Source organism: Rhizobium sp. P2_G2 (assembly GCF_056403555.1).
This window is the reverse complement of the sequence record NZ_JBFUFF010000052.1, coordinates 1-47,305: the sequence shown is the minus strand read 5'-3', so window position 1 is coordinate 47,305 and position 47,305 is coordinate 1. Positions and strand designations below refer to the sequence as shown.

The window sequence follows — 47,305 nt, the reverse complement described above, 5'->3', positions numbered from 1 at the left end:
CGCAACGTCAATCGATACCTCAAACACACAAAACCGCAAATCAGCGGATACGATGAAAGGTCGCAGCAAGCGGCCTATTCGTGTTACGGCAATTCTGCCATATAAAGCCTGACCCCGACACCTGCGTTGCGGCGGGAACAGCCATCAGACACAGCGTGGCCGGCGCGGGCAGACAATTATTTCAACTTTCGCGCGAATCCGAACCCTGTTCAGGCAACACTTCCCTTATACCACGGCTCGCCGATACGTCCAAAGCTGAGCCGGCGGGATGTTGCGGACGACGAAATCGTAATGCGAGACCACATAGCGGTCGGGCATCTTGACGACCGGCGAAAGCGGCCCATAGGTGATCTGAATGACGGGTCGTCCGGGTGGCACCCGGGCAAGCAGGTCCTCCAGCAGGGCAACGCGCCGTTCCATTGGAAAACTTAACATCGGAACCGCACTGACGACGCAGYCGAATTGCTCAGCGMTACGGTCGTCAAGAACTTCATCCAGTTGGAATGCATTGCCCAACCGGAAGTCCACGCCGGCAAAGCGTCGCGTGAGGGCGTCGTAGAAATCGCTGGAATACTCGACCGAAACCAACTGGCTCGGTTCAATGCCTCTCTCGAGGATTGCTTTGGTGATGACGCCCATGCCCGCACCGAGTTCCAGAACCGGCATTCCTGATCGTGGATTGATCACGCTTGCCATACGACGCGCGGCATGGATCGAAGTCGGGATGAGGGCGCCAACGCCTTTCTTGTCTTTTTGCCAGCCTTTGAAGAATTGCAGTTCTTCTTCAAACCTCTTGCCGAGTCGCTCCTTCAGTCGGAAAACCATTTCCACTCCCTGCTTCCGTTGTATTAGCAAAGTGCGTTTTGTCTAACTGTTGCGACATCTACAAGCCCATTAACGACCGATAAGTTCCCGTCGAGTCAGCCATTTCGGGGACAGGCGGCGAGGAAGCCGGTGAGTTCATGATCTGGCGCTGACCTAAAATCGATCATCGATAAAATTTGAATCATTCCCATAATCGGTTTTTGCTTCCTTTCATGTAAGATTTTCATCAGTTTAATCGATGCGGTCATCTTATATGTCTAGCAATAATTCGTCGGCGTCCGCTTTTCTTTCTTCGCTTGGTGTCAATACACACGGCGGCGACTATCTCGACGCTTACGACAATTCCAGCCTCATTATCGAATCGTTAAAATATATCGGTGTCTCCAAGGTAAGAGATGCATATTCAACTTACGGCCAGGCTTCACCGGTCCTTAATGCTTTGGCAGCAGCAGGAATCACATTCGATTTTCGTGTGAGGTCTGGGATTGCCGTGGGCGGCAAGGCGGCGCTTACGCAGTATATAACAGACCTCAAGGCCTTCGTGGCTGAGCATCCGGGCTCGATCGTGTCCATCGAGGGACTCAACGAGGTCAATGTCGATGCAAGCCTCACCTATAAAGGCCTGACCGGAACTGCCGCCGGGGCGGCGTTTCAGAAGGATCTCTATCAGGCGATCAAGGCCGATCCGGTGTTGGGACACATTGGCGTCATCAATCTGTCGATCGCCAACAACAGCGCATCGGCCTACGCGACGGTCGGGAATCTCGGCGCTTACTCAGACTATGCCAATGCCCATGCCTATACGACAACGACGGGTTCGACAGATTCGCAAATCGAGACGACGCTCGGCCTGGCGCAGAAGGCATCGTCAGGCGATCCTCTGGTCATCACGGAAACCGGCATTACCACGGACAAAACAGCGAGCTATGTCGGCGCCAGCGAGACCGCACAGGCAAAGATTGTCCTCAACGACCTTTTCGAGGCGTATGAAGACGGCTCGGTGTCGACCTATCTCTACGAGCTGATCGACACACCCTCCGCGGCCGCCGCGCGCGGCGAGAAGGAAGCACATTTCGGCCTCTTCAATGCCGACGGCTCTCCCAAACTCGCCGCAATCGCGCTTCACAATCTGACCACGATCCTGTCCTCCGGGGACAGCGGTGCGACCACAACGAACACCTTCAACTATACGCTGACCGGCGCTCCGTCGCAGACGCATTCAATGGTGCTGGCAAAGTCGGGCGGAGTCGAAGACCTGGTTGTCTGGGCCGACAAGGAGGTCTGGAACGACACCACGGACACCGACATAACCAATCCGGCCGTCAACGTCACCGTGACGCTCGACCATGTCGAACCTCTTGTCTACGTCTACGATCCACTGTCCGGTCTGACGCCGATCGCCGTCTACAAAAATGTCAGCTCCTTCAAGATCCCGGTAAGCGACCATCCGCTCGTCGTGGAATTCGGCGCCAGGCTCCCGGTGCAGCCACAAACCGAGACGGTTTCGTCGAACCTGACGATGACATCGGAGCATTTCGTTGCGCAGATGGCCGACCTGAAGGCCGCATCCGGGCTGCAGTCGGTCACGCTTTCCGACACCCATACACTGGCCGTTTCCTCGGTGGAGACGATGAACTACCTGATCGCGCACTACGGTGCGCTTCTCGGCAAGATTTCCGGTGGCTATAATTTTTCCGTCACCTACGGTCAGGCCACATGGACGAAGGTGCAGAATTTCGATGCTGCGGGCAATCTGACCCTTCACACTGATTATGGCCTGACAAACGGCGTGATCATGAGCAAGGTCGTTTTTCATACCGACGGCTCGACCGATTATTACAACTACAACATCACCGGCCAGACCTATACGTCGAGGCACCAGGCAAATGATGCCAACGGCAATATCACGCTGATCGAGCGTTTCCACGCCGACGGCACCTACGACTGTCGCGAGACACACGGCTCCGATGGCAGCAGAGATATTGCGAACTATAACAGCGTCGGCAAGATGGTGACCGATGTCAAGATCGCCAGCGACGGCACCAATACCGCCATCTATTACGACACCACAACCGGTTTCGCGACGCGCCAGGCGGTCAAGGAAACCGATGGCGACGCGCTGACCACGGTCTATACCAATGGCATCAAGTCGAGCTATGTCCAGGCCAGCCATCTCGGCTGGACCGAGACCAGCACCTACGACACCTCGACCGGCAAGATGCTGACCGACTACACCGCTTACAGCAATGGCAGCGCGGTGATGAAGAAGTATAGTGCCGGCGTCCTTGTCGGCCAGAATTCGCGCAACGCCGATGGGTCGACCGACGCCTACGCCTATAACATTACCGGCCAGACCTATACATCGATCCACCAGGCCAATGATGCCAAGGGCAATGTCCGGCTGGTCGAACGCTTTCACGCCAATGGCACCTATGATTACCGTGATGTGCGCGGCACCGATGGCAGCCGGGATACAGCCCTCTACAGTTCCGCGGGCAAGATGACGAACGACGTCAAGGTTGCGGTTGACGGCACCAATACCACGATCGCCTACGATCCTTCGACCGGCAATGCTCTGTGGCAGAAGATCATCCAGACCAGCGGCGATGTGCTGACCACGGTTTATGCCAGCGGCATCAAGTCGAGCTATGTCCAGGCGAACCATCTCGGCTGGACCGAGACAACGACCTACGACACCGCGACCGGCAAGGCCTTGACCGACTATACCGCCTATGCCGATGGCAGCGCGGTGATGAAGAAGTATGCCGGCAGCGCTCTTATCGGTCAGAACGTTGTCAACGCCGACCATTCGACCGACAACTATGTCTACAACGTCACCGGCCAGACCTATACCTCGATCCACCAGGCCAACGACGCCAGCGGCAATGTCAGGCTGATCGAGCGGTTCCACACCGACGGCACTTACGACTACCGTGAAACGCGCGCCACGGATGGCAGCAAGGTCATCGACAACTATACGAGCAGCGGATCGATCCTCAACCATTCGGCGATCGCCAGCAACGGCTCCCGCACGGTCGATTACTATCTTCAGGACGGCACCGGGACCATGCGTGAGGACAGGCTCAGCAGCAGCAGCGTCGTGCTGACGAGCGACACGCGCCTGGCCGCCGGCACCCACACCATCACTGACTATGCGGATGCGCAAACCCTGAGCGGCGGCACGCTGAACGACACGTTCTATTTCCGCAATATGAAGACTGCGACGCTGAACTATCAGGGCGGCAACGACACGGTCTAYAATCTCGACSTGACRWCRTCGACACACGGCCACATTGACATYSMCCCKGCATTTGCGACSCAGTTCTCCGGCCTGCACATGGCACAGGTSGGGTCGGACGTRGTSATCACYTTCGACAGCMRYGACAGCATCACGCTCAAGGCGACGCAGCTCGCCAGCGTCACYGCGGACGATTTCATCTTCGGRTGATCAGCGCCGATGACATGGCAATCTTGGCCAATATTGCCTTCGTTGCATTTGAAAATTGAATCTGTACTTCTACATTCAAATGATGATGTGTCAAAGCTGATTAGAACTGCGGTGCGACCAGCCCGTTAGAAACGCGACACTGGCTCGTCGGATCAGCCCCCGGTCCGGCCGGCTGGGCCAGGTTGAAAGGGAAGAGCAGGGGCGGGGCTTCTGTTCAAGACTCCCGTGTCAGTCAGCCGTCTCCATGATCTGCGGTTCGTCGAGCATCGTGCGATATCGGCTGAGACTCTCCTCAAGATGCGCGGCAAGGGCGTTCTTCGCAGCTTTCGGATCGCCTTGAGTGATGGCGGCGAAGATGGCGGCGTGCTCCTTGTTGATCTTCTTGAGATAGCTCTGATAGGTGCGCGCCGACTGGCGGTGCTTCATGACGAGGTCGAAACTGATCTCACTGAAAACGGCCTGCAGGAACTGTGGGAAATGCGGATTGCGCGTCGCCCTCGCGATCGCGAGATGAAACTCGAAATCGGCCCTGGCCTCAACTTCGGCGTCGTCGCTTTCGAGATTGTCCACGTAATCGAAGGCCCGGGCGATGTCCGCGAGGGCGTCCGGCGTCCGTCTGGTGGCCGCGAGCGCCACCGACTGCATTTCCACGCCCAGGCGGAGCTCCAGGATTTCCATGGCCGAACGGATGTCTTCGATCCGGCTGATTTCGAAATTCAGCGTCTTGGAATCCCGCTCGGTGACGTAGACGCCGTCGCCTTGCCGCGACGTCACCCGACCCGCGACTCTCAGCGACGTAAGGGCTTCGCGGATCACGGTGCGGCTCACACCGAACTCCTCGCATAACTGGGCGCTCGATGGTATCTTCTCTCCCGGCGGGTAGGTGCCGGCATCGATGCGGCTGGTGAGCTGGGCGACGACGATTTCGGCCAGATTGCCGCGCTGAGTGATTACCGCCACCGAGTTCTCCTATGCCTGACCAACATGTCATTCATCACATATCACATATCATGCTGCATTGTCACCGGTTGCAGACCCGCAGTCGACTAGGAGGTCATTGAGAAACTCGATCGGGTGGCGAAGGCGGCGGCCCTCGATCTTCTGCACTTGGGACTGGCACGAAAATCCCGTGGCCAGTGGCTCTATGTCATTGTCACGACTCGTCTGCGCCCTCCAACTCATATCGTAAATTCGCTCGGACAGCTCACGGTTTCTGACCTCGTGTCCGAATGTTCCCGCCATTCCACAGCATCCCAGCGCGGGGATCGTCAGATTCACGCCAAAGTCCTTGAACACCTCGGTCCATTCCTGTGCCGAAGACACTGCGTTCGTTCGCTCCGTGCAGTGCAGAAGGAGCCGCGCCTGACGGGTCGCTGGCGGTGGCGTGCCGGGCGACCCGACCCCAAGCGACTTCAGCCATTCCTGCGGGAGAAGCACCGTCGGTACCATCGTCGCGACCTCCTTGTATTCCGAACGGAAGGCGAGCGTCATCGAAGGATCGAGGCCGACGAGTGTGGTTCCGGTCGCGGCCAGGGCGGCTAGCTCTGCAGCAGTCGATCTGGCCGTGCTCTCGAACCTCCCGAGATAGCCATGCACATGCAGGGCCTTCCCGTTGGAGACCGACGCCCGGACGAAAGGATGGAGGCCTCGTTTTTGGGCGAGGGAGGCGGCGGCGAGGACGAGGTCCGGATTGTAGTAGGCGGTGAACGCGTCGACGACAAAGACCACGGAATCCTTTGCATGGTGCGCGGGCAGGCGTTTCAGTGTACTAGGTGTGGCGGGTTGGACTCCCCGGGTCCTCAGTTCGCGCCAGAGATTGACGCCCGGCATCTCGGGAAGCGCCGTCAGACCAAGCAATCGTGTCGCGGTCTGTCCGAGCCGCGACCGCACAGCCACATTGTAGATCGGACGAACTCGGGCGATCCAGGGCAGGGCCTGCTCGATCATCGCGACGATGGGGTCCTTGAGAGGCCTCAGATAACGCGAATGGTAGAGTTCCAGGAATTTGGAGCGGAAATCCGGCACGTTGACCTTGACCGGACATTCGCCCGCGCAGGCCTTGCAGGCGAGGCAGTTGTCGACCGCCTGCCGGACCTCGTGCGAGAAATCCCGTCGGTTGGACGGGTCGAGCGAGCGCCACACCCGGCTCGGCAAGGCAAGCAGGCCGTTGCCCGATCTGATCCGCCGCCGCGCATCCAGAGGATTGATGCCTGCCGTGCCGAGAAGCCGGAGCCATTCCTTGAACAGCATGGCCCGGCCCTTCGGGGAAAAGCGGCGGTCACGGGTCCCCTTGTAAGACGGACACATTGGGCTGTCCGCGTCGAAGTCGAAACAAGCGCCGTTGCCGTTGCAGAACGAGGCGTTGCCATAGGATGCCCGCGCGTCCGCGGGAATCGACCGATCCAGCTGCCCGCGAAGCGCGGGATCGTCGATACGTGTCAGCGGCTTATCCCCGGCGCTCGCGATCTTGCCCGGGTTCAGTTGATCATGGGGATCGAACGCGCGCTTGATGTCGCGGAGGCTTTCATACAACGCGCCGAAATATTCCGGGACATATTCTGATCGGACGCCCTTACCATGTTCACCCCAGAGCACTCCGCCATACTTCCGGGTCAGGGCGACGACGCCATCGCTCACGCGCCGGACCAAGGCCTCGTGTTCCGGCCTGGTCAGGTCAAGGGCGGGCCTCACGTGAAGCACGCCCGCATCCACATGGCCGAACATTCCGTAGGTCAGTCCCTCGGCGTCCAGGAGGGCACGGAATTCCCTGATGTAGGGGGCGAGGTTTTGCGGTGGGACGGCGGTGTCCTCCACGAACGCCACCGGCCGCACAGGCCCGTCGACATTGCCGAGCAACCCGACCGCACGCTTGCGCATCGTCCAGATGGCCTCGACATCCCCGCTATTGTCGGCGATTGTATGACCGCGCCTTCCGGAGCCACTCGCCACTTCGAGCGACGCTGTGATCACCGCCAGCTTCGACGCCAGTTCATCAGGGTCATCGGCGAGGACTTCGACGATGTTGATGCCGTTCGTGTGGCCATCGTCGGGGAAGAAGCGATCGATAGAGGCCCAGACGATGTCGTTCTTGGCGAGGTACAGGACCTTTTCGTCTATCGTCTCCACCGACGCCACTCCGAGCGCGGCGAGAACCCGGGCGTCCTCCAGGGCGGCGTTGAAGTCGTCATATCGGATGTTGATCACCGCCGCTTCCGCCGGGATCGGAAGCAGATTGAGTTCGGCTTCGGCAATGAAGGCGAGCGTCCCCTCGCACCCGCAGATGATCGAGGTCAGATCGAATTGTCCGTCATCACGAATGATATGGGCGAGGTCGTAGCCCGTCATGTAGCGGTTCAGCTTAGGGAAGGTTCTTTCGATCAGGTCCTTCTTGTCGCGCTGGATGTTCCGAACGACGCGGTGGATGTCGCCGATCCTGTCAGTCCTGGCTGCGACGCGTGACAGTTCCTCGCCGTCCATGGGTCGCGCCCACCAGTCAGTGCCGTCAGCAAGCGCGATGCGCAGGCTGAGCACGTGGTTGCTCGTCTTGCCGTAGACGCACGACCCCTGGCCACAGGCGTCGGTGCTGACCATGCCGCCGATCGTCGCCCGATTTGAGGTCGACAGCTCCGGCGCGAAGAACAGCCCGTGCTTCCGAATTTCTTTGTTCAATTGATCCTTGACGACGCCCGCCTCAACCCTTGCGGTCCTCTTTTCCGGATCGATCGACAGGATGCGTGTCATATGCCGGGAGCAGTCGACGACGAAACCGCGGGTGAGGGATTGGCCGTTCGTCCCAGTGCCGCCGCCGCGCGCGGTGGCTACGACATGTTCGAAGCCCGGTTCGCCCAGGATTGCCGCGAGAAGGCGAAGGTCGTCGCCGTCTTTGGGGAAGATCACGCCGGCGGGCTCTATCTCGTAGATAGAGTTGTCTGTGGAGGCGACGAGCCCACTTCCGTGTTCGGTTTCGATGTCTCCGCGGAAGCCGCGCTCGACCAGACGCTCGAGGAAGCCAGGCTGGGGCGATTCGACAGCCCTGTCGAGCTTCAGGCGCGGGATCATGCTTCTCTCCAAAAAACGCTTGTCGCTTCGAAAATATAGCATATAAGTGATAACATACAAATAAGACGAAGCAACTGAAATGCGCGAGGTGGAATCATGCAGCAGCAGACCGTGATTATCGTCGGGGGAGCGTCGGGACTCGGCCTCACCACCGCCAAACTGATGGTGGAGCGTGGCGCGGCGAAGATTGGCCTCGTCGACCGGAACGCCGAGCTCCTGTCAAGCGCGTCGGAAACCTTGCTGTCCATGGGCGCGGAGGTGGCGACAGCCGTCGCCGACATAGCACGGGCGGAGACAGCGCATCGCGGGTTCGCCGAAATCGCGGACAAGCTGGGCCGGATCAACACGCTGGTGAACAGCGCCGCCATCTATCCGCGTCGTCCGATCCTTGAGATCACCGATGAGGAGTGGGACATCGAGAACGCCATAAACGTCAAAGGCACATACCACATGATGGTGGCCGCGGTCCGGCACATGCGTGGCTTCGTCAACCGCCCAGAGGTCACCGGCCGTATCGTCAACGTTACGTCTGTGGACGCCTTCAAGGCGCATCCGCAGAACGCCCATTACGCCGCCACCAAGGCCGCCGTCGTCAGCTTGACCAAGTCGTTCGCCCAGGAATGCGCGGCTGACGGCATTCTCGTCAATTCCGTCGCCCCGGCAGGCTTCGCCACCGACAGGGCCAAAGAACTGGGCTTCCTGCCCGAGCTGGCGAAGGCGAGCGCTTTGGGCCGCGCCGCCGAACCAGTAGAGATGGCCGAGTGGATCGTCATGATGGCGAGCAGCCGCAACACCTACGCCACTGGCGAGAACGTGGTCGTCAGCGGAGGCTACATCTATGTCTGAGCGGTCGGTCTACAAGACCGCGATAGTCACGGGTGCGACCAGCGGCATAGGCCGCGCGACCGTCCTGAAGCTGCGGGAAATGGGTCTCGAAGTCTACGCGGTCGGCAGGAACGCCGCTGCCCTCGAAGACTTGGCTTCTTCGTCGGGCGCGAAGTCCGTGCAGGCGGATGTCCGAGACACCGCGGCTTTCGCTGCACGGTTCGCGGATGTCGAAGTCGACATCCTGGTCAACAATGCCGGAATTCTGTCGACACGGGCGCTCTTCCACGAGATCGATCCCAACGAGATCGACGCGATGATCGACGTCAACCTCAAAGCCCCGATGCACCTCACACGCGCCGTGCTTCCGGGGATGGTCGCGCGCAAGCGGGGACATCTGATCTTCATCGGATCGAGCGGCGGCCAGGCGCCATATCCGTCGATGAGCGCCTACGGGGCTTCGAAGGCGGGTCTCAGCCTGTTCTGCGACAACTTGCGATGCGATCTGCTCGGTACCTCGGTGCGGGTGACGGAGGTGGTGCCGGGACGTGTGCAGACAGACCTCTATCGAACGGCGATCGCCGACAACCAGGCGCAGGCCGTGCTTTACGACGGCTACAGGCCGATCCAACCCGAGCACATCGCGGCCGTCATCGGAAGCGCAATCGAATTGCCGGCCTTCGTCGACGTCGCCCGCGTCGAGGTCTTCCCGACCGACCAGGCCACAGGCGGCGGCACCATGGTCAAGTTCCAGCAATAGGCAGCGAGGCTGCGGTTATGCAAACTTCGTCCATCTATTCGGGTCCCGTATTCGAAATGGCCGGACGCCGGTGGCGATAGGCCTTGAATCGATTGCCGATCGCGAAACCTTCAACACGTTCCTGAACCGAAGGGTGGCCGCGCGCCATCTGTTTCATCCACCTCAATGCAGGCCGAGATAGGCCTTGCGGACGTCTTCGTTGTCACGGAGTTCGGCGCTGTCGCCGGAGAGGTGTATCCTGCCGTTGACCATGACGTAGGCCCGATGTGACAATTTGAGAGCGTGGTTGGCGTTCTGCTCGACGAGGAAGATCGTCTTGCCCAGGTCTGCGATCTCCTTGAGGACTTCGAACACCCGTTTCACGACGAGAGGCGCGAGACCAAGGGAGGGTTCATCGAACAGAATCAGTTCCGGCCTCGCCATCATCGCGCGCGCGATCGCGAGCATTTGCTGCTCGCCGCCCGACATGGTTCCGGCGGTCTGGTTCCGACGCTCCTTCAACCGTGGAAATAGCTCGAACATTGCCGTGCGATCCTCGTCGAAATAGGACATCCCTATGGGCGTCGTGCCCATCATCATGTTCTCCTCGACCGACATGTCCTGGTAGATTTGACGTCCTTCCGGCACCAGCGCGATGCCGCGTCGGGATATCCTGTTCGTCTGCAGTCTGGATATGTCCTCGCCGCGATGCAGGATTCGTCCCGCCGAGGTCCTGGGCGCGCCGAAAATAGTCGATAGCAGCGTGGTTTTGCCCGCCCCGTTCGCGCCGATGAGGCTGACGATCTCACCCTTGCGAATGATGACGTCGACGGATTTCAGCGCTTCGACGGGGCCGTAGTGGGCGTGGACGCCCGAAAACTCAAGAAGCGGGGTGTCACTGTTCAATTCCATGCTCATGCCGCAACCTCTTCCTCACTGACGCCAAGATACGCTGCGATAACCGCAGGGTCATTGCCCACCGCCTCCGGAGTGCCGCTGGCGATGACCTCACCGTGGTCGAGAACGACGATGTGGTTCGAAATCCGCATGACAAGCCCCATATCGTGCTCGATCACCAGCACTGTGAGGTCGTGATCGGCGCAGAGCCGCTTGATGACGTCGGAGAGCTCGCGGGTCTCGGATGGATTGAGGCCCGCAGCCGGTTCATCGAGACAGATCAACTTGGGTGAGGTGCACATTGCCCGCGCTATCTCGAGACGGCGCTGGCGGCCATACGGCAACTCCCCAGCCAATCGGTTGGCGTCCTCAGCGAGACCCATCTGCCGAAGCCAGTAATAGGCGCGGTCGACCGCCTCGCGCTCCGACTTCCTGAACGCGGGCGTCTGGAACACGCCGCTGATGAGATTATTCCGGGTGGCAAGATGCTGCGCCACCAACAGGTTCTCGACGACAGACATCTCCTTGAACAGGCGTATGTTCTGGAATGTCCGGGCGATCCCGGCGCGTGTCACGAGATGCGAGCCTCCCGTCATCGGCTTGGACACCAATCCACCGATCTCGCGCGGGCCTTCGTCTGCGTTGAGTACGATGCGCCCCTCGCTGACGCGGTAGAATCCGGTAATGCAGTTGAATATCGTCGTCTTCCCGGCCCCGTTCGGGCCGATGAGAGCCGTGACTTCCGCCTTTTTCACCGTGAAGCTGACATCGCGGTTGGCGACAATCCCGCCAAAACGCATGGTGACGTTTTGAACTTCCAGCAGAGCATCGTTCATCGTCCGGCCTCCGGTTGTGCCTGGAATGCTGCGACTTCCGTCGTGGTGGCGTCGGACGGGTAGAAGGCGGGGCGCGTTACGCGGACCAGACCCCGCGGCTTCCAGATCATCATCAGCACCATCAGGATGCCGAAGACGAGGACCCGATATTCTGCGAAGTCTCGCAAGACCTCGGGAAGGATGGTCAGGACAAGCGCCGCGAGAATCACACCCAATGTCGATCCAAGGCCGCCCAACACGACGATGGCGAGGATCAGGGCGGATTCGAAGAACGTGAAGGACGTCGGATTGACGAAGCCCTGCTGGGCGGCGAAGAACACGCCGGCCAGCCCGCCTGTGGAGGCACCCAGCATGAAGGCCGAAAGTTTCGTGAAGACGTGGTTCACCCCCAGAGAGCGGCAGGCGATTTCATCCTCCCGCAGCGCTTCCCACATCCTGCCGATCGGCATCACGCGCAGGCGCTCCACAGTGTAGATCACGCCGCAGACGACGAGGAAAAGGACGATGTAGAGAAACCAGAATTTGTAGTCGGCATTGTATTCCACGCCGAAATACTTGTGGAGCGGCATTCCGCCTTGCTTGGCAGTGCGTGTGAACTCCAGCCCGAAGATGGTGGGCGCGGGAACCGGAGCGCCGTTGGGGCCACCTGTCACGTCAAGCCAGTTGTTGAGAATAAGACGGATGATTTCCCCGAAGCCCAAGGTCACGATGGCAAGATAATCGCCGTGCATCTTGAGGACCGGGAATGCCAGCACCATACCGAAAAATCCGGCAAGGATCGGCGCAATCACCAGTGCGCTCCAGAAGCCGAGGCCGAGATACTGGGAACCGAGCGCCAACAGATAGGCTCCGACCGCGTAGAATGCCACGTAGCCGAGATCGAGCAGACCCGCCAGGCCGACCACGATGTTCAGCCTGAGGCCGAGGAGACAATAGATCAGGGCGAGGATTGCGACGCCGAGGAAATACTTGTCCAACATGAACGGCAGAACCAGCCCCGCCAGGAACAGCAGGATCAGAAGAGGGGTGCGCGAACCCCGCGTTGCGGTGTTGACGGTCACGCCGCCGCCGCTCCGGAAAACCCGCTGAACGAACACACGGCCCATCGCGGTCATGCCGACCGCTGAAAGTGCTATCCGGCCTGCAGTCACGGCCGCGGCAAGAAGGACGGCGCGCCCGAGTTCGTTATGGAAGCTGAATCCGTCCAGGACGAGGCCAGAGACGGGTCCGAACAAGACCAGGGAAACGGCGAAGGTGAGCAGCGCTTCCTTGGCGAGGGTGAAGATTTTGGTCGTTTGCATCGTGTGTTCCCCCTCAGACTTTTTGCACTTCGGGTTTGCCGAGAAGGCCGTAAGGGCGGAAGAACAGAAGGGTGATAAGCAGGGCGAAGGCGAAGACGTCCTTATAGTCCGTGCTCACATAGCCGGCGAAAAGCGCTTCGGTGAGGCCGAGCAGGACGCCGCCGAGAACCGCGCCGGGCAGGGAGCCGATGCCTCCCAGAACCGCAGCTGTGAAGGCCTTTATGCCCATCACGAAGCCGATGAAGAAGTTGAACGAGCCGTAATTGAAGGTCACGAGGGTGCCGCCGACGGCCGCGGTGGACGCGCCGATGACGAAAACCGTCGAGATGATCCTGTCGGTGTTGACACCGAGCACGGCGGAAATCCTGAGGTTCTGCTGTGTCGCGCGGCATTCGCGGCCGATGCGGGTGTAGTTGATGACATATGTCAGAAGTGCCATTGCCGCGAACGCGGCGATGAGGATGACCGTCTGCATATAAGTGATCTGCGCGAAGTGCTGCGCGTCGCCGAACCGGAACGCTCCCTGGATGAGGGTGGGGACGCCCTGGTCGCGTGCGCCCTGGGCGATCTGCACATAGCTTTGGAGCATCAGGGAGATGCCGATGGCGGAGATGAGGGGGGCTAGCTTTGTCGACCCGCGAAGCGGCCGGTATGCGACCCGTTCGATCGCCCAGCCGTAGAACCCCGTGATGACGCAGGTGATGACGAGAACCGAGATCAGGGCGAACGGCACCGACTGTACGCCAAAGAAACCGAGCACGGCGAGTGTGATCGCGGCGACGTAGGCCGAAACCATGTAGACGTCGCCATGGGCGAAATTGATCATCCGGATGACACCGTAGACCATCGTGTATCCGACGGCGATCAAGCCGTAGATCGTGCCGAGCGTGATGCCATTGAATAGCTGTTGGACGAGTATGTACATGTCCATGGCGAACCCCTTTTTTTGTTTTTTTGGGCAGTGAAGCAACGGCCGGACATATCTGTCCGGCCGTTGCGTTGGTGCCTTAGTTCGTCAGGACAGGGGTGCCCTTGTCGTCGAACTTGTAGAAGACGAACTTGAAGTCTTTGATGTCGCCCTTGGCATCCCAGGTGATCTTGCCGATTGCGGAGTCGACCGTGTTGCTGCGGAGCCAATTGGTCTGTGCCTTGAGATCGTCTCCGGCCTTCAGCGCGGCGATGACCGCCTGGGCGTTGGCGTAGCCGTAGAGGACATAGTTCGCCGGCGTGATGTTGTCCTTCTTCAGCACGTCCTGGACGTCCTTGGTCGTCGGATCAAGAAGCGGATCGGGCGTCGCCGAGTAGTAGACGTTCTTGAGGTTTGCGGGACCGCCCGMCGCGGCGACGATTTCAGCCTGCGCGAACGCGTCGCCCGTGACGAACGCCACGTCGAGACCCTGTTCCTTGAGCTGACGCACAAGCGGACCGCCCTCGGGGATGAGGCCGCCGAAGTAAACGACATTTGCCCCGGAGCTCTTGATCTTGGTGACGATGGCGTTGAAGTCGCGTTCGCCGCGGGTCAGGCCCTCGTAGAGTACGGGCTTGACGCCCCGCGCCTCGATGGTCTTTTTCAGAGCGTCTACGAGGCCCTGTCCATAGGTGTCCTTGTCGTGGATCAGCGCGATCTTGTCACGCTTCAGCGTGTCGAGGATGAACGCGCCGGCGACGACGGCCTGCTGGTCGTCTCGGCCGCAGCCGCGGAAAAGGTTGTCGAAACCACGGTCGGTCACCGTCGGATTGGTGGATGACGGCGTCATCTCGAGTATGCCCGCGTCATTGTAGACTTCAGATGCTGGGATTGTGTTTGAAGAGCAGAAGTGCCCGATGACCGCCTGGACTTTGTCCTGGTCGACGAAATGATTGGCAACCGCCACGGCCTGCTTGGGTTCGCAGGCGTCGTCGCCCTTGACCAGCTCGATCTGCTTGCCATTGATGCCGCCGGCGGCGTTGACCTGTTTCACGTAGGCGGAGACGCCACTGAAAATCTGTTCGCCGAACGTGGCGTTCGCGCCCGTGAACGGCCCCGCGACGCCGATCTTGATCGTGTCGGCGGCGAAAGCCGGGGCGAGAAGAACCGACGACGCGACCACGCTGGCCGCGAGAAGCTTGAGAATCTGTTTCACTGAGAATTTCCCTCTGGTTTGAAGTCAATCTGGATTGGCTGCCGCGGTTCGATCCGCGTTCATGTTGTTGCGTCCGCCGGACGTGGTGCTCGATCGACGCCCCTCCTTTGCTCGCCCGAAGTTTCGAAAAATCCCTGCCCGTTTTCAGTTGACACATGTATGATAAGTGACATATACCAAGCTCGTCAAGCGGAATTATTGTTTCAGGCTTCCCGGGCCGATTGGCGAGGGAACTCGCAGGCTTGCGCCCGCGCGCTGGAAATCCGCTTCAAGGAATGTGAAGCTGCCGACGGACCAAGAGTGGGGAATCAAATGGCAAACAGGGCATCACGGAATTGCCGCGCCGGGGTCGACATCGGAGGGACCTTTACGGATGTCGCCCTCGAGTTGGACGGCGTGCTCCATTCGACCAAGGTGCTGACGGACTACGCGGCTCCGGAGCGGGCTATTCTTAGGGGTGTGCAGGCGGTCGCCGACCTCGCCGGGATCGGGCTTGGCGAAATCCAGCAATTGATCCACGGCACGACGCTCGCGACGAACGCCCTCATCGAGCGGCGAGGGGCCAAGACCGCGTTGGTCACCACCGAAGGCTTCCGAGACGTCCTCGAAATGCGGACCGAAAACCGCTTTGAACAGTACGACCTCAACATCTCGCTGCCCCCGGCGCTCATCGAACGCGCGGATCGCTTTGTCGTCCGCGAGCGCGTCGACGCGTCGGGCAAAGTGTTGCTCCCGCTCGACGAGGCATCCGTCGGCGCGGTTGTCGACGCGATCCGGAAGGGCGGTTACGAGAGCGTCGCAATCGGGTTCATCCATGCCTACGCCAATGGCCGCCACGAGGCGTCGGTCCGCGACGCGTTGCTGGCCCGCATGCCCGGCCTCTCGGTGTCGATCTCCTCGGAAGTCTCGCGGCAGATGCGCGAGTTCGAACGCTTCAACACCGTCTGCGCCAATGCCTATGTCAAGCCGGCCATCAAGTCGTATCTCGACCGCCTGGTGGTTTCGCTCAAGGACATCGGCGTCGTCTGCCCGGTCTTCATGATCCATTCCGGCGGCGGCATCGTCTCGGTGGAGAGCGCTTCCGAATTCCCGGTGCGCCTTGTCGAGTCCGGTCCGGCGGGTGGCGCGATCTTCGCGGCCGACGTGGCGCGTCATCACGGACTCGACTCGGTGGTTTCATTCGACATGGGCGGCACCACGGCGAAAATCTGCCTCATCGAGAACCATGTCCCGAAGACGGCGAAGACCTTCGAAGTCGCCCGCACCTACCGTTTCCGCAAGGGAAGCGGGATGCCGATCTCAATTCCCGTTGTCGAAATGGTGGAGATCGGTGCTGGCGGTGGTTCGATTGCCGGCGTCGACTCAATGAGACAGATCAGGGTTGGGCCACACAGCGCGGCCTCGGAACCAGGCCCGGCCTGTTATCAGCGCGGCGGCACCAAGCCGACGGTCACCGACGCTGATCTCATCCTCGGCAAGCTCGATCCCGATAATTTCGCCGGCGGCGCGATCAAGCTCTCGGTCGAGGCCAGCCGTAAGGCGATGGTCGATGAGATCGGGTCGGAGATCGGTCTTGACGATATCGGCGCAGCCTATGGCACCTGCGAACTCGTCGACGAGAACATGGCCAATGCCGGACGCGTTCACACCGTTGAGAACGGCAAGAACATTGCCGACTTCACCATGATCACCTTCGGCGGAGCGGGTCCGCTGCATGCCGCGCGCCTCTGCGAGAAGATGGGTATTTCCACCTTTCTCGTGCCGCCCGGCGCCGGTGTCGGTTCCGCCATCGGCTTTCTCAAGGCACCCTTCGGCTACGAGGCTGTCCGCAGTTCGGTGTTCAATCTTTCGCGTTTCGATTGGGCTGCCGCCAACCGCCTGCTGGAAGACATGACGACGGAGGCGCTCGGCTTCGTCGAAGGCGGCCTCGATGACAAGGAACCCGTTCTCGAGCGCACGCTGTTCATGCGCTACGCCGGACAGGGCTGGGACATTCCAGTCGCGCTGTCGTTCGCCAAATTCGACGGCGGCGGCGCGGCATCGTTGACCGCGACTTTCGAGCAGGCCTATGGCCGCTTCTTCGGCCGGGCGATCGAGGGCCTCGAAATCGAGATCGTCAGCTGGTCCGTGAAGGCGAGCTCGCCGCTCCCTCCCGTCGAACGTGTCGGCTCGGTCGATGCGGGAAGCCAGGTTATGCCGAGCTCCCGCAGGCAATTGTTCGATGCGGCCTCGGGCGCGTTCCTGGATGCGGGTATCCACAGGCGCGACGATCTGACTGCGGGGGATGTCGTCCGGGGCCCGGCGGTCATCGTCGAGCGCGAGACGTCCACCGTCATTACCGCGGCATTCAAGGCGATCGTCCAGCGCGACGACTGCCTTCTTGTAACCCGTCTCTGAGGATTGATCCCATGAACCAGTCAATGATCGACATCCATATGCAGGTCATGTGGAACCGTCTCGTTTCCGTGGTCGAGGAGCAAGCCCAGACCCTGATCCGCACGGCGTTCTCGACGAGCGTCCGCGAGGCGGGAGACCTCTCCGCAGGCATCTTCGACCTTGAGGGCAGAATGCTGGCACAGGCGGTGACGGGCACGCCGGGCCATGTGAACGCAATGGCGGAATCCGTCGCCCACTTCATCAACGACATCGGCCGCGACAACATCTTCGAAGGCGACGTCTACATCACGAACGACCCCTGGAAGGGAACGGGGCACCTCCACGACATCACGATCGTCACCCCGTCATTCCATCACGGCAAGCATGTCGGATATTTCGCCTCGACTGCGCATGTCGTCGACGTCGGCGGCCGCGGCTTCGGCCCGGATGCCCGCGAAGTCTATGAAGAGGGCCTCTTCATCCCGATCATGAAGTTCTTCGAACGGGGCGAGGTCAACAAGACGCTCATTCAGTTCGTCAGGAACAACGTCCGTGAGAACGACAAGGTCGTCGGCGACCTTTATGCGCTCGCGGCCTGCAATGAGACCGGACACCGGCGTCTGGTCGACATGCTGACCGAGTTTAATCTCGCCGATCTCGACATGATCGGCGGCTTCATCCTCAGGCACAGCCGCGAGGCCACGCTCGAGCGCCTGCGCAACTTGCCGCACGGCAGCTGGACCTACTCGCTGGACCTCGACGGCTATGACGAGCCTGTCCACCTGGCCGCCAGGCTGACCATCGGCCCGGAGGGCGTTCTCGTCGATTTCGACGGCACTTCGGGGATGAGCAAGTTCGGCATCAACGTGCCGCTCGTCTATGCCAAGGCGTATGCCTGTTACGGCATCAAATGCGTCGTCGCCCCGGAAATCCCCAACAACGCGGCGTCGCTGGCACCCTTCGAGGTGGCTGCGCCGGAAGGCTGCATCCTGAACGCCAAACGCCCGGCGCCTGTCGCGGTCCGCCATGTGCTCGGCCATTTCGTGCCGGACCTCGTGCTCGGTGCGCTTCATCAGGCATTGCCCGGCAAAGTGCCCGCGGAAGGCGCGAGCGCGCTGTGGAACCTGCACATGAGCGTCCGTCCGGTGGCCGACCAGATCGGCGGCAAGGGCGCGGAAATCCTGATGTTCAACTCGGGCGGCAGCGGCGCGCGTCCGGCTCTGGACGGTTTGAACGCCACCGCGTTTCCGAGCGGCGTCCACACCATGCCGATCGAAGCGACCGAGAATGTCGGCCCGGTCATCGTCTGGCGCAAGGAGCTGCGCGAGGGCTCCGGTGGCGCGGGCGAACTGCGCGGCGGCCTCGGGCAGACGATCGAGATTTCGGCGGCCGAGGGATACAGCTTCCGCTTCTCCGCGATGTTCGATCGCCTCGAGCATCCGGCACGGGGCAGGGATGGCGGGCAAGACGGCGCGGCCGGCTCGGTTTCGCTCGACGACGGAACGAAACTTCGCGGCAAGGGCCTGCAGTTCGTGCCCGAGGGGCGCAAGCTGGTCCTGCAATTGCCTGGCGGCGGTGGCTTCGGCGATCCCAAGCGTCGTCCGGCTGCGCAGGTCGAGAACGACCGTCGTCATGGATACATCACCGATGAACAATGCGCCGCATATGGCAAGGCAGGAGCCAGGGGAGACTCCCAATGAATATGATGGTTTTTGAAAGCTCGAGAGCCGCGACGATTAAGTCGTCGCCGTCCATGGCCGTCTCCATGGCTGCCAAGGCGATGCGCGCCAAGGGCGAGCATGTCGTTGATCTGTCCCTGGGCGAACCGGATTTCGACACGCCTGACCACATCGTGGATGCGGCCGTCGATGCGATGCGGCGCGGGATTACCCGCTACACCGCTCCGGATGGGATGCCCGAGCTACGCGAGGCAATCGTTCGCAAGTTCAAGCGCGAGAACGGGCTTGACTATGCCATGGACGAGATTTCCATCGGCAACGGCGCGAAGCAGATCCTTTTCAACGCGTTTCTCGGCACGCTCGAACCCGGTGACGAGGTCGTCGTGCCGGCACCCTACTGGGTATCGTACACCGATATCGTGATCCTCCACGGCGGCATTCCCAAGATCGTGCCGTGCGGCGTCGAACAAGACTTCAAGATCACACCGGAGCAGCTTGAGGCGGCGATCACGCAGAAGACGCGGTGGTTCCTGTTCAACTCGCCGTCCAACCCGACGGGCGCGATCTACACCGCAACGGAACTGAAGGCATTGGGCGAGGTGCTGTCCCGCCATCCTCGCGTCGCTGTCATGTCTGACGAAATCTACGAGCATATCGTCTGCGGCGACGTCCCCTTCACATCGGTGGGCGTGGCCTGCCCCGAGCTTCGGGACCGTACGCTCATCATCAACGGGGTCTCCAAGGCGTATGCCATGACCGGATGGCGGCTTGGTTACGCAGCTGGTCCGAAGGCACTGACCAAGGTCCTGAACAAACTCCAGTCCCAGAGCACGACGTGCGCCTCGTCGATCACGCAATACGCCGCCGCCGCCGCGCTGGACGGTCCGCAGGACTTCGTGACCAACGCCGTCGCCGAGTACAAAGCTCGAGGCGAACTCGTCGCCAGAGGTTTCGGGGCGATCCCGGGTCTCGAGGTGAGGGCACCGGAAGGGGCGTTCTACCTTTTCCCGAAATGCGCCCCCTATATCGGCCGCACCGCGCCCGATGGTACTCCGATCAGGAACGACACCGATCTGGCGTCCTATCTGCTCAAGACGGGCAAGGTGGCGACCGTTCCGGGTGGGGCGTTCGGCGTAGAGACATACATCCGGCTCTCCTTCGCCACCTCTCGGGAAAACCTGAAGATCGCGATCGACCGCATCGCCGACGCATTGAGCCAGCTTCGCTGAGGGATATCGACATGAGTGATTACAATCGAGTTCTTCTGACCGGTGCCGCAGGCGCGTTGGGCACGCAGTTGCGCAAATCCGGAACCCGCCTCGGCAAGATCGTCCGCCTGTCGGCGCGAAACGCTTGCGAAAACCTCGCTCCACACGAGGAGGACATGCCCGCTGACCTCGCTGACTTCGATGCCGTCGCCGCGGCGGTCAAAGGGTGCGACGCTATCGTGCACATGGGCGGCCAAGGCCTGGAAGCCGCGTGGAAGACCATTCTCGACGCCAATATCGCTGGCAGCTACAACATCTATGAAGCAGCGCGCCAGCATGGCGTCAAGCGCATCGTCTATGCCAGCTCCGTTCACGCGATCGGTTTCTACGAGCGAACGGAAACCATCGATGGAAACGTGCCGACACGTCCCGACAGCCTCTATGGCGTGTCGAAGACCTTCGTGGAAAACCTCGCGCGCTACTACTTCGACAAATTCGGCATCGAGACGGTATCGCTTCGCATCGGCTCGTCTTTCCCGGAGCCGATCGACCGCAGGCATCTCATCACATGGCTCTCCTATCGCGATTGCCGCCAGCTCGTCGAGAAGAGCCTGTCGGCAGAGCGCGTCGGCTTCATGGTGGCCTATGGCATGTCGAACAACAGCCAGGCGTTCTGGGACAACCGCACTGCGGCCTCCCTCGGCTATAAGCCTGAAGACAGTGCCGACGACTTCGCCGAAAAGGTCTTCGCCAACACGAAGCAGGGCGATCCCAACGATCCCGCCGTCCGCTACCAGGGCGGCAGCTTCGCTGCGGCCGGCCACTTCGAAGACAAGCAGAGGTGAGGCTCGACGATGCAGGCTTCGAAATCCTCCTATGACGTCGTGATTGTCGGCGGCGCCGTCGTCGGCAGCTCGACCGCCTATTTCCTTGCCACCAACCCGGACTTCAAGGGTTCGGTTCTGGTGATCGAGAAGGACTGGACGTACCAGCGGTCGGCGACGGCGCTGTCTTCGAGTTCGATCCGGCACCAATTCTCCAACGCCATCAACGTCAAGGTCTCGCAGTTCGGGACCGAGTTCATTCGTAACTTCAAGGAGAACGTCGCCGTCGACGACGACACGGCCGAGATCGGATTCCATGAGGCAGGTTACCTCTTTCTTGCCGCCGACGAACGTGGCGAGCAGGTCCTGCGACGCAACCATGAAACTCAGGTCGCCTGCGGGGCGGACGTGACGCTGCTCGATCCCGATGGGCTCGGCCGTCGCTTCCCCTGGCTCAATCTCGACGGTCTCGTCCTCGGCAGCACGGGCGAGCGCGGGGAGGGCTGGTTCGACAGCGTCGGCCTTCTGCAGGGCTTCCGAAAGAAGGCGCGCTCCCTCGGTGTCGAGTATATCGAGGACGAGGTCGTCGTCGTGAACCGAGAGGGCAACCGTATCGTGTCGGTGACCACGAAGAGTGGCCAGACGATCGGCTGCGGCACAATGGTGAACACGTCCGGCACCAACGGCAAGAAGGTCGCCCGGATGGCCGGAGTTGACGTCCCTGTCGAACCGCGTCGGCGCTCTCTGTTTGTGGTCGACTGCCGGACGCCGCTCGAAGGGAAGGTGGGTTTGACCATCGATCCGACTGGAGTCTTCTTCCGGCCCGAAGGTAAATTTTACCTCATGGGGACCTATCCCAAGCACGATCCCGAGGTCGATCCGAATGACTTCGACGTCATGCACGCCGAATTCGATGAGGAAATCTGGCCGACGATGGCAGAACGGGTTCCGGCTTTCGAAGCGATCAAGGTCGTCAATTCCTGGGCCGGGCATTACGACTACTGCGTGCTCGACCACAATGTGGTGCTCGGACCGCATACCAAGGTCGGGAATTTTCTGTTTGCGAACGGTTTCAGCGGCCACGGGCTCCAGCAATCCCCGGCCATGGGTCGTGGGCTGAGTGAACTCATCACATACGGGTCGTTCAAGACCTTGGACTTGTCGCCGTTTGGCTATGAGCGGGTGGTCGCCAACCGTCCGTTCCTGGAAGACGCTGTTATCTGACTCAATCGGGGGAACCCAATGGAAATGACCAGGACCACCCGCACCGGCGGGCAGGTGCTCATTGATGCACTCCGGATTCACGGTGTCGAACGCGCGTTCTGCGTCCCGGGTGAGAGTTACCTTGCGGCACTCGACGCGCTTCATGACGCGGGCGACGATATTGAGCTGATCGTCTGCAGACAGGAAGGCGGCGCTGCCTACATGGCCGAGGCCTATGGCAAGATGACGGGCAAGCCGGGCATCTGCTTCGTGACCCGAGGTCCTGGTGCAACGAACGCCTCCATCGGCGTCCATACCGCCTTCCAGGATTCGACCCCCATGATCCTGTTTATCGGGCAGGTGGCGCGGGATCAGATGGAGCGCGAGGCGTTCCAGGAAATCGACTACCGTCGGATGTTCGGCCAGATGTCCAAGTGGGTGGTCGAGATCGAAGACGCCGCGCGCATCCCTGAACTGATCAGCCAGGCCTTTCACCGCGCTGTCAACGGGCGCCCAGGTCCAGTCGTGGTGGCACTTCCCGAGGATATGCTGACGGACCGGGTCGATGTCGCCGATGTTCCGCACTATAAGAAGGTCGAGACCTATCCCGGCGATGAGGAACTCGCCGAGCTGCGCCGTCTTCTCGAAACAGTGAAGCGCCCAATGGTCGTCGCCGGCGGCGGCGGCTGGACGAGCAAGTCAGTCGAACAGCTGCGTCAATTCTCCGAAGCACTCTCGCTTCCCGTCGCTGCCTCGTTCCGATGCCAGGACCTGTTCGACAACACCCATCCCAACTACGCGGGCGACCTCGGCCTGGCGGCGGGACCCAAACTGATCCAGCATATGAAGGACTGCGATCTGCTGATTTCGGTCGGCGCGCGGCTCGGAGAGATGACGACCGGGGCCTACACTCTGATCGATATCCCGGTTCCGAAGCAGACATTGGTGCACATCCATTCCGGCGCTGAAGAGCTCGGTCGTGTCTACCATGCGACCTTGCCGATCAATGCGACGCCCGTCGGGTTTCTTTCGAAGGCGCTCAAGCTCGCGCCTCTGGAGAAACCGTCATGGGCGGAATGGACCGCGAAAGCCCACGGAGACTATCTTGAGAACCTGAAGCATCCTATTGTCCCCGGCCCGGTGCAAATGGGCGATGTGATGGAATGGCTCCGGTCGCATCTTCCGGCCGACGCGATCCTGACGACGGGTGCGGGCAACTACTCCGCCTGGGCGCATCGGTTCTATCAATACCGGACCTTCCGCACCCAGTTGGGACCGACCAACGGTTCGATGGGCTACGGTGTTCCGGCCGCCATCGCCGCCAAACTGACCAATCGCGACCGCACCGTGGTGGCGTTCGCAGGGGATGGCTGCTTCCTGATGAACGGCCAGGAAATTGCGACGGCGATGCAGTACGACGCCCGCGTGATCTTCCTCGTTATCAATAATGGCATGTATGGCACGATCCGGATGCATCAGGAGCGAAGCTATCCCGGTCGCGTCTCCGGCACGATGCTGACAAACCCTGATTTCGCGTCGATGGCGAGATCCTATGGTCTTCACGGCGAGACCGTGGAGTCGACCGAGGAGTTTGCGGCCGCGTTCGAGCGGAGCGAAGCGTCAGGCAAGCCCGCGCTGATCGAGATCAGGATTGACCCGGAGGCGCTGACGCCAAAGATGAGCTTGTCGCAGATTCGTGAGCACGCGAAAGCACAAGGAAAATAATGGCGACAGGCTCGTTCCCGGCCCGCCTCGAAGCCATATCGGGCGGCAGCCAGACCGTCGAGAGGCGAGACTGTCGCATTACTAAATAGCCTCTACATGATGATGTCGCATAAGGTTTGTTATGGAACTGAAATCAACTTGACTTTTGAGTACGCTTCTACCGGCCTTTACACCAGCCTGCGACCAGCAACCAGAGAGCCATGTATATTGAATTCATCAGCGACACGCTCAAATCACGCCTAGGCCGGACGCAAATCACCCGACCAGCTCTATTCCGCACGGCCATCAGACATTTCATAGCTGGTGGCCGTGATCGCCAGCGTGTCTTCCCGCCTGATGAAGCCTCGCTTGGCATGCGGCATTGTGGTCTTAACTGAAATCACCATGCCAGCCTCTAGCGGATGACCGTCATCGATGCCCGCCTCGTCCATCAGCCGGTCGAGCCTGGCCGGTCAGCTGCCGGCCGGAATGATGCGGAAGTCCGGCAGATCTCGCAACATGCGCTCCGGCCCGGCGGGCGAATAAACCACGAAGAGCTGCATCGGGCCTGGCCCGCTGTTCAAGGTCGAGTGGAAACGGCTCTCCGGAACGAAAATTGTACAGCCGGGCCCAACCTGCTGGACAACCGGATGGCCCTTCTCGTCTTCCACCATCTGCTCACCGGTGCCGGAAATCACGAAGATGATCTCCTCGGAGCCCGGATGGTTATGGCGCGTGTGGCCTCGGCCGCTCGGTAGGTCCACGACGCCGCCGGAAAAGGTCTTGGCGCCGTTCACCTCCGGTCCGACAGTGAGCGCCAGCCGGCCCCAATCGAAGCCGAACGCGTCGACATCCTTCGGGTAGACGAAAAATTCCTTCATATGCTTTCCTCCCAATTTCCTTGTCAGCGGTGCGGACGGCCAGCGATGTGAAATCCTCGGCCTCGTTGAATATGTAAGGCGTCGTTGTAAGTATCACCGCCGCGCGACAGTTCGATCGCAGATTGTTCTGGTGGCGGTGAGACCGATCAGGCCGCCGGAGATCTAGCCCTGCTCTTCGCACCGCTCCGCCTCCCTCTCGATATCTGCTGGTCGGCCAGTACGCCGATCAGGATAACCGAGCCCATCACCGCGAAGTTGAGCGAGCTCGGTATCCCCAGTAGATTGACCAGGTTTTGCAGGATCTGAAGCAACACCGTGCCGAGAACGACACCAATGATCGACCCTTCGCCGCCGCGTAGCGAGCAACCGCCGAGCACTGCGGCGGCAATGGCGTAGAGTTCGTAGAAATTTCCGTGTGATGAGGGCGAAATCGAGCGTGTGTACATGGCAATGAAGATCGCCGCGACGGCGGTCAGCCCGCAGCAGATCACATAGGAGACGATAACGACGCTGGAGGTTGCGATGCCGCTATAGCGGGCAGCTTCCTCATTCTTGCCGACGGCGAAGAGATATCGCCCGAGCACCGAACGATGCAGCACGACGCCCATCACCAGCGTGACGATGGCAAAGGCGATCAGGCTGTTCGGGACGCCCAGCACACGGCCGGTGGTCAGCCATTCGAGCGTGGGGAAGCTGGCGCCGAATGGAAAACCCGCAGTGGAATCGTCGGTATAGTAGCGCGCCACGCCGCGATAGATCAGCAATCCGCAGAGCGTGACGACGAATGGCTGCAGGTGCATCCTGGCGACCAGGAAGCCGTGGACCAGCCCGATCAGACAGCCGAGACCGATGACCAGGACCACCGCTATGCTCCAGTTCACCGTACCGAGCGCCACGAGATCGATGAAGATCACGCCGAGCAAGGCTATGATCGAGCCCACCGACAGTTCGATGCCGCCGGCGATGATCACGAAGGCCTGCGCCACGGCGAAGATGCCGAACAGGCCGATCAGATTGGCGGTATTGGCGAGGTTGATCGGCGAGAGGAAGCGCGGATTGATGATCGCCACGACCGCGCCGACGACGATGATCAGGATCAGCAGCCAGAGATCTTTCCGGTTGATCATTGCACCAGTTCTCCTTCCCTCGCCGTCCGTTCTGCTTCCTCGGCACCGGCTCGTCCGACGGCCAGCGCCATGATCGCCGCTTCGCCAACCTCCTGCCGGCCAAGCTCGCCGGCGATGCGGCCCTCATGCATGACCACGACCCGGTCGCTGATGCCGATCACCTCTTCCATGTCGCTGGAGATCATCAGGATACCGACGCCGGCATCCGAGAGATCGYGCATCAGCCGGTAGATCTCGCTCTTGGCCCCCACATCGATGCCGCGTGTCGGCTCGTCGAAGATGAGGACTTTTGGCGCCATCGACAGCCATTTGGCCAGCACCACCTTCTGCTGATTGCCGCCCGAGAGCGAACGAACCTCGACCTTGACGTCGGGGCAGCGGATATCGAGCGCCTGCCGCTGCCGCTCGGCCTGCAACCGCTCGGCACGCCTTTGCATCAGGCCAAAGCGGCTGAAACCAGATGCATTCGCCAGCGTGACATTCTCCGTGACCGGAAATTCGAGCACGAGACCGGAGTGCTTCCTGTCTTCAGGCACGAGATAAATGCCGTGGTGAATGGCGTCGCCGGGCGATGATATGGACACAGGCGCACCGTCGACAAGGATTTGCCCCGCCAGCGGACGGTCAAGCCCGAACAGAGTGCGGGCAAACTCGGTCCGGCCGGCGCCAACCAGGCCGGCCAGGCCAACAATCTCGCCTTTGCGGACGGACAGGTCTACCTCTTCAGCCGGCCAATGTCCGGTTCTGAGCGCCCGTGCCTCCAGAATGGGATCTCGCGGTGCATTCTTGGGTGGAAGGTAAAGCGTCTTGAGGTCGCGGCCGATCATATGCCGGATCATCTCTCGTGGCTTGATGTCTCCGCCGGTCAACTCCGAGACCCGCTTGCCGTCCCGCAGCACGACCACGCGGTCGGCGACGTTCTGAACCTCGATCAATCGATGCGAAATGAAGATGACGCTCACGCCATYGGCTTTCAGTCGTCGGATGGTCGCCAAGAGCCTCTCGGTCTCAGCTGCCGTGAGGCTCGACGTGGGCTCATCCATGATGATCAGCCTGGCCTTGAGCGATAAGGCCTTGGCGATTTCGACCAGCTGCATTTCCGCCAGCGAAAGCTCGGCCAATGCCGTCTGCGGCGCGAAATCCGCACCCAGCTGGCTGAGCAGCGGGCGTGCCATCGCCGTCATATTCTCCTCGTCGACCAGCCAGCGCCAACCGCGCCGGCGTGGCTCCCTGCCGATGAAGATATTGGCCGCGACGGTCAGATTGTCGAACAGGTTGAGTTCCTGATGCACGAAAGCGATGCCGGCGGCCATCGACCGGGCGACAGTCAGCCGCTCCAGCCGGTCGCCCGCGACCACCAGATGGCCGCGGGTCGGTGCGACCACCCCGCCCAATATCTTCATCAGCGTCGACTTGCCGGCGCCATTTTCGCCGACAAGGCCGAGAACTTCGCCTGCTGCCACCGACAGGCTGACCCGATCGAGCGCAACCACGCCTGGATAGTCTTTTCCAATTTCAATGATGTCGATGAAAGGCTGCGTCATCCGTCGATATGAACCCACCCCCAACCATAGCTGCAACATACACGAGATACAGGCCGACGGGAGGTGTTGCCGGCCTGTATCCTCCGAGGTCTCAGCCGCCGTTGACGCGCGACTTCAGTTCGGCCTCGAATGCGTCGACATTGGCCTTGTCGATGATCTGTGTGGGCACGATCAGCAGCTTGCTGTCCGGGACCACTGACTTGTCGCCTTCGAGATATTTGGCCATCAATTTCATGCCCTGATATCCCCATTCGAACGGTTGCTGCACGACCGTGCCGGCGATCGTCCCCTCGCGAACGCCACCCAGGGTGATCGGGTCCTCGTCGAAGGCGATCACGGTGATCTGGCCGAGCTTGCCTGCTTCCTTGAGCACTTCGTAGATGCGCGGCGGATTATAGGAATAGAAGCCGACCATGCAGTTGATGTCGGGATTGGCGGCAAGCGTGTCCTCGACATTGCGTTTGGCTCTCGTCTGGTCGATATCGTCGCCGCGAACGTCGATCAACTCGACCTTCGAACCGGCGATGACCGACTTCATGCCCTCGATACGCTCGCGGGCATTGTCGGCGCCCGGCAGCCCGACGAAGCCCATGCATTTGCCGCCGTTCGGGAGTGCCTTGAGGGCGATTTGCCCCGCCTGCTTGCCGGCATCGGTATTGGACGAGCCGATATAGGCGATGCGGTTGGTGGCGGGCGCATCGGAGTCGGTGGTGAACAGCGGCACCTGCTTGCCGATCTCGTTGAGTGCCTCGGTCGACGATTTCGGATCGACGGCGCTGACCATGATCGCCGAGACGCCGGCTGCGACCAGGTCGTTCATCAGGCGTTGCTGGACGGCAGCGGCAGCCTGCTCAGGATATTTGAACTCCAGTTCGTAATTCGGCAGTTCCTTCTGCGCCTTGCGCACGCCCGCCTCGGCAAGCTTCCAGAAATCGGATGCGCCGTTGACGACAAAAACCAGTTGCTTCTTGTCTTCGGCATGCGCGCCGGTGACCGCAAATGCTGCGGTGAGCAACAACGCCGGAAGTGTCAGTTTCATCTTCATCTGTTCCTCCATCCACTTGATTGTCGTTGAACATGGTCAAAGCGCCGCCGTGCCCCCACTTCGCGGGTGGGCCAGCATTGCTGAATGCCTGAAGAGATGGAGCCGGCTCTGTGTTGGCAGAGCCGGCCTGCCTGTCAGCCGCCGATGCAGTTGCCGGCATTGTCCTGCGTGCATTCGTCCAGGCCGGTATAGATGATCGGCTCGACGGCCTTGCCGTTGATCAGGTCGAGCATCACGCTCGGCGCGCGGTAGCCCATTTCAAACGGCCGCTGTCCCACCTGTACGTCGCTTCGGCCAGCCTTGAGCGCGTCCATTTGCGGTGGCAGCGTGTCGCCGGCGACGATGACGAGCTGCTTGGACTTCAGCTTGTCCATCACCTGATCGGTCACCTGCGCATAGGCCTGCGGCGCGAACTGCGCCCAGCCGCCGATCAGCATGAAGGCGGTGAGATCAGGATGCGCCGTGAATGTGTCGGCCATCTGCTGGTTGGCGAGATCGATCTGGTCATTGGTGAAGACGGGGCATCCGTCGATCTCGGTCCATCCACCCTCGCCTTTCAGGCGCTCGACGCCCTTCGTACCGGAGAGCGTATCGCGCGTGCCGGCGGCTCGGGCGTTGATATTGGCGGCAGCGACATTGCCGAGCTGCAGGCAGACGGTGCCGCCTTCCGGCTTCAGCTTCTTGAGATGTTCGGCGAACTTGACGCCCATCAGATAGTTGTCCGTGCCGAGATAGGTCTTGCGCAGCCCGGCATCGCCGGCCGCGAGATCCGCGTCGATGGTCATGACGGGGATCTTGGGATTGACCTTCTTGAGAAGGTTGGCCATCAGCGGCGCGTTCGACGGCGAAATGGCGATCGCCGCTATGTCAGGCTTGTTGAGCAGATCTTCGACGATCTGGACTTCGCCGGCTTCATCGGCGCTCGATGCAGGACCGGTATAGAGGCATTTATAGCCGGAACTCGCGTTCTCCTTATTCCATTTCTGGCAGCCGAGATTGATCTGTTCGAAGAACGGGTTGTCCAGACCCTTGACGACGATCGCCAAAGTCTTGTCGGCACCGAGCGCCGTGGACGAAAGCAATGTGAGCGCGGCAATTGCAAGCGTGGCAGTCAGTAACTTCCTCATGAATTCCTCCCAAAATTCGAGTGACGTTGATGCACTTCCCCCGGAAAGGTCCGGGCCTCAACCTGGATACCAGACGCGCCTGGCGTCGCCGGGCGGGCGCTGGTAAGTCCAGGAAGCTTCGATCAGCCGCGCGGTGTCGTAGACGGGTCGCCAGCCGAGCTCGGCCTTGGCCCGCGTATTGTCCAACCAGTTGCTGACATAGTTGCTGCCGATATCGATCGAGGGCAGGCCGCGGCTGCGGGCAAGATAATCCGCGACCACAGCATAATTCACCGGCTCGTCCATCGCGATATTATAGAGCCGCTGGCGGGCCTCGCGCGCTTCGAGCGCCTTCAGGACGGCAGCGACGAGATCGTCGACATGGACGAAATTGCGGTTGATCGGCGCTCCGGACGCATCCCGGAGCAACGGCACCGTACCGTTCGCCCGACAGGTCTCGGCCTGCTCCGGAGACACCATCGATGACCAATCCGGGCCGCCGAACCTGTCGGGACCAAAGGACAGGCTTGCCTTGAAATCGTCCTTCTCCATGATCCAGGGCGCCCTCAGGCAGCACCAGTCGACGCCGTATTGGATGCCGAACTGCTGGACCATCACCTCTTCGAGAACCTTGGAGAGTGCATAGCAGCCGGGATAGGCCATATAGGGCGCATCTTCGGTGATCGGCGCCGGATGCCGGTGAAAGAAGTGACCGAGGGCCGCGTCCCCGCCGATCAGCACGAAACGGCGGGCCGAGGCACTCGACCGAAACTCTTCAAGCAGCCAGAACAGACCTTTGACCGTGACGTCCATGACCGTTTCCGGAATTTCCTTGCAGGTCGCCAGATGCACGACATGAGTCACGCCCTGAACAGCCTGCCGGCATATCTCGCGATCGGCGATCGAGCCGTGGATCACCGACAGCCGGCTTGCCGCCGGCAAGCTGCGATTGTGGCAGAGAGCCCGGATCTCGGTTTCGGCATGCGCTGGGTCCGACAGGACAGCCGAAATCAACGCCTGCCCGACCTTGCCGGTCGCGCCGGTTACCAGCACGCGCATTCGTCCTCCCCCAAACAGCTCAATAAGCTGTCTAATCATATAATATTATTTGTCTGATAAATCATTTTATATGTCTTGTCCAGCTATTGACGAGCCGGGATATTTGCGTCCAAACTTGCATGCGAAGGGGAGGAATTGATGCCGGTACTGAGATTGGAGGGGATTTCCAAGCATTTTGGCGCCATCCAGGCGCTCAGCAATTTTTCCATGTCGATCGAAAAGGGCGAAGTCGTGGGCCTCATGGGCGACAATGGCGCCGGCAAGTCCACACTCGTGAAGGTCGTCGCCGGCAACTTCCGCCCCTCGCACGGCCGCATCTACATTAGGGATCGGGAGGTGCAGTTCCACCGCCCGGTCGAGGCGCGCGAGAACGGCGTCGAGATCGTCTACCAGGACCTCGCGCTCTGCGACAACCTGACGGCTGCCGTGAATGTCTTTCTCGGCCGGGAAATGACCCGCCGCTTCGGCCCATTCAGGATCATGGACTACCGTGGCATGAACGCTGTGGCCGCTCGGCTATTCAAGGAACTCAAATCCGAAACACGCCCGAAAGACCTGGTCAAGGACATGTCCGGCGGCCAGCGCCAGGCGGTGGCGATTGCCCGGACACGGCTTTCATCCGCCGATATCGTGTTGATGGACGAACCGACAGCGGCAATATCGGTGCGGCAGGTGACGGAAGTCCTGAACCTTATTTCCGAATTGAAGCGGCAAGGCGTGGCCGTTGTCCTGATCAGCCACCGCATGCCGGACGTCTTTTCGGTCGCCGACCGGATCGTCGTCCTGCGGCGCGGCAACAAAGTCGCGGACAAGCGCACGGGTGAGACATCGCCCGAGGAAATCACCGGCCTGATCACCGGTGCGATAGAGCAGGCCTGAGGGAGCGCGCTAATGGCAATCGAAATCGAAAAGGCCATAGACAGGCAGACGCATACTCCGCTTTCGCTCTTGCTCTCCAAACCGGAATTCTGGGTCTTTGTCGCCGCTCTTCTGGCCTGCATCATGCTGAGCCTGCTGACCGACACGTTCGCGACCTCGCACAACCTTTTCAATGTGACCCGTAACTTCGCCTTTGTCGGCATTATCGCGCTTGGCATGACGGTGGTGATCATTTCGGCCGGCATCGACCTTTCTGTCGGCTCGGTGCTCTGCCTGTCGGCAATGATCCTGGCACTCTCGTTGAATGCGGGCTATTCCCTGTGGCTGTCGATCATCGCCGCTCTCGCCGCCGCACTCTTCGTCGGCGCCGTCAACGGCATGCTGATCGCCTATGTCCGCATTCCACCCTTTGTCGTCACGCTCGGCATGCTGTCGGTCGCCCGCAGCGCCGCCATGGTCTTGTCGCAAAACAAGATGATCTATCAGTTCGGTCCGGACCAAGACGAATTCTTCTGGCTCGGCGGTGGTTCCACCTTCGGGATCGCCAATCCGGTTTTAGCGTTGGTCATTCTCGCGGTGCTGACCGGGCTGGCGCTCAAATGGACGCGCTGGGGCGCGCATATCTTTGCCATCGGCAGCAACGAGAAGGCGGCGGTCCTGACCGGCATCGCGGTCCGGCGGACGAAGATCAGCGTCTATATGTTTTCGGCCCTGTTTGCCGGGATTGCCGGTGTTCTGGAGGCCGGCTGGCTTGGCGGCGTCACCACAAATCTCGGTCAATCGATGGAACTCAGCGTGATTGCGGCGGCTGTCATCGGCGGCGCAAATCTGATGGGTGGCGCGGGAACGGTATTCGGCTCCGTCGTCGGCGCCGCGCTCATCGAGATCATCCGTAACAGCTTGACTCTTTTGGGAATAAGTACATTTTGGCAGGGAGCATTTGTCGGGAGCTTCATTGTGATGGCAGTTGCCTTCGATCGAATTCGCGCCAATCGTGAATCTGACTCCTAACCTTTCGTCTGGAAATAGAATGCGTAATGTGAAGCCCACAGCGCCTCCGGGAAGGCGGGGCGAAATGCCTAGCGGTGAATCGGTCATATCAAGCAGGTCTCTATCCGGAAAATTCCTGATCAGTTCCAGCGTCCACACGTCGGTTGCCAATGAGATCGGTTCGCGGATCGTGCGCGGCGATTTTCCTCCGGCAACCTATCTGCCGAACGAAACGCAATGGGCTGACTATTTCGGGGTGAGCCGGACAGCGGTTCGAGAAGCAATCAAGATGCTGATGGCCAAGGGGCTGCTGAGCTCACGGCCCAAGCTAGGCACGTGGGTCACGGCCCGCGAGAGCTGGAATCTCCTCGACCGCGACGTCCTGAGCTGGTACGCGGCCTCGCCCGACTCGGCCTCTTTCCTGCGCGAGGTGCAGGAATTTCGCTACATCATCGAGCCGGAAGCCGCAGCACTTGCAGCCGAACGTCGCTCGGCCGAGCAGATGCAGGAAATCAGCGAAGCCGCACGCGACATGGGCATTGCACCGACACTCTCGGAGCGGACGCGGGCCGATACGCGCTTTCACCTGGCTATCCTCAAAGCGAGCGGCAACGAGTTGCTGATCCCGCTCGGAACGCTCATCGAGTCCGCATTGAACACCTTGTTCGTATTTGTGACGCGGGAAGCCAATAGCCTGAGGCATGCACAGGGCCTGCACGAGGCCATCGAAGAAAAGATCAGACTGCGTCAGCCGGACGAGGCGCGTAAAGCTGTCCGCAACCTGCTTGCGAATACGGATGAAATGATCGGCCGCAAGCGACCTTCGTGACGGACAGGAGTCTCGCGCATAAAAGAATCCGCGCCGTAGCCTCGATGATCCTGCTTGATCGCCCTGAAAGGAACCGAACTCACGACCCTTTGCTGTGCCACGACTGAGTCCAAGGACATCAGCACCTTCGCGATCGAGCTGATGTCCACGATAAGTTTGCTCTTGACATTGGTCAGCAATTGAACATGATCACATCCGCGCGATGTGGCGCAAGAAAACCTAGGCGACGTAGTCGGAACACCTGTTCGGATGACGGCGCTTTTTTTATGTCTGTTGGTGTTCTGCCTATTCGCTCAAGCGAAGGGGAACACTATGAAAAAACAACTGCTCTCACTGTCCGTTGCGGGATTGTCGGCGTTTTTCGCGGGCACAGCATTCGCCGAAACCAAGATCGGCGCCATTTTCGACCTCACCGGCGGCCTCAACATCTACGGTATTCAGCAGATGAACGCGCTGAAGCTCGYCGTCGAAGACATAAACGCCAAGGGCGGCCTGCTCGGCGCGCCGATCTCAGTGGCGTCCTATGACGCCCAGTCGGAGCAGAGCAAATACATCCAGTATGCCAACACCGCCCTGATGAGCGACAAGGTCGACGCGCTGTTTGCGGGCCTGACAAGCTCGTCGCGCGAAGCCATTCGGCCGATCGTGCGCAGAGCCAACATTCCCTATTTCTACGCCTCGCTCTATGAAGGCGGCGCCTGCGACAAGCAGACTTTCGTCACCGGTCCGTCCGCATCGCAGCAACTTTCCGTGCTGATCGACTGGGCCGTCAAGAAATATGGCAAGAAGATCTATATCATGGCGCCGGACTATAATTTCGGCACCATTTCCGCCCACTGGGTGCAGGAATATGCGGCGTCGATGGGCGCCGAAGTCGTCGGCGAGGATTTTCTCGCACTGACGGTCACCGACTACGCTCCGACCATCCAGAAAATCCAGGCCGCCAAGCCTAATTTCGTCGTCGCGCTGCCGGTCGGCGCCAATCAGACGGGCTTCCTCGAGCAGTTCGCGGCGGCCGGCCTGAAAGACAGCATCGGCGTCGTATCGACGAATTACGGTTCAGGCAATCAGCAGGTCGTCGTCTCGCCCGAAGCTGGCAAGGGGCTGATCGCGAGCCAGGGTTATTTCATGGTGGTCGACAACCCCGTCAATGCGCAATTCGTCAAGCTCTGGACCGCCAAATACGGCTCCGATACGCCGATCGTGTCCGAAGCCGTGGATGTCTGGAACGCAGTCCATCTCTGGGCCGAGGCCGTGCAGAAGGCCGGCACTTCGAAATCTGCTGGCGTCATTGCCGCGCTTGAAAGCGGTTTGACCTTCGACGCACCGAATGGAAAGGTCACGCTGGAGCCCGGATCGCATCACCTGCGACAGAACATCTACATCGCCGAAGGCGACGACAAACACAGTTTCAAGATCGTCGAGACCTTCGAGGATACGCCTCCGCTCTACGAGAACGACAAATGCGATCTCGTCGCGAATCCCACCCTCGCCAAGCATTTTTCGCCCGAAGCCGAATGACTTAAGCGCGCGCCCTGCCCGGGCGCGCCGTTCCGGAGGTTCTTATGCAAGTTGACTATCTGGCGACTGTGCTTCTTTCGTCGCTTTCCAGCGCATCGATCCTGCTGATTGCCACGATCGGGCTTGCCGTCGTTTTCGGGCTCATGGGCGTGATCAACCTCGCACATGGCGAATTCCTGATGATCGGCGCCTACGCGGCCCTGTCTGTGACGCAGATGGGCGTGCCCTATCTCCTGTCCATCCCCATTGCCGTCGTCGTGACCATGGCGATCGGTGCGCTGGTCGAAGTGCTGATCATCAGCCGTCTCTACGGACGGATTTTCGATACCATGCTCGCGACCTGGGGCCTGAGCATGGTGTTCTATCAGCTCGCCATCCTGATTTTCGGTACTGTGACGCCGGGCATCGGCATGCCGCCCTTGAGTCTTCGCATCGGCGACTATAGCCTTGCGGTGTACCCGCTGCTGATGATCGTCGTGGCGGCTGCCATGACCCTCTTTGTCTACCTCCTCATGACCAGGACGGCCTATGGCCGGAAAGCTCGCGCATCGATTCAGCAGCCCGACATGGCGCTGGCGATCGGCATCGAGGCGAAACGCGTCAACACGATCACCTTTGCGATCGGCTGCGGCCTCGCCGGCTTTGCCGGCGCCGTGCTCCTGCCCATCGTGCCCGCCACACCGTCCATGGGCTTCGCCTTCGTCATCAAGGCCTTCCTGACCGTGGTCGTGGCTGGACCTGTGACGCTCACGGGAAGCGTCATTGCAGCCATCGGGCTCGGGGGCGGTACGGCGATCACCGCAAGCTTCCTGACCTCGGTCGCCGGCGACGTGTTCTTCTTCCTCGTTACAGCCCTGATACTCTGGCTGTTTCCTCTCGGTATCTCCGCCAACTGGCGGCGCAAGATGTGAGGAGCGGACAGATGAACCTTTCTCAATCCTTCTTCAAACATGCCGGCATCATCTTCCCGCTTGCCGCGATCATCATGGGGCTCGGGTCGGCGGCAGTGATCAATCCCTATCTGGCCTATATCGCGACGTCCTGGGTAATCTTCGGATTGCTCGGCCTCAGCCTCGATATCGTATGGGGCCGCGGCGGCCTGCTCAGCCTCGGGCAAACGGCCTTTTATGGTCTCGGCGGCTATTTTGGCAGCGTCGTCGCCATCAATCTCCTTCCAGTCACGGGTGGGTCGGTGATATGGGCCATGCTCGCCGGCACAATCTTCGGGGCCTTGGCCTCGGCGGTCCTGGGCGGTATCATTTTCTTCGCGAAAATGGGGCCGCTGCAGAGCACCATCCTGTCCTACACGCTGACCTTGCTTCACTGGTCGCTCACGCAATCCCTGACGTTCAAGACCGGGGCAGCGGAAATCGGCGGCGACAACGGGCTTTCAAACATTCCCGGCTATGTGCTCGCCTTCCAGCCCGCCGCCGACGCGCTCGGACCGGCACAGGGGCTCGTTCTTGTGATCGTGGTCTCGGCCCTCGTCTATTTCCTGAGCCGCTGGCTGATGAAGGGGACCTTCGGCAAGGTGATCGATTGCATCCGCATCGACGCGCAGAAGACCGAGCTCCTCGGCTACGATATCCGTAAATACCAGCTTGCGAACTTCGCTTATGCCGGCGCGGTTGCCGGCCTCGCCGGAGCACTGTTCGGCGCCTGGTCGAACTATCTCAGTCCCTCGATCTTTTCCGTTCAGGAAGCGCTCCTCGTGCCGATCTATGTGCTCGTCGGCGGCCTCGGCACGATCGCCGGCGCCTTTGTCGGCGCGCTTGCGATCGGTGGCCTGTCCTACTGGCTCGGCGGTGGCGCGGTGAGTGGCCAGACCACGCTTATCCTCGGCGCTGTGCTGATCGTCCTGGTGCTCTTCCTGCAAAACGGTCTGGTCGGCACGATCGGCAATCTCTGGCGCCGCAGGCTTCCAGATCCCAACGACGCGGCACGGAATTGCAGACCCGTCATTATCGACGAAAAGGTGCTGGATGGCATTCTCGAAGATGCCGCCCGCCGCGCAGGTCCTGCCAAGCGGCTCACGACCACCGATGTGCTCAAGCGCTTCGGCGGCATCGTTCCCGTCAATCGCGTCACAAGAAGCTTTGAGCCCGGCCGGCCCTATTCGCTGATCGGACCGAACGGTGCGGGCAAGAGCTCTTATCTCAAGACCTGCGTGGGCATCTATGGCCCCGATGCCGGCCGGATCGAGATGGGCGGCGGCGACGTAACCAGAAAGGCGATCTTCGCCCGTGTGCGGGACGGCATGGGCGTGAAGAACCAGAAGCCGCAAGTCTTCGGCGCGCTGACGGTACATGAGAATCTTTGGATCGCCGCCTATGCGACGACGCGCGATTCGAAAGCCGCCGACCAAGTCAGCGGCAAAATCATGGAGATGCTCGGGCTTCCGGAACAGGCCGCTGTCCAGGCCTCGGCGCTGTCGCACGGCCAGCAGCAATGGCTCGACATCGGCATGGTTCTATGCCTGGCGCCCCGCGTCGTCTTTCTGGACGAGCCGGCGGCGGGCATGACCAATGAGGAGACGCGAGAACTCTCTGTGCTCGTCCGCACGCTTGCCAGGCACATGACCGTGATCGTGGTCGAGCATGACATGGACTTCGTCCGAACTCTGGACGGCCATGTCACGGTGCTTCACCAAGGTGAGGTCTTTGCCGAAGGCGACATCGACACGCTGAGGGCAAACGAGCGCGTCCTCGATATCTATCTCGGGAGGCGTCAGCATGTTTAGCATCGTCAATGCAACCAGCGGCTACGGCAAGACGATCATTGTCCGCGATGTGTCGTTAACGGTGGGCGCYGGCGAGGTCGTCGGCTTGCTCGGCCGCAACGGCGTCGGCAAATCGACCCTGATGCGGCTTGCCACCGGGCTCCTGCCCGCCATGCAAGGCCGGGTCGAGATCGATGGGGCAGCAGCGCCGCTCTCGCCTGCCAGGCGGGCGCGGCTGGGCATCGGCTACGTCCCGCAGGGCCGCTACGTCTTCCCACGCATGACCGTCATTGAAAATATAGCCGTCGCCGCGGAGGCCAATGGCCACAACGGCAAGCGGGCGGTTGCGGAGGCGATGGAGGATTTCCCGATCCTCAAGAGGAAGGCAGACGATCTCGCCGGCGGCCTTTCCGGTGGGCAACAGCAGATCCTTGCGCTTGCCCGAGCGCTCGCGATCCAACCCCGGATTCTGCTTCTGGACGAACCCACCGAGGGTGTCCAGCCATCGATCATCGATGACATTGCCGGGATCCTCAAGCGCGTCAACAAGCAGCGCAAGATCGCCATCCTGGTTGCCGAACAGGATCTCGATTTCTGTCTTTCGATCGTGGAACGCCTCTACGTGATGGAAAAGGGTGCGATCCGCCTCGAGACGGATCGCGAGAGCTTCCGCACCAATCGCCAACTGCAGCAGGAATTGTTGGGAGTCTGACATGAACCGTCAAAACGAACTGACCGACGAGCAACTGAAAATGATCGAGGCGACGCTCAAGCGTATCCGCGGCGGGCTGAGGAAATTCACATTGCAATTGCCCGAGCCGGCACATGGCTTCGTGGCCGAGGATCGCTCATGATCACTGCGCCTCAATCCATGTCTTGCCAGATCGCAGCCTTGGCTGACGGCAGCCGGACTGCATCCTCCCTGGCCGAAGCTGCGCTTGGCCGTGCCAAGGCGTTTTCGGATCTGAACGCCTTCGTCGCCATAGACGAGCCAATTGTCATGCGACAGGCCAAGGCGGCGGACGAGCGGCGGCGGCTGGGACGGCCGCTCTCCCCGATCGATGGTATTCCGATCGCGGTGAAGGACAATTATCTGACCATCGACTATCCAACCACCGCTTGCTCGAATGCCCTGCCATCCGAGCCGACGCGACAGGATGCGACCGTGGTTGCCAATCTCCGGCGCGCCGGCGCTGTGGTCTTGGGCAAGACCAATATGCACGAATGGGCCTATGGTGCGACCAACAGCACGTCGCGCTTCGGCCCGACCCGCAATCCCAACGACAAGGGCCGGATCACCGGTGGCAGCAGCGGCGGTTCGGGCGCTGCAGTGGCTGCGGGCATCGTTGCCGCCGCACTCGGAAGCGATACCGGCGGTTCCGTCCGCATTCCCTCGGCGGCCTGTGGGATCTATGGGTTCAAGCCGAGCTATGGCCGGGCGTCGCGCCATGGGATCCTGCCGCTGAGCTGGTCCCTGGATGCGCCCGGGCCGATGACGGCGATGCTCGCCGACATATCCCTGATCCTGCCGTATTTTTTCGGTCAGGATGCCCATGATCCGGCAACGCGCGGCGCGGCTCCCTTCGGAGAGGTGCCTCCCGCGGAGAGACCACGTTTGATCCATCTTGTCGGCTCCGGATTTGAGCGATCCGACGAGGTAGACGCCACGTTACGGTCGGCATTGGGTGCGTCAGATGCCTCGGTGCAAGAGCGCGCGCTCGACCACATAGACAGTTATTTCGCGGCATGGGAAGCCATTCTGCATTGCGAAGCCTCGGCCTATCACATGCAGAGGAATGAGGCTGACCTAGGCGCCTATTCGACGGTCACGCGGGCACATTTGGCAGCGGGCAGCATGTTGACCGGTCTCGACCTGGTCAAGGCACAGCGCATCCGCCGTCATCTCGTGGAAACGCTGACGAAAACTCTCGGGGATTGGGATGCGCTTGTCCTGCCGACGCTGCCCGTGGTGGCTCCGCGGGAAGGAGAGGACTGGCAGGAATTCTCCGGCCGTCGGGTCACGACGCAGGACAGCATGACATGGTTCTGCTGGATCGGAAATCTCGCGGGCTTTCCCTGCATTTCGATTCCAATCCCGCGCGCGCGCGGTCTGATGCCCGTCGGCATGATGTTGATGGGCAGGCCTGGCAAGGACGAGGCCCTTCTCGCCGTCGCCGAATGGATCGACAAGAAACTCGAACGAAAGGCCTAGGGATCAAGACAATGGAGACAATCAAAGTCGGCGTCCTGTTTTCACAAAGTGGCCCGATGGCGGTCAGCGAAAACGCGCATCTGCAAGGCATTCTTCTTGCCTGCGAGGAGATCAATTCAGCCGGGGGAGCCGGCGGACGGATGATCGAGCCGATCATTCTCGATCCAGCCGGCAGCGATCAGCGCTATGCGCAACTCGCAACCGAACTCCTGCTGAAGCACCGCGTCGATGCGATCTTCGGATGTTGCCTCTCGACCAGCCGCAAAGCCGTCCTGCCGGTCGTCGAGCGCTTCAATGGCATCCTGTTCTATCCGTCCGTCTACGAAGGCTTYGAATATTCGCCCAATGTGATCTATGGCGGCGCGGTGCCGAACCAGGTCATCGTGCCCTTGCTCGAATATGTCTTCGCGAACTGCGGCGAGCACATCGCGCTCATCGGCTCCGACACGCTTTACGCCCGGGAAATCAATCGTATCGTGATGGAATTCGTCGCCGACAGCGGCGGCAGGATCATGGGGCCGAAATATTTTGAGTTCGGCACGCTGCCGGGAGAGTTCGCCCCATTCCTGCAATCGATCAAAGACCAAGGCGTCCACGCCATCATTTCAACGACGGTCGGGGACGAGAGCGTGCGGCTCTACGAGTGTCATGCACAGCTTGATGACGGAGGGATGCCGCCCATCGCATCGCTCACGACCACCGAATCCGAGCTCGCCAGGATGTCGGCCGCCGCCCGGAAAGGACACCTGTCGGTCCTGCCCTATTTCGGTACACTCGATCTGCCCGACAACAGGACGTTCCGGGACAGCTTCGCCCGGCGCTTCGGCGAGCGCTGCTGCCCGGGCGTATATTCGGAGGTCTGTTACACGCAATTGCATGTCTACGCCGAGGCCGTGGCCCGATTAGGCACGACAGACAGCCAGGCCGTACTTGCGGCCCTCCCCGAAATCGTGTTCAAAAGCCCGGGCGGCGAGGCGATGTTGGACGCGGACACGAACCATTTTCTGCTGCGGCCGCTGGTCGGCTTGTCGAACGAGGACGGCGCGTTCGAAGTGGTCTGGCGCGGTCCGCACCTGGTGAGAGCCGACCCCTATCTGGTTGCCTATGACCGATCGATTGGCCAGCGTGTTCCGGTATGAACGACAGTCTTCAAGTGGATAATGGAAGCCTGCTGCGGCAATTGCGCCGCGTGCGGATGCTCGTCATTCACCCTGAAGATTCCGAACGCGAGATCCTGCTCGCGCATCTCAAGCGCGTCGGCTGCACGGTCGAGTGTCGTTGGCCTCCGCCGGATAGCCTGCCCGACAATATTGACGTGGTTCTGTTTCTCCTCAACCGCAACCAGGGCGACCGATCGCTGTCGTGGATGTCGAGCGCACAGGCGATCGCCCGCATTGCCATCATCGCCTTCGAAACGCCGGAAATCCTGGGGGAATTGCAGCGCGTCAACGCGCATGGCGTGATCTCGAAACCCATTCGTATCTTCGGCATATTGGCAGCCCTGACGACAGCGATCGGCCTCGCCAACCACGAAAATCGGCTGAAGCAGCGTATCCGCAACCTGGATGAGACACTCAAGTCCCGTCGTATCGTCGAAAAGGCGGTCGCCATATTGTGCGAGACGCGCCAGATATCGGAAGACGAGGCCTATCGGCGGCTGCGGGACAAGGCGCAGAATTCGAACGTGACGATCGCATCCGTGGCAGCTGCGGTCATCGCGTCGAGTGGCGTCTGATCGTCGGGGACGTCGATTTTTGTCGCTTCTCCCCTCTCCTCTTCGAGGAAAAATCTGTGGTCGATTCAGGCTTCGTTTACCGGATGGCCTTAGCAGGCCACGCCCGGCATTGATGCCGGCAGAGAATCCGAACTCAAGAGTGCCATGAAAACCCAAACAACATCGTCTCTTCATTTCCAGCGCAAGATTTCCGACTTCTGCGATGTGCGCATCGCACCGATCGTGTCCAGGCGAGCGTTGGAGAATATCAGGCCGTACCTCACCAGCTTGGTCATCTATCGCAAGCACCCACCCATGCGAACGGGCCGCATCGATTGGCAATCCGTTTCCGATGCATGCGGCCTCGATGRCGAGTTGACAGCAGGACTCAAGATGAATCTGCAAGCCGGCCTCGAAGCAATCACGCGCTGGATCGACAGCGAGCGCTCCAAAGAGGTTGAGCGTTCGCCATCGGCCAGGAAAGCCAGATCGCCAGCCGGTGCATCTCACCTGCCCATCGCGAAGAAGAAAACGTCATCTCAAACGCGGGCGGCGGTGGCGTTTCTCCCAGCGCCTGCACATTTCATTTCCCCCGCGCTTTTGCCTATTCGCGTATCTGCGACAGGCTCATCTTCGGCGTGAGAGCCTCGGGATCGATCCGGATCTCGATGAGAGCGGGCTTTCCCGAGGCCTGGGCGCGTTCGAAGGCGGGGGCGAATTGATCGGTTGCCTCCACGGTTTCGCCATGCAGTCCATAGGACCTGGCCAGCGATGCGAAATCGGGATTGGTGAGCATCGTGCCCGACACACGGCCCGGATAGTTCCGCTCCTGGTGCATCCGGATCGTGCCATACATGCCGTTGTTGATGACGAGGAAGATCACGCGGGCGTCGTATTGCATCGCTGTCGCGATTTCCTGCCCGTTCATGAGGAAGCAGCCGTCGCCGGCGAAGGCAACGACGGTACGGTCGCGGTCGGTGAGCTTGGCGGCGATCGCCGCGGGCACGCCATAGCCCATCGAGCCGTTCGTTGGTCCGAGCTGGGTGCGGAATGTGCGATACTGGTAGAAGCGATGCGCCCAGGCCGAATAGTTGCCGGCGCCGGTCGTCAGGATCGCGTCCGCCGGAAGGTGGGATCGCAGCCACGCCATGACGTCGCCCATCTGGACGCTGAAATGAACGCTATGAAACTTGGGGCTGACCACTGTGAGACGCAATACGCGCCCGGGACACAGAAGCGGCGGAACGAATCGCACATGAACATGCAATGCAGTTCAAGGGCCGATTTATTCAATTTCTCAACAGCAACGTGCGTGACGGCCTGCTGTCGACATGACATTTCCGCCGAGTTTTGCGCTTCTTATGCGACGGCCTCGGCTAGGCCGTGTGGACACTTATCTGATCCATAGAATGACGGCAGCGATTGTGACGATGGCTCTGTAGTTTCGGGCGGTTTTCTCGAAGCGAGTAGCGACCCTTCGGAACTGCTTGAGCTTTGAAAAGCAGCATTCGATCAAATAGCGCTGGGCATAGAGGTCTTTGTCCAATGCATACTTTTTGGCACGGGATGGATTGTTGGGGATCACCGCGACGGCACCCTTTTGAGCGATGATGTTGCGGAGATGATCGCTGTCATAAGCGGTATCGGCCATGACGATCTCGGCGGGAAGGCCGTCGATCAGGGCATCGGCTTGTGGTGCATCGCCTTTCTGGCCTGCGGTGAGTATGAAGCGAACCGGACAGCCCAACCCGCGTACTGCCATGTGAATTTTCGTGCTCAGACCGCCGCGAGAGCGACCAAGGGCTTGATCTTCAGCCCCTTTTTTGCACCAGCGGCATGCTGGTGGGCGCGGATGATGGTGGAATCGACGATCAGATACTCAAAATCCGGATCGTCCGCCATCGCCGCGAACATGCGCCACCAGACACCTTTCTGGCTCCAACGGCTGAAGCGGCGGAAGACGCTGTTCCACCCGCCGAAAACCTCTGGCAGGTCTCGCCAGGGCGAGCCAGTGCGAACGATCCAAAGCACTGCCTCCACGAACATACGGTTGTCGCGACCCGACGAACCGCGCGTGCGCTCGTCTCCAATAATGTGCTGTGACATCCGATCCCACTGGTCGTCGCCAAGCATCAGACGATCCAAAACACCCATGACTGCCTCCAAAAGACAGTCTTGAATCTGATTTGCTCAGCCTTGGGAATCCCAAGAGTCCACGCGACCTAGGGCTTTTGCAAACCCGCATCATCGACGAGAATCGCGGCGGCTTCGTTCAGCAAGACGTCCTTTATTTTGTGACGGGCGTTTTCGATGGCGAGATCAGCCTTGAGGCTGCGCTCATCTGATTGCATGCCGTCGTCGTCGCCAAGGTCCACGTCATCATTTGTCTGCTTGCCCGCCTGGAGACGATTTGCCTGGGCGGTCAACTCATTTCGACGTTCGGCCTCGTTAAGGGACACGACACCTTTTTCGCGTTGCGCCTTCAATTTGGCGATGTCTTCGACAATCTGTTGGAAATCCGGATCTTTCTGCGCGCGCGCGTCATGGCGGCTTTGCAGTTGCGGCAGCAATGCCGCTATATCACCGGTTGGCTTGTAGTTTGCGGGTTTGATCTGCGTCCACGGCAGCGCATTGTCATAGCTCGTCTCACCAAAGCTCTTGGGGTCGAAATATCCTGGCAAGCTGATATCGGGCGTCACGCCGCGCAACTGTGTCGTACCACCGTTCACACGGAAGAACTGCGCAACCGTCAATTTCAGCTCGCCGAATTCCGGTTTGCTGTTGTGGACCACCTGGTCGAGATCGACCACGGTCTGCACTGTGCCCTTGCCAAAACTGGGTTCGCCGATGATCAAGCCCCGGCCATAGTCCTGGATCGCTGCGGCAAAAATCTCGGAAGCCGAAGCAGAGCCGCGATTGATCAAGACTGCGACCGGACCTGTCCAGGCCGGCTTTGCAAGGTTGTCGCTTTCCACTTTTATCTTGCCGTCGGAATCGCGCTGCTGAACCACCGGGCCTTTGCCGACGAACAGGCCCGTCAGATTAATCGCCTCGGTCAGCGAACCACCGCCATTATTGCGCAAGTCGATCAGAACGCCGTCGACATTGTCCTGCTTCAGTTCACCCAGAAGCTTGGCGACGTCGCGGCTTGCGCTTCTATAATTCTTTTCGCCATTTCGCATGGCTTCGAAATCCTCATAGAAACCCGGCAGAGTGATCACACCGATTTTGCGCGTGGCATCTCCATCCTTCACGGACAGGATGTCCTTCTTGGCGGCCTGCTTTTCCAGGCTGATTTTGTCGCGCGTCAGGCTTATCAAATGATGACCGCCATCTGGCCCGACATCCGCCGGCAGGATGTCCAGGCGTACGATGGACTGCTTCGCGCCCCGTATCATCTGCACGATTTCATCGAGCCGCATGCCCACGACTTCCTTGATCGCGCCATCCTTGCCTTGACCGACGCCGACGATACGGTCTCCGACCGAAAGCTTGCCGGACAGCTGCGCCGGGCCACCGGGAACGAGCTCGCGGACCGTCGTGTAGTCATTGCGTTCTTGCAACACGGCTCCGATGCCGACCAAGGAAAGCTTCATGGAAATATCGAATTCTGCCGAAGCTCGCGCGCCGAAATAGTCCGTGTGCGGATCGACGGTCGTCGTGAAGGCCTCCATGAATAGCTCGAATACGTCCTCGCTTTTGGACTGGTAAGCGCGCTCGAGCGAGGTTTGATAGCGTTTGTCGAGGATATCGCGAATGACCGCGTCAGTCTTGCCGGCCAGTTTCAACCGCAGCCAGTCACCTTTGACGCGTTTGCGCCAGAGGTCATCGCTTTCGGCTTGCGTTTGCAGCCAGGGGCCTTTGTCGCGCAGAAGGGAGTAGTCTTCCTTCACATTGAAATCAAAGTTCTGCTTCAACAGGTTTCGCGCATAATTCATTCGGTCGACAGTGCGCCGGTCATAGGTGTTGAAAATTGAAAACGGGATCTGCAGGTCTTCTGCCTTGATGGCATCGTCAATCCTGGCGCTGTTGGCCATGAAACTATCGATGTCGGCCTGCAGAAATATCATTCGGTCCGGATCCAGGGACTTGATGAACCGGTCCATGATTTTAGCCGATAGGGCATCGTCCAGCGGAACGGGCCTGTAGCTGTATCGCGCAAGAAATTGTGCACTCAGGTCGGCGGCTTGCGCCTGCGCATGTAGCGGCACCAAGACAGGCGGCGATCCCGCGTCCAGAGCATATGCCGACGGTGCAATTGCCAGGAACACACCAAGCAAACCATAACGTGTACGCATTCAGCTTCGATCCTATTTACAATGTCGAGTCATCTGCAGGAAATTGGCGTGACAAATATGTTTTTTTAGTAACGGCAGACAAGTGCTGTGCCAACCCAGATCGTTCAAACTGGCGTTCAAATCGCTGCCACGCCTTGAGAATCGAGCTGCAGACCCTGCCAAGGGGTCGCGTCCCTGGGGGAGGTGTAGCTCGGCGTAGCGGGCGGTCATCAGTGTTTTCCGGTAGGCTCGGGTTGTTCAAGCTCAAACCTGATGGAAAGACCACCGATGACCGATGACATGATGACCCTTCGCTCGCTTGTTGAGAAGAGTGCTGATACCGATTTATTGCGCGAGATGATCGGCTTTACGGCCGAGAAGCTGATGGAACTGGAGATTGGCGCCAARACGGGTGCTGCTTATGGCGAGAAGAATGCGTTGCGGCTCGCTCAGCGCAATGGCTACCGCGAGCGCGACTGGGAAACGCGGGCTGGAACGGTTGAGCTGCGGATCCCGAAGCTCAGGACCGGCAGCTATTTCCCAAGCTTCCTGGAGCCGCGCCGGATGGCTGAGAAGGCTCTGACCGCAGTGATCCAGGAAGCCTATATCCAGGGTGTGTCAACCCGTTCGGTCGATGACCCACTTATCTGAAAGTCCGGCGCGGCGGGCGCATTGTCTCCGTCGCCGTCATCATCGCGGTCGGCGTCAACACCGACGGCCGGCGCGAGGTGCTGGGCATAGAGGTCGGCACGTCCGAAGCCGAGCCGATCTGGACCGAGTTCCTGCGCAAGCTGACCCGTCGTGGTCTCAGCGGCGTCAAGCTCGTCGTCTCCGATGCCCATGAAGGTATCAAAGCGGCTGTCTCCAAGGTCCTCTCGGCCACCTGGCAGCGCTGCCGGGTGCACTTCATGCGCAACGTTCTGGCGCATGCCGGCAAGAGCGGCCGGCGGGTCGTTTCCGCCTTCATTGCCACGGCCTTTGCCCAGGACACGCCGGAAGCCGCAAGTACTCAGTGGCGTAGCGTCGCCGATCAGATCCGGCCGAAAGTGCCAAAGCTCGCAAATCTCATGGACAATGCCGAAGAAGACGTGCTCGCCTACATGACCTTCCCGAAACAGCATTGGACCAAGCTTCACAGCASCAATCCCATCGAACGCCTCAACGGCGAGATCAAGCGCCGCACCGACGTCGTCGGCATCTTCCCCAACGACGATGCCATCGTCAGGCTCGTCGGTGCACTGCTGCTCGAACAGAACGACGAATGGGCTGTTCAGCGATCCCGTTACATGACCCTTGAGACCATCGCACAAATGAGCGATGATCCGTTAATCAGCCTGCCCGCTGCGGCTCGCTGA

The 47,305-nt window shown here is 60.4% G+C and carries 37 protein-coding genes and 3 pseudogenes; 22 read left to right on the top strand and 18 right to left on the bottom strand.

The annotated features are described in order from the left end of the window. Window positions 1-225: 225 nt before the first annotated feature. Complete coding sequence (gene pmtA, locus AC1D06_RS27260; protein WP_477988921.1) at window positions 226-825, bottom strand: phospholipid N-methyltransferase PmtA; 600 nt, start codon at window positions 823-825, stop codon at window positions 226-228. 472 nt (window positions 826-1,297) lie between these two features. On the opposite strand from pmtA, the gene AC1D06_RS27255 reads away from it, so the two are divergent. After that, the gene (locus tag AC1D06_RS27255; RefSeq protein WP_477988917.1) at window positions 1,298-4,273 is read left to right on the top strand and encodes a hypothetical protein; all 2,976 of its coding nucleotides are present in this window, start codon (window positions 1,298-1,300) and stop codon (window positions 4,271-4,273) included. Window positions 4,274-4,501: 228 nt separating this feature from the next. Here AC1D06_RS27255 and AC1D06_RS27250 read toward each other — a convergent pair whose 3' ends face one another. Then, a complete protein-coding gene (locus tag AC1D06_RS27250; protein ID WP_477880735.1) occupies window positions 4,502-5,233 on the bottom strand; it encodes a FadR/GntR family transcriptional regulator in 732 nt (243 codons plus the stop codon). A 48-nt stretch (window positions 5,234-5,281) separates the two neighbouring features. Next, window positions 5,282-8,332 carry a D-2-hydroxyglutarate dehydrogenase YdiJ gene (gene ydiJ / locus AC1D06_RS27245; protein WP_477988916.1) on the bottom strand — a complete coding sequence of 1,017 codons (3,051 nt, stop codon included), beginning with the start codon at window positions 8,330-8,332 and terminating at the stop codon, window positions 5,282-5,284. A gap of 96 nt (window positions 8,333-8,428) precedes the next feature. Here ydiJ and AC1D06_RS27240 point away from each other — a divergent pair, with 96 nt between their 5' ends. Together AC1D06_RS27240 and AC1D06_RS27235 are read left to right on the top strand one after the other, a co-directional pair. Beyond that, window positions 8,429-9,178: an SDR family NAD(P)-dependent oxidoreductase gene (locus AC1D06_RS27240; protein ID WP_477880731.1), complete on the top strand. Its 750-nt coding sequence runs from the start codon at window positions 8,429-8,431 to the stop codon at window positions 9,176-9,178. After that, on the top strand, window positions 9,171-9,917 hold the full coding sequence (locus AC1D06_RS27235) for an SDR family oxidoreductase (protein ID WP_477880729.1): 747 nt from the start codon (window positions 9,171-9,173) through the stop codon (window positions 9,915-9,917). Before AC1D06_RS27240 ends, AC1D06_RS27235 begins: the two co-directional genes overlap by 8 nt. A gap of 162 nt (window positions 9,918-10,079) precedes the next feature. Here AC1D06_RS27235 and AC1D06_RS27230 read toward each other — a convergent pair whose 3' ends face one another. From AC1D06_RS27230 to AC1D06_RS27210, 5 genes are all read right to left on the bottom strand, one after another. Beyond that, window positions 10,080-10,814, bottom strand: coding sequence for an ABC transporter ATP-binding protein (locus AC1D06_RS27230; RefSeq protein ID WP_477880727.1), 735 nt, complete (start codon window positions 10,812-10,814; stop codon window positions 10,080-10,082). Continuing rightward, on the bottom strand, window positions 10,811-11,629 hold the full coding sequence (locus tag AC1D06_RS27225) for an ABC transporter ATP-binding protein (RefSeq protein ID WP_477988912.1): 819 nt from the start codon (window positions 11,627-11,629) through the stop codon (window positions 10,811-10,813). The genes AC1D06_RS27230 and AC1D06_RS27225 overlap by 4 nt, the downstream gene beginning before the upstream one ends. After that, window positions 11,626-12,930 carry a high-affinity branched-chain amino acid ABC transporter permease LivM gene (gene livM / locus AC1D06_RS27220; RefSeq protein ID WP_477988910.1) on the bottom strand — a complete coding sequence of 435 codons (1,305 nt, stop codon included), beginning with the start codon at window positions 12,928-12,930 and terminating at the stop codon, window positions 11,626-11,628. The genes AC1D06_RS27225 and livM overlap by 4 nt, the downstream gene beginning before the upstream one ends. Window positions 12,931-12,943: 13 nt before the next feature. Beyond that, window positions 12,944-13,855, bottom strand: coding sequence for an ABC transporter permease subunit (locus AC1D06_RS27215; protein WP_477880747.1), 912 nt, complete (start codon window positions 13,853-13,855; stop codon window positions 12,944-12,946). 82 nt (window positions 13,856-13,937) lie between these two features. Beyond that, entirely contained in the window at window positions 13,938-15,053 is a 1,116-nt protein-coding gene (locus AC1D06_RS27210; protein WP_477988908.1) for a branched-chain amino acid ABC transporter substrate-binding protein, read from the bottom strand. A gap of 312 nt (window positions 15,054-15,365) precedes the next feature. On the opposite strand from AC1D06_RS27210, the gene AC1D06_RS27205 reads away from it, so the two are divergent. Genes AC1D06_RS27205 through AC1D06_RS27180 form a run of 6 tightly spaced genes read left to right on the top strand, consistent with a single transcriptional unit; the run spans window position 15,366 to window position 24,068 of the window. Next, the gene (locus AC1D06_RS27205) at window positions 15,366-17,450 is read left to right on the top strand and encodes a hydantoinase/oxoprolinase family protein (RefSeq protein WP_477988906.1); all 2,085 of its coding nucleotides are present in this window, start codon (window positions 15,366-15,368) and stop codon (window positions 17,448-17,450) included. 11 nt (window positions 17,451-17,461) lie between these two features. After that, window positions 17,462-19,129, top strand: coding sequence for a hydantoinase B/oxoprolinase family protein (locus AC1D06_RS27200; protein WP_477988904.1), 1,668 nt, complete (start codon window positions 17,462-17,464; stop codon window positions 19,127-19,129). Beyond that, window positions 19,126-20,337, top strand: coding sequence for a pyridoxal phosphate-dependent aminotransferase (locus AC1D06_RS27195; RefSeq protein WP_477988903.1), 1,212 nt, complete (start codon window positions 19,126-19,128; stop codon window positions 20,335-20,337). Before AC1D06_RS27200 ends, AC1D06_RS27195 begins: the two co-directional genes overlap by 4 nt. Window positions 20,338-20,348: 11 nt before the next feature. Beyond that, the gene (locus tag AC1D06_RS27190; RefSeq protein ID WP_477988901.1) at window positions 20,349-21,161 is read left to right on the top strand and encodes an NAD-dependent epimerase/dehydratase family protein; all 813 of its coding nucleotides are present in this window, start codon (window positions 20,349-20,351) and stop codon (window positions 21,159-21,161) included. Window positions 21,162-21,170: 9 nt separating this feature from the next. Beyond that, complete coding sequence (locus AC1D06_RS27185; protein WP_477988900.1) at window positions 21,171-22,364, top strand: NAD(P)/FAD-dependent oxidoreductase; 1,194 nt, start codon at window positions 21,171-21,173, stop codon at window positions 22,362-22,364. Between the two features lie 18 nt (window positions 22,365-22,382). Beyond that, on the top strand, window positions 22,383-24,068 hold the full coding sequence (locus AC1D06_RS27180) for a thiamine pyrophosphate-binding protein (RefSeq protein ID WP_477988899.1): 1,686 nt from the start codon (window positions 22,383-22,385) through the stop codon (window positions 24,066-24,068). Window positions 24,069-24,337: 269 nt separating this feature from the next. On the opposite strand, the pseudogene AC1D06_RS27175 reads toward AC1D06_RS27180, so the two are convergent. The 7 genes and pseudogenes from AC1D06_RS27175 to AC1D06_RS27145 all read right to left on the bottom strand — a co-directional run. Further along, window positions 24,338-24,487 (bottom strand): annotated as a pseudogene (locus tag AC1D06_RS27175) (M24 family metallopeptidase); the annotation flags it as partial. 33 nt (window positions 24,488-24,520) lie between these two features. After that, window positions 24,521-24,928: a cupin domain-containing protein gene (locus AC1D06_RS27170; protein ID WP_477988897.1), complete on the bottom strand. Its 408-nt coding sequence runs from the start codon at window positions 24,926-24,928 to the stop codon at window positions 24,521-24,523. Window positions 24,929-25,074: 146 nt separating this feature from the next. Beyond that, on the bottom strand, window positions 25,075-26,052 hold the full coding sequence (locus AC1D06_RS27165; RefSeq protein WP_477988920.1) for an ABC transporter permease: 978 nt from the start codon (window positions 26,050-26,052) through the stop codon (window positions 25,075-25,077). After that, window positions 26,052-27,599 carry a sugar ABC transporter ATP-binding protein gene (locus AC1D06_RS27160; RefSeq protein ID WP_477988895.1) on the bottom strand — a complete coding sequence of 516 codons (1,548 nt, stop codon included), beginning with the start codon at window positions 27,597-27,599 and terminating at the stop codon, window positions 26,052-26,054. The genes AC1D06_RS27165 and AC1D06_RS27160 overlap by 1 nt, the downstream gene beginning before the upstream one ends. 91 nt (window positions 27,600-27,690) lie before the next feature. Further along, window positions 27,691-28,638: a sugar-binding protein gene (locus tag AC1D06_RS27155; RefSeq protein WP_477988918.1), complete on the bottom strand. Its 948-nt coding sequence runs from the start codon at window positions 28,636-28,638 to the stop codon at window positions 27,691-27,693. A 140-nt stretch (window positions 28,639-28,778) separates the two neighbouring features. Beyond that, window positions 28,779-29,771 carry a substrate-binding domain-containing protein gene (locus AC1D06_RS27150; RefSeq protein WP_477988894.1) on the bottom strand — a complete coding sequence of 331 codons (993 nt, stop codon included), beginning with the start codon at window positions 29,769-29,771 and terminating at the stop codon, window positions 28,779-28,781. A gap of 57 nt (window positions 29,772-29,828) precedes the next feature. Continuing rightward, entirely contained in the window at window positions 29,829-30,809 is a 981-nt protein-coding gene (locus AC1D06_RS27145) for an NAD-dependent epimerase/dehydratase family protein (protein WP_477880703.1), read from the bottom strand. A 138-nt stretch (window positions 30,810-30,947) separates the two neighbouring features. Between AC1D06_RS27145 and AC1D06_RS27140 the strand changes: the two genes are divergently transcribed. The 12 genes from AC1D06_RS27140 to AC1D06_RS27085 all read left to right on the top strand — a co-directional run bounded on the left by AC1D06_RS27140 (window position 30,948) and on the right by AC1D06_RS27085 (window position 42,315). Further along, complete coding sequence (locus AC1D06_RS27140) at window positions 30,948-31,688, top strand: ATP-binding cassette domain-containing protein (protein WP_477988892.1); 741 nt, start codon at window positions 30,948-30,950, stop codon at window positions 31,686-31,688. A 12-nt stretch (window positions 31,689-31,700) separates the two neighbouring features. Further along, window positions 31,701-32,699, top strand: coding sequence for an ABC transporter permease (locus tag AC1D06_RS27135; protein ID WP_477880699.1), 999 nt, complete (start codon window positions 31,701-31,703; stop codon window positions 32,697-32,699). A gap of 19 nt (window positions 32,700-32,718) precedes the next feature. Further along, window positions 32,719-33,507, top strand: coding sequence for a FadR/GntR family transcriptional regulator (locus tag AC1D06_RS27130; protein ID WP_477988890.1), 789 nt, complete (start codon window positions 32,719-32,721; stop codon window positions 33,505-33,507). Between the two features lie 312 nt (window positions 33,508-33,819). Then, window positions 33,820-35,028, top strand: coding sequence for an urea ABC transporter substrate-binding protein (locus AC1D06_RS27125; RefSeq protein ID WP_477988888.1), 1,209 nt, complete (start codon window positions 33,820-33,822; stop codon window positions 35,026-35,028). Between the two features lie 44 nt (window positions 35,029-35,072). Next, window positions 35,073-35,939, top strand: coding sequence for a branched-chain amino acid ABC transporter permease (locus AC1D06_RS27120; RefSeq protein ID WP_477988886.1), 867 nt, complete (start codon window positions 35,073-35,075; stop codon window positions 35,937-35,939). Window positions 35,940-35,950: 11 nt separating this feature from the next. Next, window positions 35,951-37,768, top strand: a complete 1,818-nt coding sequence (locus AC1D06_RS27115; RefSeq protein WP_477988884.1) for an ABC transporter permease subunit — start codon at window positions 35,951-35,953, stop codon at window positions 37,766-37,768. Continuing rightward, a complete protein-coding gene (locus AC1D06_RS27110; protein ID WP_477880689.1) occupies window positions 37,761-38,459 on the top strand; it encodes an ABC transporter ATP-binding protein in 699 nt (232 codons plus the stop codon). Before AC1D06_RS27115 ends, AC1D06_RS27110 begins: the two co-directional genes overlap by 8 nt. Window position 38,460: 1 nt before the next feature. Next, complete coding sequence (locus AC1D06_RS27105) at window positions 38,461-38,601, top strand: hypothetical protein (RefSeq protein ID WP_477880687.1); 141 nt, start codon at window positions 38,461-38,463, stop codon at window positions 38,599-38,601. Next, window positions 38,598-39,959 carry an amidase gene (locus AC1D06_RS27100; protein ID WP_477988882.1) on the top strand — a complete coding sequence of 454 codons (1,362 nt, stop codon included), beginning with the start codon at window positions 38,598-38,600 and terminating at the stop codon, window positions 39,957-39,959. Before AC1D06_RS27105 ends, AC1D06_RS27100 begins: the two co-directional genes overlap by 4 nt. Continuing rightward, window positions 39,926-41,098, top strand: a complete 1,173-nt coding sequence (locus tag AC1D06_RS27095) for a transporter substrate-binding domain-containing protein (protein ID WP_477880739.1) — start codon at window positions 39,926-39,928, stop codon at window positions 41,096-41,098. Before AC1D06_RS27100 ends, AC1D06_RS27095 begins: the two co-directional genes overlap by 34 nt. 14 nt (window positions 41,099-41,112) lie before the next feature. Then, entirely contained in the window at window positions 41,113-41,694 is a 582-nt protein-coding gene (locus AC1D06_RS27090; RefSeq protein ID WP_477880683.1) for an ANTAR domain-containing response regulator, read from the top strand. A 144-nt stretch (window positions 41,695-41,838) separates the two neighbouring features. Then, a complete protein-coding gene (locus AC1D06_RS27085; RefSeq protein WP_477988881.1) occupies window positions 41,839-42,315 on the top strand; it encodes a hypothetical protein in 477 nt (158 codons plus the stop codon). Here the strand turns inward: AC1D06_RS27085 and AC1D06_RS27080 are convergent. The 3 genes and pseudogenes from AC1D06_RS27080 to AC1D06_RS27070 form a co-directional block, all read right to left on the bottom strand. Continuing rightward, window positions 42,278-42,841, bottom strand: a pseudogene (locus AC1D06_RS27080) (thiamine pyrophosphate-dependent enzyme); the annotation flags it as partial. The gene AC1D06_RS27085 and the pseudogene AC1D06_RS27080 sit on opposite strands and share 38 nt — an antisense overlap. Window positions 42,842-43,066: 225 nt before the next feature. Then, window positions 43,067-43,827, bottom strand: a protein-coding gene (locus AC1D06_RS27075) for an IS5 family transposase (RefSeq protein WP_477988879.1) whose coding sequence is annotated in 2 segments (ribosomal slippage) — window positions 43,067-43,500 and window positions 43,500-43,827 — 762 coding nt in all. Because the reading frame shifts where the segments join, the coding sequence is not laid out codon by codon here. A gap of 68 nt (window positions 43,828-43,895) precedes the next feature. Then, entirely contained in the window at window positions 43,896-45,971 is a 2,076-nt protein-coding gene (locus AC1D06_RS27070) for a carboxy terminal-processing peptidase (protein WP_477988878.1), read from the bottom strand. Window positions 45,972-46,238: 267 nt separating this feature from the next. On the opposite strand from AC1D06_RS27070, the pseudogene AC1D06_RS27065 reads away from it, so the two are divergent. Beyond that, window positions 46,239-47,305, top strand: a pseudogene (locus AC1D06_RS27065) (IS256 family transposase).

Excerpts from the sequence above, each read along its gene's own strand:
- ydiJ (WP_477988916.1), bottom strand. The coding sequence starts at position 8,332 with ATGATCCCGCGCCTGAAGCTCGACAGGGCTGTCGAATCGCCCCAGCCT.
- AC1D06_RS27240 (WP_477880731.1), top strand. The coding sequence starts at position 8,429 with ATGCAGCAGCAGACCGTGATTATCGTCGGGGGAGCGTCGGGACTCGGC.
- AC1D06_RS27235 (WP_477880729.1), top strand. The coding sequence starts at position 9,171 with ATGTCTGAGCGGTCGGTCTACAAGACCGCGATAGTCACGGGTGCGACC.
- AC1D06_RS27230 (WP_477880727.1), bottom strand. The coding sequence starts at position 10,814 with ATGAGCATGGAATTGAACAGTGACACCCCGCTTCTTGAGTTTTCGGGC.
- AC1D06_RS27225 (WP_477988912.1), bottom strand. The coding sequence starts at position 11,629 with ATGAACGATGCTCTGCTGGAAGTTCAAAACGTCACCATGCGTTTTGGC.
- livM (WP_477988910.1), bottom strand. The coding sequence starts at position 12,930 with ATGCAAACGACCAAAATCTTCACCCTCGCCAAGGAAGCGCTGCTCACC.
- AC1D06_RS27215 (WP_477880747.1), bottom strand. The coding sequence starts at position 13,855 with ATGTACATACTCGTCCAACAGCTATTCAATGGCATCACGCTCGGCACG.
- AC1D06_RS27205 (WP_477988906.1), top strand. The coding sequence starts at position 15,366 with ATGGCAAACAGGGCATCACGGAATTGCCGCGCCGGGGTCGACATCGGA.
- AC1D06_RS27200 (WP_477988904.1), top strand. The coding sequence starts at position 17,462 with ATGAACCAGTCAATGATCGACATCCATATGCAGGTCATGTGGAACCGT.
- AC1D06_RS27195 (WP_477988903.1), top strand. The coding sequence starts at position 19,126 with ATGAATATGATGGTTTTTGAAAGCTCGAGAGCCGCGACGATTAAGTCG.
- AC1D06_RS27190 (WP_477988901.1), top strand. The coding sequence starts at position 20,349 with ATGAGTGATTACAATCGAGTTCTTCTGACCGGTGCCGCAGGCGCGTTG.
- AC1D06_RS27185 (WP_477988900.1), top strand. The coding sequence starts at position 21,171 with ATGCAGGCTTCGAAATCCTCCTATGACGTCGTGATTGTCGGCGGCGCC.
- AC1D06_RS27180 (WP_477988899.1), top strand. The coding sequence starts at position 22,383 with ATGGAAATGACCAGGACCACCCGCACCGGCGGGCAGGTGCTCATTGAT.
- AC1D06_RS27170 (WP_477988897.1), bottom strand. The coding sequence starts at position 24,928 with ATGAAGGAATTTTTCGTCTACCCGAAGGATGTCGACGCGTTCGGCTTC.
- AC1D06_RS27155 (WP_477988918.1), bottom strand. The coding sequence starts at position 28,638 with ATGAAACTGACACTTCCGGCGTTGTTGCTCACCGCAGCATTTGCGGTC.
- AC1D06_RS27150 (WP_477988894.1), bottom strand. The coding sequence starts at position 29,771 with ATGAGGAAGTTACTGACTGCCACGCTTGCAATTGCCGCGCTCACATTG.
- AC1D06_RS27145 (WP_477880703.1), bottom strand. The coding sequence starts at position 30,809 with ATGCGCGTGCTGGTAACCGGCGCGACCGGCAAGGTCGGGCAGGCGTTG.
- AC1D06_RS27140 (WP_477988892.1), top strand. The coding sequence starts at position 30,948 with ATGCCGGTACTGAGATTGGAGGGGATTTCCAAGCATTTTGGCGCCATC.
- AC1D06_RS27135 (WP_477880699.1), top strand. The coding sequence starts at position 31,701 with ATGGCAATCGAAATCGAAAAGGCCATAGACAGGCAGACGCATACTCCG.
- AC1D06_RS27130 (WP_477988890.1), top strand. The coding sequence starts at position 32,719 with ATGCGTAATGTGAAGCCCACAGCGCCTCCGGGAAGGCGGGGCGAAATG.
- AC1D06_RS27120 (WP_477988886.1), top strand. The coding sequence starts at position 35,073 with ATGCAAGTTGACTATCTGGCGACTGTGCTTCTTTCGTCGCTTTCCAGC.
- AC1D06_RS27115 (WP_477988884.1), top strand. The coding sequence starts at position 35,951 with ATGAACCTTTCTCAATCCTTCTTCAAACATGCCGGCATCATCTTCCCG.
- AC1D06_RS27105 (WP_477880687.1), top strand. The coding sequence starts at position 38,461 with ATGAACCGTCAAAACGAACTGACCGACGAGCAACTGAAAATGATCGAG.
- AC1D06_RS27100 (WP_477988882.1), top strand. The coding sequence starts at position 38,598 with ATGATCACTGCGCCTCAATCCATGTCTTGCCAGATCGCAGCCTTGGCT.
- AC1D06_RS27070 (WP_477988878.1), bottom strand. The coding sequence starts at position 45,971 with ATGCGTACACGTTATGGTTTGCTTGGTGTGTTCCTGGCAATTGCACCG.